At 43.6% G+C, this 57,671-nt stretch carries 46 protein-coding genes, 2 pseudogenes and 1 riboswitch (1 of these 49 running past the window's edge); of the genes and pseudogenes, 30 read left to right on the top strand and 18 right to left on the bottom strand.

Annotation, left to right across the window (positions count from 1 at the left end; all coding sequences use genetic code 11):
• The 4 genes from FW774_RS04425 to FW774_RS04440 all read right to left on the bottom strand — a co-directional run.
• On the bottom strand, nucleotides 1-1,071 hold the 5' portion of the coding sequence (locus tag FW774_RS04425) for a RagB/SusD family nutrient uptake outer membrane protein (protein WP_149346915.1). 525 nt of this gene lie to the left of the window's left edge; only the first 1,071 of its 1,596 coding nucleotides appear in the window; its start codon is at nucleotides 1,069-1,071; its stop codon lies off the left edge, out of view.
• Between the two features lie 9 nt (nucleotides 1,072-1,080).
• The gene (locus FW774_RS04430) at nucleotides 1,081-4,275 is read right to left on the bottom strand and encodes a TonB-dependent receptor (RefSeq protein ID WP_149346916.1); all 3,195 of its coding nucleotides are present in this window, start codon (nucleotides 4,273-4,275) and stop codon (nucleotides 1,081-1,083) included.
• A 247-nt stretch (nucleotides 4,276-4,522) separates the two neighbouring features.
• On the bottom strand, nucleotides 4,523-5,770 hold the full coding sequence (locus FW774_RS04435; RefSeq protein WP_149346917.1) for a FecR family protein: 1,248 nt from the start codon (nucleotides 5,768-5,770) through the stop codon (nucleotides 4,523-4,525).
• Between the two features lie 347 nt (nucleotides 5,771-6,117).
• Nucleotides 6,118-6,696 (bottom strand): RNA polymerase sigma factor, encoded by a 579-nt coding sequence (locus tag FW774_RS04440; protein ID WP_149346918.1) that lies wholly within the window; start codon nucleotides 6,694-6,696, stop codon nucleotides 6,118-6,120.
• 272 nt (nucleotides 6,697-6,968) lie between these two features.
• Here FW774_RS04440 and dnaE point away from each other — a divergent pair, with 272 nt between their 5' ends.
• Nucleotides 6,969-10,604 carry a DNA polymerase III subunit alpha gene (gene dnaE, locus FW774_RS04445; protein ID WP_149346919.1) on the top strand — a complete coding sequence of 1,212 codons (3,636 nt, stop codon included), beginning with the start codon at nucleotides 6,969-6,971 and terminating at the stop codon, nucleotides 10,602-10,604.
• 566 nt (nucleotides 10,605-11,170) lie between these two features.
• Here the strand turns inward: dnaE and FW774_RS04450 are convergent.
• From FW774_RS04450 to FW774_RS04460, 4 genes and pseudogenes are all read right to left on the bottom strand, one after another.
• On the bottom strand, nucleotides 11,171-11,947 hold the full coding sequence (locus FW774_RS04450) for an endonuclease/exonuclease/phosphatase family protein (protein WP_149346920.1): 777 nt from the start codon (nucleotides 11,945-11,947) through the stop codon (nucleotides 11,171-11,173).
• A gap of 66 nt (nucleotides 11,948-12,013) precedes the next feature.
• On the bottom strand, nucleotides 12,014-12,154 hold the full coding sequence (locus FW774_RS20600) for a hypothetical protein (protein ID WP_242457742.1): 141 nt from the start codon (nucleotides 12,152-12,154) through the stop codon (nucleotides 12,014-12,016).
• 46 nt (nucleotides 12,155-12,200) lie between these two features.
• Nucleotides 12,201-12,302 (bottom strand): annotated as a pseudogene (locus FW774_RS20605) (hypothetical protein); the annotation flags it as partial.
• 198 nt (nucleotides 12,303-12,500) lie between these two features.
• A complete protein-coding gene (locus FW774_RS04460) occupies nucleotides 12,501-14,129 on the bottom strand; it encodes a S41 family peptidase (RefSeq protein WP_149346922.1) in 1,629 nt (542 codons plus the stop codon).
• 160 nt (nucleotides 14,130-14,289) lie between these two features.
• Between FW774_RS04460 and murQ the strand changes: the two genes are divergently transcribed.
• From murQ to metF, 6 genes and pseudogenes are all read left to right on the top strand, one after another.
• Nucleotides 14,290-15,102, top strand: coding sequence for an N-acetylmuramic acid 6-phosphate etherase (murQ, locus tag FW774_RS04465; RefSeq protein ID WP_149346923.1), 813 nt, complete (start codon nucleotides 14,290-14,292; stop codon nucleotides 15,100-15,102).
• Between the two features lie 51 nt (nucleotides 15,103-15,153).
• A complete protein-coding gene (locus FW774_RS04470) occupies nucleotides 15,154-15,720 on the top strand; it encodes a hypothetical protein (protein WP_149346924.1) in 567 nt (188 codons plus the stop codon).
• A 163-nt stretch (nucleotides 15,721-15,883) separates the two neighbouring features.
• The gene (locus FW774_RS04475) at nucleotides 15,884-16,618 is read left to right on the top strand and encodes a Bax inhibitor-1/YccA family protein (protein ID WP_149346925.1); all 735 of its coding nucleotides are present in this window, start codon (nucleotides 15,884-15,886) and stop codon (nucleotides 16,616-16,618) included.
• A 107-nt stretch (nucleotides 16,619-16,725) separates the two neighbouring features.
• A riboswitch (SAM riboswitch) is annotated at nucleotides 16,726-16,827 on the top strand.
• Between the two features lie 140 nt (nucleotides 16,828-16,967).
• The gene (metH, locus tag FW774_RS04480; protein ID WP_149346926.1) at nucleotides 16,968-21,233 is read left to right on the top strand and encodes a methionine synthase; all 4,266 of its coding nucleotides are present in this window, start codon (nucleotides 16,968-16,970) and stop codon (nucleotides 21,231-21,233) included.
• A gap of 57 nt (nucleotides 21,234-21,290) precedes the next feature.
• Nucleotides 21,291-21,679, top strand: a pseudogene (locus tag FW774_RS04485) (four helix bundle protein).
• A gap of 21 nt (nucleotides 21,680-21,700) precedes the next feature.
• On the top strand, nucleotides 21,701-22,654 hold the full coding sequence (metF, locus tag FW774_RS04490) for a methylenetetrahydrofolate reductase [NAD(P)H] (protein WP_149346927.1): 954 nt from the start codon (nucleotides 21,701-21,703) through the stop codon (nucleotides 22,652-22,654).
• A 97-nt stretch (nucleotides 22,655-22,751) separates the two neighbouring features.
• On the opposite strand, the gene FW774_RS04495 is transcribed toward metF, so the two are convergent.
• Entirely contained in the window at nucleotides 22,752-23,996 is a 1,245-nt protein-coding gene (locus FW774_RS04495; RefSeq protein WP_149346928.1) for an ABC transporter permease, read from the bottom strand.
• A 103-nt stretch (nucleotides 23,997-24,099) separates the two neighbouring features.
• Between FW774_RS04495 and FW774_RS04500 the strand changes: the two genes are divergently transcribed.
• Together FW774_RS04500 and rsgA are read left to right on the top strand one after the other, a co-directional pair.
• On the top strand, nucleotides 24,100-24,507 hold the full coding sequence (locus tag FW774_RS04500; RefSeq protein ID WP_149346929.1) for an HIT family protein: 408 nt from the start codon (nucleotides 24,100-24,102) through the stop codon (nucleotides 24,505-24,507).
• Nucleotides 24,508-24,570: 63 nt separating this feature from the next.
• The gene (rsgA, locus tag FW774_RS04505; RefSeq protein WP_149346930.1) at nucleotides 24,571-25,491 is read left to right on the top strand and encodes a ribosome small subunit-dependent GTPase A; all 921 of its coding nucleotides are present in this window, start codon (nucleotides 24,571-24,573) and stop codon (nucleotides 25,489-25,491) included.
• 457 nt (nucleotides 25,492-25,948) lie between these two features.
• Here rsgA and FW774_RS04510 read toward each other — a convergent pair whose 3' ends face one another.
• The 9 genes from FW774_RS04510 to FW774_RS04550 all read right to left on the bottom strand — a co-directional run bounded on the left by FW774_RS04510 (nucleotide 25,949) and on the right by FW774_RS04550 (nucleotide 37,694).
• Nucleotides 25,949-26,239 carry a YgaP-like transmembrane domain gene (locus tag FW774_RS04510; protein WP_149346931.1) on the bottom strand — a complete coding sequence of 97 codons (291 nt, stop codon included), beginning with the start codon at nucleotides 26,237-26,239 and terminating at the stop codon, nucleotides 25,949-25,951.
• A gap of 197 nt (nucleotides 26,240-26,436) precedes the next feature.
• The gene (locus FW774_RS04515) at nucleotides 26,437-26,883 is read right to left on the bottom strand and encodes a hypothetical protein (protein ID WP_149346932.1); all 447 of its coding nucleotides are present in this window, start codon (nucleotides 26,881-26,883) and stop codon (nucleotides 26,437-26,439) included.
• A gap of 178 nt (nucleotides 26,884-27,061) precedes the next feature.
• Nucleotides 27,062-29,008 carry a sensor histidine kinase gene (locus FW774_RS04520; protein ID WP_149346933.1) on the bottom strand — a complete coding sequence of 649 codons (1,947 nt, stop codon included), beginning with the start codon at nucleotides 29,006-29,008 and terminating at the stop codon, nucleotides 27,062-27,064.
• 107 nt (nucleotides 29,009-29,115) lie between these two features.
• Complete coding sequence (locus tag FW774_RS04525; protein ID WP_149346934.1) at nucleotides 29,116-30,438, bottom strand: hypothetical protein; 1,323 nt, start codon at nucleotides 30,436-30,438, stop codon at nucleotides 29,116-29,118.
• Nucleotides 30,439-30,523: 85 nt separating this feature from the next.
• On the bottom strand, nucleotides 30,524-31,897 hold the full coding sequence (locus tag FW774_RS04530; protein WP_149346935.1) for a WG repeat-containing protein: 1,374 nt from the start codon (nucleotides 31,895-31,897) through the stop codon (nucleotides 30,524-30,526).
• Nucleotides 31,827-32,141: a WG repeat-containing protein gene (locus tag FW774_RS04535; RefSeq protein ID WP_149346936.1), complete on the bottom strand. Its 315-nt coding sequence runs from the start codon at nucleotides 32,139-32,141 to the stop codon at nucleotides 31,827-31,829. The genes FW774_RS04530 and FW774_RS04535 overlap by 71 nt, the downstream gene beginning before the upstream one ends.
• A 266-nt stretch (nucleotides 32,142-32,407) precedes the next feature.
• Nucleotides 32,408-35,266: a T9SS type A sorting domain-containing protein gene (locus FW774_RS04540; RefSeq protein WP_149346937.1), complete on the bottom strand. Its 2,859-nt coding sequence runs from the start codon at nucleotides 35,264-35,266 to the stop codon at nucleotides 32,408-32,410.
• Nucleotides 35,267-35,353: 87 nt separating this feature from the next.
• Entirely contained in the window at nucleotides 35,354-35,890 is a 537-nt protein-coding gene (locus FW774_RS04545; protein ID WP_149346938.1) for a hypothetical protein, read from the bottom strand.
• A 436-nt stretch (nucleotides 35,891-36,326) separates the two neighbouring features.
• Complete coding sequence (locus FW774_RS04550; RefSeq protein WP_149346939.1) at nucleotides 36,327-37,694, bottom strand: polysaccharide deacetylase family protein; 1,368 nt, start codon at nucleotides 37,692-37,694, stop codon at nucleotides 36,327-36,329.
• Nucleotides 37,695-37,828: 134 nt separating this feature from the next.
• Here FW774_RS04550 and uvrB point away from each other — a divergent pair, with 134 nt between their 5' ends.
• The 21 genes from uvrB (at nucleotide 37,829) to nuoE (ending at nucleotide 57,553) form a co-directional block, all read left to right on the top strand.
• Nucleotides 37,829-39,871 (top strand): excinuclease ABC subunit UvrB, encoded by a 2,043-nt coding sequence (uvrB, locus tag FW774_RS04555; RefSeq protein ID WP_149346940.1) that lies wholly within the window; start codon nucleotides 37,829-37,831, stop codon nucleotides 39,869-39,871.
• A 275-nt stretch (nucleotides 39,872-40,146) separates the two neighbouring features.
• Nucleotides 40,147-40,539, top strand: coding sequence for a DoxX family protein (locus tag FW774_RS04560; RefSeq protein WP_149346941.1), 393 nt, complete (start codon nucleotides 40,147-40,149; stop codon nucleotides 40,537-40,539).
• A gap of 73 nt (nucleotides 40,540-40,612) precedes the next feature.
• Nucleotides 40,613-41,488, top strand: coding sequence for a YicC/YloC family endoribonuclease (locus FW774_RS04565; protein WP_242457728.1), 876 nt, complete (start codon nucleotides 40,613-40,615; stop codon nucleotides 41,486-41,488).
• A 6-nt stretch (nucleotides 41,489-41,494) separates the two neighbouring features.
• Nucleotides 41,495-42,064: a guanylate kinase gene (gene gmk, locus FW774_RS04570; RefSeq protein ID WP_149346942.1), complete on the top strand. Its 570-nt coding sequence runs from the start codon at nucleotides 41,495-41,497 to the stop codon at nucleotides 42,062-42,064.
• A 294-nt stretch (nucleotides 42,065-42,358) separates the two neighbouring features.
• Nucleotides 42,359-43,102 (top strand): type III pantothenate kinase, encoded by a 744-nt coding sequence (locus FW774_RS04575; RefSeq protein ID WP_149346943.1) that lies wholly within the window; start codon nucleotides 42,359-42,361, stop codon nucleotides 43,100-43,102.
• On the top strand, nucleotides 43,095-44,390 hold the full coding sequence (locus FW774_RS04580) for a hypothetical protein (RefSeq protein WP_149346944.1): 1,296 nt from the start codon (nucleotides 43,095-43,097) through the stop codon (nucleotides 44,388-44,390). Before FW774_RS04575 ends, FW774_RS04580 begins: the two co-directional genes overlap by 8 nt.
• Entirely contained in the window at nucleotides 44,391-44,990 is a 600-nt protein-coding gene (lptC, locus tag FW774_RS04585) for an LPS export ABC transporter periplasmic protein LptC (protein WP_242457729.1), read from the top strand.
• 197 nt (nucleotides 44,991-45,187) lie between these two features.
• Complete coding sequence (locus FW774_RS04590; protein WP_149346945.1) at nucleotides 45,188-47,299, top strand: peptidylprolyl isomerase; 2,112 nt, start codon at nucleotides 45,188-45,190, stop codon at nucleotides 47,297-47,299.
• Nucleotides 47,300-47,758: 459 nt separating this feature from the next.
• Complete coding sequence (locus tag FW774_RS04595) at nucleotides 47,759-48,106, top strand: translation initiation factor (protein ID WP_149346946.1); 348 nt, start codon at nucleotides 47,759-47,761, stop codon at nucleotides 48,104-48,106.
• 276 nt (nucleotides 48,107-48,382) lie between these two features.
• Nucleotides 48,383-49,210: a MotA/TolQ/ExbB proton channel family protein gene (locus FW774_RS04600; protein WP_149346947.1), complete on the top strand. Its 828-nt coding sequence runs from the start codon at nucleotides 48,383-48,385 to the stop codon at nucleotides 49,208-49,210.
• Nucleotides 49,211-49,306: 96 nt separating this feature from the next.
• Entirely contained in the window at nucleotides 49,307-49,921 is a 615-nt protein-coding gene (locus FW774_RS04605) for an ExbD/TolR family protein (RefSeq protein ID WP_149346948.1), read from the top strand.
• 14 nt (nucleotides 49,922-49,935) lie between these two features.
• On the top strand, nucleotides 49,936-50,508 hold the full coding sequence (locus FW774_RS04610; RefSeq protein ID WP_149346949.1) for an ExbD/TolR family protein: 573 nt from the start codon (nucleotides 49,936-49,938) through the stop codon (nucleotides 50,506-50,508).
• Nucleotides 50,509-50,547: 39 nt separating this feature from the next.
• Nucleotides 50,548-51,381, top strand: coding sequence for an energy transducer TonB (locus FW774_RS04615; RefSeq protein ID WP_149346950.1), 834 nt, complete (start codon nucleotides 50,548-50,550; stop codon nucleotides 51,379-51,381).
• Complete coding sequence (locus FW774_RS04620) at nucleotides 51,382-51,618, top strand: hypothetical protein (RefSeq protein WP_149346951.1); 237 nt, start codon at nucleotides 51,382-51,384, stop codon at nucleotides 51,616-51,618.
• 3 nt (nucleotides 51,619-51,621) lie between these two features.
• Nucleotides 51,622-52,524: a PstS family phosphate ABC transporter substrate-binding protein gene (locus FW774_RS04625; RefSeq protein WP_149346952.1), complete on the top strand. Its 903-nt coding sequence runs from the start codon at nucleotides 51,622-51,624 to the stop codon at nucleotides 52,522-52,524.
• An 18-nt stretch (nucleotides 52,525-52,542) separates the two neighbouring features.
• Nucleotides 52,543-54,216: a tetratricopeptide repeat protein gene (locus FW774_RS04630; protein WP_149346953.1), complete on the top strand. Its 1,674-nt coding sequence runs from the start codon at nucleotides 52,543-52,545 to the stop codon at nucleotides 54,214-54,216.
• 83 nt (nucleotides 54,217-54,299) lie between these two features.
• The gene (locus FW774_RS04635; RefSeq protein WP_149346954.1) at nucleotides 54,300-54,671 is read left to right on the top strand and encodes an NADH-quinone oxidoreductase subunit A; all 372 of its coding nucleotides are present in this window, start codon (nucleotides 54,300-54,302) and stop codon (nucleotides 54,669-54,671) included.
• 123 nt (nucleotides 54,672-54,794) lie between these two features.
• Nucleotides 54,795-55,337: an NADH-quinone oxidoreductase subunit B gene (locus tag FW774_RS04640; RefSeq protein WP_149346955.1), complete on the top strand. Its 543-nt coding sequence runs from the start codon at nucleotides 54,795-54,797 to the stop codon at nucleotides 55,335-55,337.
• Nucleotides 55,337-55,840, top strand: coding sequence for an NADH-quinone oxidoreductase subunit C (locus tag FW774_RS04645; RefSeq protein WP_149346956.1), 504 nt, complete (start codon nucleotides 55,337-55,339; stop codon nucleotides 55,838-55,840). The genes FW774_RS04640 and FW774_RS04645 overlap by 1 nt, the downstream gene beginning before the upstream one ends.
• Complete coding sequence (locus tag FW774_RS04650) at nucleotides 55,840-57,051, top strand: NADH-quinone oxidoreductase subunit D (protein ID WP_187774807.1); 1,212 nt, start codon at nucleotides 55,840-55,842, stop codon at nucleotides 57,049-57,051. Before FW774_RS04645 ends, FW774_RS04650 begins: the two co-directional genes overlap by 1 nt.
• Nucleotides 57,044-57,553, top strand: a complete 510-nt coding sequence (gene nuoE / locus FW774_RS04655) for a complex I 24 kDa subunit family protein (RefSeq protein ID WP_149346958.1) — start codon at nucleotides 57,044-57,046, stop codon at nucleotides 57,551-57,553. Before FW774_RS04650 ends, nuoE begins: the two co-directional genes overlap by 8 nt.
• Nucleotides 57,554-57,671: the final 118 nt, after the last annotated feature.

Consider the following 57,671-nt stretch of genomic DNA (forward strand, 5'->3'; position numbering starts at 1 on the left):
TGGGTCTAAAATATATTTGCCCTGGAAGTTTTCGCCGGGATAAAAAACAGAGGCTTCCAGACGGGGATCCCGGTTGTTATGGTAATTAGGATATTTTCTGTAAATAGCCATTGAATCGGCACCCAATTCATAGATGGTGTTCCCTTGTTTGGTTTCATAATTATCAACTACGGTGTTGGTCGGCGAAATATAAGTCTCGCCACCAATGCCCACCGGGGCCAGGGTAGTCCATGCCGAACCACAGCCATTTTCTGAATAAAAAATGCGTTCCTTATTCAATTCGCCGGTGTAACCAAATAGCTCGGCATAGCTGTCGCCATTGCTTTTAGTGCTTTTATAAAGCTGGTATACGTTTGAATTAATAATTTCCAGGGTGGCTTTCTTAGCCAGCTCATAATCTTTGGAGTATAATGCTAAGCGGGATAACAAAGCCCAGCAGGCTCCGGATGAAATTCGCCAGGCTTCTGCTGTTACATATTCCGTAGGCAGATTTTGAGCACAGTCTGTTAATTCGCTTACAATAAAGCTGTATACTTCGCTGCTCGGATTTCGGGATAAGTTGTTGTCGTTAGGTAAAACGGAATGTGTGACAAGAGGGATATCACCAAAAAGCAGCATCAGTTCCATGTGGTAATAAGCTCTCAATGCCCTGGCCTCGTATTTCATCCGGGTTTTAACAGCTTCGTCCATGTAAACCTTATCTACATTTTCCAGGAACCGGTTTGCCCTTCTGATATCGATATAATCATCAGTCCAGATACTAAGCGCTACGGCCCACCGGGTATCCTGAAGGCTTCGGGTAAATAAGTCGTAAGCACCCTTAAAATCACCACGGTCAACAGCTTCATCGCTCATTCCCGAAAAGTACATGACATTTCTGCCGGATGTACCTGCCGGGATACCGGCATAAACCGTTTTTAACGCGGCTTTTGCGTCTGTCTCTGTGTTCCACCACAGTGCATCGGTCACTCCCTGAGGGTTGTCGTGCGTAATAAATTTCTCGCAGCTTTGCGTGGTTAGCATCAGTATAAACGTTACTAATGCTATGCTTAGTTGATTAATATTTTTCATATTATATAGTTAAATACCAACGTGAACACCGAATGTGTATGTTTTCATAATACCATAAGTCCAGGAGCCTCCGCCAGATTCGGGGTCGGTTTGTTTTAACGAAGTAAGAACAAACGGATTCTGGGCATTTACATAGAATCGAAGGGATGTTATACCCAACAGCTTTAACCGTTTACTATCCAGGCGATAACCTAACTGAATGAATTTCATACGGGTATAAGCTCCGTTAAAAAGCCAGAAGTCTGAGTATAGTGTATTTCTGTTCGGGTTAGCTAATAGCCTGGGAAACAAAGCATCGGTATTGTTGGGCCGCCAGGTATTGGCCGCCCGGTAGTTAGTAGGCACTCCTCCACTGTAATCAAAATTCAGTGGGTTCCATAAATAGCCGCTTGACTTTCCTGCAATGTTTGCACTATAGTCATACTTGCCAACTCCCTGTACTAAAAATTCAAGGTCAAATTTTTTCCAGGAAAACGATACATCGGCAAAGTAGTTCAGTTTGGGAGTAGGATCGCCTATTACCTCGCGGTCGGCATCGGTTATAGATCCGTCATGGTTTAAATCCAGGTATTTTACATCTCCGGGGGCTGCATCAGTAACCACTACAGGTATCTTGGGAGTTCCATCTGCGTTAAAATCGCTGGCCTGCAGTAACCCATTGGTTTTGTATCCAAAATAACTGCCTAAGGCATAACCTTCTCTTTGAATAGTAACGGCATTAATTAAATCACCTCCCGGTAGTGATATGATCTTATTTTTATTATAGGTAACTCCTGGCTTAAATGTTAACGAAAGGTTTTTGCCCAGAGATGGAGTATATGTAAATGTTGCTTCCAAACCGGTATTTCTAACGCTGCCGGCATTAAGTGGCGATTTACCTACAGCCCCAACCAATGAGACCACAGGTTTCAGGATAATATCTTTAGTTACCTTGTTATAATAATCTACCGTAAAGCTTAGTGATTTATCCGGGAACAGGCTTATGTCAGTTCCTACATCAAACATGTTCACTTTTTCCCAGGTGATGTTCGGGTTTCCCCAGGATGTTTCAGTGCCGTCGGTAGCGCTGATCAGGTTCTGGTATTGGTATAACCCTATACTTTCATTGCCTAATTGGCCATAAGATGCTCTTAGCTTCAGGTTTTTAATTAGGGATGAGTTTTTCAGAAAGGTTTCATTATGAAGATTCCATCCTAAGGCAACAGAAGGGAAATATCCGAATTTATTGCCTGGTCCAAATTTGGAGGAACCGTCAACCCGTATGGAGCCTTCAAGTAAATATTTATCGTCATACGAGTAATTTACTTTGGCAAAGCCCGATAGCAGGGATGATATATCATAATATCCGTTATTGTATTGCTCCATGCTATAGCCGCCGATAGCAAATACCTGGTGTTTATTTGCCCGAAGTGTATAATCGGCCGATCCGGCTAAATAATAATAGGTATCCCTGGTTTGCGAATAGGCATCCCGCTGAACTGCCCAGGTTTGCACTAACTGGTTAGTATAATAATCAAAAAAGTAGTAGTTATCACGTTGTGCTTTGTATACATCACTGTTTAGCCGGAAGCTGAACTGGCCTTTCAGGTTAAATCCCGGAAAAACCTCCCATTTGGGTTGCAGGTTGATATTGGTTTGGGCAAATTCATATTTAATAGATCCGCCACGTTCAGCATAGGCAACAGGGTTAACAATATCGGCATAACGGCCGTACATGGTCGGGTACCCTTCCACGTCGGGGTATTTGGGTAGTACAGTAGGCGGTAACCGGTACATGTCGTCCAGTATCCGGCTGCCGCCATTGTCTAACGGTCTGTTAGGATATAAGGTATTCCGTTTGATGGTTAATGCATCCAGGTAAACAAGAAATTTTTTGGATAAGGAAATGGATGTATTTGCCCGTAGTGTATACCGGTTGGCATGGTTTACAGGGATCATACCATCCTGGTACAGGTAATTCCCGGTTATGGCAAATCTGGCCAGCTCATTTCCGCCGCTAACAGATAGCGAGTGTGATGTTATCGGGGAATATTTGCTGATCACTAAATCGGCCCAATCTGTATTAGGGTAATTAATAGGGTCCTCACCGCTGAGTGTTTTTTGAATGTCGTCTTCAGAATAAAAAGGCTGTCCCCCGGAATTTACCATGGCCACGTTATACATCCTCATATAGGTTGGGGCATCCACAAAATCGGGTATCTGGTTTGGCGATTGTACTCCGGCATACGCATCATAGGTAACCGAAACCTTTCCCGGTACTCCTCTTTTAGTGGTTACCAGGATAACGCCATTTGCAGCTCTGGCTCCGTAAATGGCAGCAGCTGCTGCATCTTTCAGCACTGTTACACTTTCTATGGTAACAGGGTCGAGATAGTTCATATCCATTGGAACTCCATCTACCAAAACAAGCGCATCTGAATTATTCAGTGTGGTAATACCCCTGATCTTAATAGCGGCAGCGTCCCCTCCGGGAAGCCCTGAGCCTTGATTTACGTTGATGCCTGTTACTCCGCCCTGCAAAGCCTGTGATAGTGATGTAATGGGCTTGCCTTCAATATTGCTTTTAACATTAAGTGTTGCAATGGAGCTGGCAATGTGTTTTACCTGCTGTTCTGACATACCGGTTACTACTACCTGTTCTAATGCGGCTACATCGTTTTCAAGCGATATCGTCAGACTTTTTTCAGAACGGGTAACGGTATATTCCCGCTTTTTATAGCTTATCATTGAAAATACAAGAACGTCACCTTTTTCTGCCTTAATGGTAAAGTAGCCGTCATTATCTGTTGTGGTTCCGGTATTCTTCCCTTTTATGATAATACTTACACCCGGTATAGGTACAGGAGGTTCGTAAGTGTCAAAAACACGGCCTCTTATAGTTAAAGATTCATCTTTAGCCAGCGTTGAGCCTGGTTTTCTGCTTACAATAATTGTTTTATCCTCAATAGAGTAAGTAAAAGGCAAATTTTGAAACGTTAATTCGAGCGCCTGTTTAAACGGGATATTTTTCAGATTTAAACTAACAGGTGTAGCCTGCTCAATTTCTTTATATTTATAAAAAAAGAAATATCCGCTTTGCTTTTCTATTGAAGAAAAAACCTTGTCAAGAGGAATATCGGTACCGCTTAAGCTTATGTTTTGTGAATAGCCTGTAGCGCTAAGTTGCAAACAAGCCACAGTTAACAATAAGGCTGTCAGTTTCATAACAAGAAACGTTTTGGGAGATAAGGGCCACAAATAACGGCCTTTACCACATAAGTTAAATTGCATACTTTTGTGAATTGGGTTAATAATTAATGATTCGTTCAAGGAATTTTAAGGTTTACCCATTATTAAACCGGGGATGTTAGCTGCATTTCCGGTTTTGTGTTAACGGATAATTGGTTTGTAAGAGTCATGTTTTTTCCATATGCCGTAAGTTTTTAGTTGAGTGATATCTGTTAGCTTACAATTATTGTGTAATAATTACTTTCCTACCTTCTATCCTGAAATGTACATTGCTTAATTCAAGCATTTTCAGTACCTGCGAGATGGTTACACTACGCCGGATCACGCCTACAAATTCATAATCCGGTATATTCCCTTCGTAGACAACATCAATATCGTACCAGCGGCTGATTTGCCGCATTACACCTGGCGTGTTATCACGGTTGAATTTAAAGTAGCCATTTTTCCATGCTACGGCATCTTCGGTATTGACATTCATTACTTCTATGCCGGATGCTTTGCTAAGCCGGGCTTGCTGACCGGGTTTAAGCCTCACCCCATTATTAAGATGTGAGATATGAGATGTGAGATATGAGACTTTTACACTACCTTCAAGTAAAGTTGTACGAATAGCTTCTTCATCGGTATACGCATTAATGTTAAAGTGGGTCCCCAGTACTTCTACCTCCTGGTTTCCTGCCGTTACTATGAACGGAAGCCTGGCCTCACCCTGCCCCGTCAGCTGGCGGGAGAGGGAGTTTGTAGTGCCGGATTTCCCCCCTTTGGGGGGATTAAGGGGGGCTTTGGCTACTTCAAAATATCCTTCACCCGTTAGGGTTACCCGCCGTTCATTACCGGTAAATACCGTTGGATAGGTTAATGATGAAGCCGCATTGAGCCATACCTTTGTTCCGTCTGGCAGGATGACCTGATATTGTCCGCCACGTGGAGTTTCGATCGTGTTAAAGGCGACTGCACCCTTCCTGGCTTTTAGAGAGGACGTTGTTTTACTAACAGTGTAAACCAACTGTCCATCGGCTGTCTTGGTGATTTTTACACCGCTTTGCTCGGCCAGTTTACCTTTAGCCGCATCGGTTAAGGAGATTTTTTTGCCGTTGGCCAATATTAAAAAGGCTTTATTTCCGCCGGGTTGTATATCACTTGTATATGAATTGTCTTTCTTGATAATATTATTGTCGGGATAATGTCTATAAAAATATAATCCGGTACTTAAAATAATAGCTGCTATTGCAGCGGCAGTTCCGAGTTTCCAATACAGGCGGCGATGAATGGGTGCTGCAGCTGTTTGAGCGCCATGTACCGGCAGCGAAGCCCAGACTTCTGCCTTCACCCGTTCAATATCTTCGTGCCCGGGAGTCACATCGTCGGCTTTCCATTGCAAATACCAGTTTTCCAGCAGATCAAGCTCCTCTTGGGTGCAGGTGCCTTCTTTATATTTTTTTAATAAGTTTTCCAGGTCTATTGATTGCATAATATGCCAGGCTTTCAGCCCCTTTTAATCTATAGACAGGAAACCCGGAGGGGAGGGGGGTAGAAAAAGAAAATTTTTATGGCTTATGGGCTTATGGTTCATAGTTCATAGTTCATAGTTCATAACGTATAGTCCGAAAGTCGGAAAGACCGGAAGCGATGTAGGTTTTAAGTTTTAAGTTATACGTTTTACGTCACAGGTAATCACGCATCACTCACGGCTCATAACAATGAAACAATTCAGCAATGCGACAATTTTACTAAGCTGAAAGCACCGGTATAACAAAATAGAACTGCCAAGCTCCCTCTCCTTTGGAGAAGGGTTGGGGAGAGGTCCTCTCAATACCGTTACATATAAATTAACCACATCAGGTATATAACTACGCCTAGTCGTGTACGCAAAATTTTTAAGGCATTTTTTACATGACTACGTACCGATTGCTCAGATAGGCCAAGTTCTTCGGCAATTTCTTTATAGGTAAGGTTAGCTTTACGGCTTAACTGAAATACTTCCCGCATACGGGGAGGTAATGCCTGTATCTCCTGTTCAATGATAGCAGCCAGTTGGCGTTCCCGTAAACGATAGTCTGTAATGCAGTTTTCGGTTGCTATCTGATGAGGAAGTTCTGCAATGTACCTGGAAGCGACGTCCTTATGAGCAATGGTATTGATAACGCGGTTGCGAACGGATGTATACAGGTAATTAGAAAGATTGGTTTTAAGAAATAGCTCTGTCCGCTTAGACCATAATCCGGCAAAAAGCTCCTGAACCAGGTCTTTAGCCTCATCCTCATCCTTCAGACGCTTGAAAGCGTGTACATAAAGCACACCAAAATACCGGTCGTAAATTTCTGCAAAGGCAGCCTGATCGCCATCCTGCAAAGAAGCAACCAACTCCAAATCGCTGAGACCGTTATAAGCTGTCATAGTGAATTCCCGCAAACGAATTTATAAAAATTAAAATAACTTGTAATGGGATAATGAACTTTAGCTCGCTTGCTGTAGCGTTTTAATCCCATAAAGGTACAAGGTTTATTTATTGGGCTGTTTATTATTTTTTTGTTAAATATATCCTGGAACTACCTGATAGGTTATCCCTTTCAGACCTACCTGAACTCCTGTTTTCTCTAAGTTTTCAACATCCTGCCATTGCATTAAAATTTTGGTAAATTTGGATTGGTTGTAATTCTGATCTGCTGATGCCTGATTTTTCTCATTTACACGTACATACACAATTTTCGCTGCTTGACGGCGCCGCCGATATTGCAAAACTCTATAAAAAAGCCGCCGCCGATGGCATGAAAGCGCTTGCCATAACCGATCACGGTAATATGTTTGGCGTGTTCAAGTTTGTGGCCGAAGCCGGCAAGCATGGCGTGAAACCCATTGTGGGCTGCGAGTTTTACGTAGTTGACGACCGGCACAAAAAGCAGTTTACCAAAGAGAATAAAGACATCCGTTACCACCAGCTTTTCCTGGCAAAAAATGCACAAGGCTATAAAAATCTCGTTAAGCTATGTTCGCTGGGATATATTGAAGGCCTGTACAGCAAGTGGCCGCGTATTGATAAAGAGCTGATACTAAAATACCACGAGGGGCTTATTGCCACCACTTGTTGTATCGGTGCATCGGTGCCGCAAGCCATCCTGAAAAAAGGTGAGGAGGAAGCCGAAAAAGAATTTAAATGGTGGCTGGATATTTTTGGCGAAGACTATTACATTGAATTGCAACGCCATGATATTGCTGAGCAGGGCATTATTAACGAGGTGCTGCTGAAATTTGCCAAAAAGTACAACGTTAAGATCATCTGTTCGAACGATTCGCACTATGTGGACCGCGAAGATGCCAATGCTCACGATATTTTGCTGTGCGTAAATACGGGCGATATGCAAAGAACGCCTATCGCTACTGATGAGGAAGGAGGCAAAGGCTACCGTTTCGGTTTCCCGAACGACCAGTTCTATTTTAAAACGCAGTCCGAAATGGCGCAATTGTTCCACGATCTGCCGCAGTCGCTGGATAATACCAATGAAATTGTAGACAAGGTAGAGCATCTGCAACTGAAACGCGATATCCTGCTGCCTAATTTCCCCATTCCCGATGAGTTTAAGATCCATGCTGACGATACGCTGAACCAGTGGGAATACCTGCGTCATCTTACCATGGAAGGTGCCCGTAAGCGTTACCAGGATATTACGCCCGAAGTGCAGGAGCGGCTTGACTTTGAGCTGAATACCATTAAGATCATGGGCTTCGCCGGGTATTTCCTTATCGTGTCAGACTTTATCAGGGCCGGTCGTGAACTGGGCGTATTCGTGGGGCCGGGCCGTGGCTCGGCTGCGGGCTCGGTAGTAGCCTATTGTATCGGGATAACCAATATCGATCCCATCAAGTATAACCTGCTGTTTGAGCGTTTTCTCAATCCCGACCGGAAATCAATGCCCGATATTGATACCGACTTTGACGATTCTGGCCGGCAGAAGGTTATTGATTACGTAGTAGATAAATACGGCAAAAACCAGGTGGCACAAATCATTACCTACGGTTCAATGGCGGCCCGTACCAGCATCCAGGACGTTGCCCGGGTATTGGATGTGCCTTTGCCGGAAGTAAGCAGCCTGAAAAAGCTGGTTCCCGATACCTTGGGTATCACGTTAGACCGGGTGATGTTCGCTCCGCTTTCGGGGGAGAAATCGCTGGAAGATAAAGAACGTTTAAGCAACGATGCGCTGGAGCGGGTGAAAGAGCTTCGCGAAATTGCCAAAGGCGAGACCGTGCTCAGCCAGGTATTGTCCGAAGCGGTGAAGCTGGAAGGTTCTATCCGGAATACCGGTATCCATGCAGCCGGAATTATCATTGCCCCATCAGACCTTACCGAGATCATTCCGGTGGCAACATCCAAGGAATCTGATCTGCTGGTCACCCAGTTTGACGGACGGGTGATCGAGGATGCCGGCGTTATCAAAATGGACTTCCTGGGCCTCAAAACGCTCACCATTATTAAAGATGCGCTGCGGCTCATTAAGCAGAATCATAATAAGGATATTGATATAGATAACATCCCGCTCGACGACCAGAAAACGTTTGAGCTTTACCAGCGAGGCGATACCAACGGTACGTTCCAGTTTGAAAGTGACGGGATGCAGATGTACCTGCGTGAGCTGAAACCCGATAAGTTCGAGGATCTCATCGCCATGAACGCCCTGTACCGTCCGGGGCCGATAGAGTATATACCCAACTTTATTGCCCGTAAGCATGGCCGCGAACAGGTAAGCTACGATTTGCCGGATATGGAAGAATACCTGGCCGATACGTATGGTATTACCGTGTACCAGGAGCAGGTGATGCTGCTGTCGCAGAAGCTGGCCAACTTTACCAAAGGCGATGCCGACGTGCTGCGCAAGGCGATGGGTAAAAAAGACCGTAAAACGCTGGATAAGCTGAAACCACAGTTTATTGAAAACGCCAAAGCCTTAGGTCACGATGAGAAAAAGCTGGAGAAGATCTGGACGGACTGGGAAGCCTTCGCATCGTATGCGTTCAATAAATCGCATTCAACCTGTTATGCCTTTGTGGCTTACCAAACAGCCTATCTTAAAGCGCATTTCCCGGCAGAATACATGGCCGCGGTTTTAAATAACCAGAGCAATATCGAAAAGATATCTTTCTTTATGGAAGAAAGCCGCCGCATGGGTATCCCCGTTTTGGGGCCGGATATCAATGAATCTGACCTGAGCTTTGCAGTGAATAAAAAAGGGGAGATCCGTTTTGGGATGTCGGGAGTAAAAGGCGTAGGCGAAAAAGCCGTAGAAAGTATTATCGAAGAGCGGGAGGCAAATGGGCCTTATACTTCCATTAGCGATTTTGCCCGGCGGGTCAACTCACGTACAGTAAATAAAAAGGTGTACGAAAACCTGGTGTATGGCGGCGCTTTTGATTGTTTCGGATATCACCGGGCGCAATATTTTCATAAGCCGGACCCGGCGGCGATGAATGGCATTGAGCGCCTGATAAAATATAACAGCGATTACCAGAATCAGCTTAACTCATCGCAGGCATCCTTATTCGGGGGTACCAGCGATGCCCATATTCCCGAACCGCAATTGCCCGATTGTCCCGAATGGGGGCTGATAGAAAAGCTTAAAGCCGAAAAAGATGTGATTGGTATCTACCTTACCGGTCACCCGCTGGATAATTACAAGTTTGAGCTGGATAATTTCTGTTCGCATAAAGTGCGTGATCTGGCGCTTATTACCAGGTTTAGAAATGGCGAATTGCAGGAAGATGCGCTTGAAGAGTTTAACAAATTGCGCAACCGCGAACTGGTTGTTGGAGGGTTGGTTTCTAATGCCCAGCATCGTACCACCAAAACTGGTAAGCCGTTTGGCTCGATGCTGTTTGAAGATTATTCGGATACGTATGAAATTGTGCTGTTCGGCGAAGATTATGTCAAGCTGAAGCAGTTTTTTACCGATGGTTATTTCCTGCAGATCAGGGGTACGGTTTCAGAACGCTTCCGGCAGAAAGATGCCTGGGAATTTAAGGTAACCAGTATTGCTTTGCTATCGGATATTCGCGATAAAATGTCCAAATGTCTGACCATCCAATTGCCGCTTCATGAGCTTTCAGGCGGACTGATTGAGCAGCTTGACGAAATTGTACGCATCAATACCGAACAAAACCAGCAGCGAAACTGCGCTTTAAAGTTCAGTGTATTGGATTTTGAGGAAACCATTGCGGTAGATATGCCTGCCAAGAACCTGAAGATCTTCCCAAGCAACGAGTTCCTGGAGCGGCTCAATAAGCTGAATAATATTACGTATAAGCTGAATTAGCGGGTATTTAGATTTTAGATTTTAGATGTGAGATATGAGATGTGAGATATGAGATGTGAGATGTGAGATGTGAGATGTGAGATGTGAGATTGTTTTCCCGAAATCCCGGGATTGCGCTTCGCTCAGGATTGTTGTATTGCTGAATTGTTTCATTGTTATGAGCCGTGAGTGATGTGTGATTACCCGTGACGTAAAACGTATAACTTAAAACCTATAACCTACATCGCTTTCCGGACTATCCACCATGAACCATACACACATTGTCCATTATCCATTGTCCATTGTCCACTGTCCATTATCCACTGTCCATTATCTATTGTCCATTATCAAATTGTTTACGGGATTTCCGCCAAAAACCTTCTACCTTCCGCCTTTTACCGTACACCGTTCTTGTCTCTTGCTTCTTTGCTCTTGTTTTTATTAGCTCTCTACCTAAAACGTACTACGTAAAACGTACAACTTAAAACGTTCTTGTCTCTTGTTTCTATATTCTTGTCTCTCTTACTTCCGGTCTTTTCTTACTTCCGGTCTTTTCTTACTTTCCCGACTTCCGGACTTATCAGCCATCACTTTTTACCTTTCAGTTTAACACGTGCCAGTAACGGCCGGTGGTCTGAGGCCTGTTCTTCATCAATAACCTGCTGTTTCCTGTTTATCCAACGGAAGTTCTTCCCCAGGAAAACATGATCTATTTTGGTTCCCGGCTTATCGGCGGGAAAAGTAAATGTATTATCGCCCGGTATAAGGGGTTCAAATGCTGTGCGGATAATTTGTAAGGTTTCTTCGGTTGGTTCAGCGTTAAAGTCGCCGGCTAAAACCACAGGAATTGAATCCGGAATGAGCTTGAGCAGGGCCTCGGCCTGTATTTTTCGTTGCGATGCCTTTTTGTAATCCAGGTGCACCGTACAAAATTGCAGTTTGGTATCCGGCGTAACCTGTAAGGTAGCAGCAAACAATAACCGGGTAGGCGAATTGGCATCATCGGTATAATAAGGCAGGCGCAACTGGCGTGTTTCGGTTATTGGAAAACGGGATAAAATGCCGAGCCCGTAAGAGCCGCCGTCGTAGACGAAATTTCTGCCATAGCAGCTATTCATGCCGGTAAGCTTTCCCAATTCCTCCATCTGGTTTACCTTCCCATTGCGGTTGGTAACACTGTCAACTTCCTGCAAGGCCACCATATCCGGGTGATAGCGGTTAATTACAGCAGCTATGCGTTTAATGTCAACCTTGTTATCTATGCCCTCGCCGTGGCGGATGTTATAGGTCATGATAACCAGTTTCTGGCAAAATGCCGTCGAAGCCGTAATACAAATTAATACAGATAGAAAAAGGGATTTCATGGAAACAAAGATAAGAGGATGTTTTAAACTTCCTGTGAAGCTGAAAACATCCTCTTAACACTATAATTATTGCACTTTTAGTGCCAGCGTAGCCGATTTACTCAGCGTATTTTTATTAACTACTTGTGCTTCCATCGTAATGGTTGTGCCGCTGGATAATCCAGAGGGAACCTGGTAGGTATTGCAGATATCTTCCCTGATTATCATACTTGGGAGTTAAATTGGCAGAACCCCAAAAGGCTTCAGAGTAAGGAAGATCTTCCCACAGATCTGTACGTTGCATCAGATTCAGAGCCATTAAAATGTTAGCGATACCTTCATATTGCGGTGCGCCGGCGCTTTCTGCCAGGCTCATTAATTCCTTAAGTGATGATATTAGATAAGATTGTAATTTTTATTTGAATTTGTTTTTTGTAAGAACATGTTTAAATTTCATGAAACAATGGTTTTATTGCTGCTGGTGGGGACACCAGCAGCGGCAGGAAGCCAGGGACGGTGTCTTCACCGTCCATCCACAATTATCACATCTATGAAATTTAAACATGTTCTTAATCTAATTACCCTTTTTCAATACTTCTAATGAACGTGCCAAAACATTATCGTTGGCATTGAGTACGCGATAATAGCCCTCGTCGCCAAAAAAGTAGCGGGCTACCAGCGCTTTAAGCTCGGTGCTGATTACCTGGCGGCTACGTTTAAGCTCTTCAGGGCCGGCTGTGATTTGATCGGCTTTAGCCAGGGCTATGATCTGCTGCCATTGCTTATCACTCACCTGGTAGGTTTTCAGGAAGGTATCCAGGTTTTGCGGGTTGATTTTCGGGCAAATATTACTGAAAACAAAATCGTTCAATAAGCCGCGTAACGATATATCATAATAAAATCCGGTAAAGCCACTGGTGTCTACAGGCACGTAAACATCGGGCATGATACCGCCGCCGGCATATATTTTACGGCCCGCAGAAGTACGGTAAATCCTGGTTTTATTGATGAAGCTATCCAGCACGTGCTGCCCGGTCGATGTCATTTCGCCGCTTTTAAAGCGGTTGCCGATTTCCTGGAAATAGGCATCCCGGCCGTCTTTGTATGAGCGTTGTATCGATCTTCCCGATGGTGTATAATACCGTGCAACGGTAAGGTTAAGCGCTGAGCCATCGCCAAAATCAAACTGCTCCTGAACCAGTCCTTTTCCAAAAGAACGGCGACCGACAATAGTTCCACGGTCGAGATCCTGTATGGCTCCGGCTACAATTTCGCTGGCCGAAGCTGTATTTTCATCAATCAGAATTACCAGGTTGCCTTTTTCAAACTCGCCACGGGCCGTAGCATAATAATCTACCCGCGGTTCATGTTTGCCCATGGTATAAACAATTAATTTCCGGTCTGGCAAAAACTGATCGGCCAAAGCGGTGGCCGCATTTAAATAACCACCGCCATTGCCACGCAGATCAAGCACCAGGCTGTTCATGTGTTGCTTTAGTAATCCCTCCAGCGCTTCAGAAAAATCAGCATCGGTTTGCGAACCAAATTTGCTGATCTTGATATAACCGGTATCGTGGTTAAGCATGTAAGCCACATCAATGCTGCTTACAATGATCCTGTCGCGGCTTACGCTGATGTCTTTCAGGGCACTGCTTCCCGCACGTTTTACCGAAAGCACTATGGTAGAACCACGTGCCCCCCGAACCATATCGGCAATGGCATTAGCGGTAACGCCGGTACCCGCAATATTTTTACCGCCAATGCGGATAATTTTATCGCCTCTTTTTAGCCCGGCTTTATCGGCAGGGCCATTTGGTTTTACCACGGTTACCAGCAAGGTATCGTTTAACAGGTAATACTCAATACCGATACCATTAAAGTTGCCGTCAAGATCTTCCTTCATAAGCCGGGCATCGCTTGGCGGCAGGTACGATGAATGCGGGTCAAGTTGTTTTAAAATTCCCTGTATGGCCGTGTTTTGCAGCGTATCAATCGCTACGGCATCCACATAATTATTGTCTATAATTTGTAACACCTTATCCACTTTCTCAGACCGGCCGGTCAGTGTGGTAAAAGGAAGAAAAGTTCCGTTTTTTGTGGTGTGATTTTCCTTGGAAAATTTGGGGCCAAAAACCATTCCCACAATAAATACGGCAGTGTAACAGGCAGCGATGATCAGGTTGTTCTTCGTTTGTGGGCGCATTCTTAATATAGTACAAAAATAGTCAATCCTTTTAATTTTACAGAGCCATTGACAAGGCTAAATACAAATAATTATTTGTGCCTTACAGAGTCATCAAACATCCTAAATCCAAAATGTATTCCAATATCATTTAACACTGATAATTGATTATTTTTGTAAGATGAAGCGCATTACAGAGCAGGAGTCGGCGTACCAGAACCTGGAGCACATGCCGGTGGCAGATTTGCTGAAAAGTATTAATAATGAAGATAAAACTGTTCCGCTGGCTGTTGAAAAAGCTTTACCGGCAGTAGAAAAGCTGGTTAAGGCCGTGGTTGAAAAAATGAAGGCCGGTGGACGTTTATTTTACATAGGTGCGGGAACAAGCGGCAGGCTGGGAATTGTAGATGCATCTGAATGCCCGCCCACGTATGGTGTACCGTTCGACAGGGTTGTGGGTATTATAGCCGGAGGTGATGGCGCTATCCGTAAAGCTGTGGAATTTGCCGAAGACGATGAAACCCAGGCCTGGAAGGATTTGCAGGAGTACGCTATTAATGATAACGATTTCCTGATCGGTATCGCTGCATCAGGTACTACGCCATACGTAATCGGCGGATTAAAAACAGCCAACCGGCATGGCATCCTTACCGGATGTATTGTTTGCAACCAGGGATCGCCGGTAGCAGCCGAAGCTAAATTCCCGGTCGAAGTGATTGTTGGCCCCGAATTTGTGACGGGATCTACCCGCATGAAGGCAGGTACAGCACAAAAGCTGGTACTAAACATGATAAGCACTACTGCCATGATACAATTGGGGCATGTAAAAGGCAATAAAATGGTGGATATGCAGCTGACCAATCATAAACTGGTAAAACGGGCAGTGGATATGGTCAGGGAAGCTACCGGTTTAGACGAGCAGGAAGCACAGCAATTGTTAGACCGGTATGGCAGTGTGCGCAAAGCGATAAGCGAGTATGAACATAAGGATTAAGTCCGGTTGAAGCAGACAGGTAATTTTGAATTTTTACTTTTGAATTAGTGAATGCACGAGATTGAGCCATATTACCGGTGGAGAGATGATTATATCGCTTCCGAAGATGAACGTTCACCGTTTTATGAAACAGAATACAGCGAATTTGAATTCGATAAGCAGATCTATAATTATTACATTCATCCTCAATGGGACACCTTTGGTTCGTTGACGCTGTACCTGAAGGTGCTTTTTGTAGATTACGATCGTGGCTATGCCATTATTGAATTAATAGGCGAGTGGAATGATGCCATTTACAATGATATTATGCTGCTGAAGCGTGAGCTGATCGAGCTGATGATCGGTGAGGGGATTAACAAGTTTATCCTGATCGGTGAGAATGTACTGAACTTCCATGCTTCGGATGATTGTTATTACGAAGAGTGGTTCCAGGAGATTGACGAGGGCTGGATTGCCGGTGTCAATTTCAGGGAGCATGTGGTTGACGAATTCCGGCAGAATAATATCGATTATTATATCAATTTTGGCGGCGAGCTTGACGATATGTCCTGGCGTAACCTGAAACCCATCCAGGTATTTAAAAAGGTAGAAGAACAATTGCAGCGCAGGCTGATGTGATGCACATTCAAAAATAAAATCCAAAAGCCCAGGTAACCAATTAGCCCTGTATATCGGCATTTTTACTTTTGAATTTTGATTTTTAACTTTTGAATTTTTACTTTGCGAACGGCTTGTATGCTTGGCCTTTTTAATTTTGATTTTTAACTTTTGACTTAATATTATGCAAGATCAGAATAACGACTTCACCTACCAAAACGTTATCCAGTTAGATGATGCCGATGCATCATCACGTAAGTTTATAGCCAACGTGTTTTTATGGATGTTTGCCGCTTTGGGCATATCCGCAGGCTTTGCGTATTATTTCGCAAACGATGTTACATTAATACAATACTTGGTGGATTTTAACACCGGCAGTACAACGCTGCTGGGTAAAATCGCCATATTTTCACCATTGGCATTTGTATTACTCATGTCTTTTGGTTTAAACCGGTTATCCTATCCGGTACTAACGGTATTATTTATTGCTTATGCAGCGTTAACAGGTATCAGCCTGAGTTTTATTCTGCTGGCCTATACAGCTTCCTCTGTTACAGGTGTGTTTATTACTACCGCAGTGTTGTTTGGTGTGATGGCTGTTGCCGGGTATACTACACACCAGGATCTTACCAAATTTGGCTCTATTCTCATTATGCTGCTTATTGGTCTGGTAGTAGCCAGCGTGGTAAATATGTTCCTGGGCAGCGAAAAGCTGGATTATATTTTAAGCTATGTTGGGGTGGCCATCTTTGTGGGATTAACCGCGTACGATGTACAAAAGCTGAAACGTATTGGCGCAGGTTTGGAGTACGGCGATGCATCGGCCAAAAAAATGGCGGTTATGGGAGCCTTAACCCTGTATCTTGATTTTATTAACCTGTTCTTGTACTTGCTGCGCTTATTTGGCAGAAGAAAATAGAAGAAATTTCCCGATAACAGGAATCCGTATAAGCCTCGTGGTTTATGCGGATTTTTTGTTTATAGCTATCCACTTGCACATTAGTATTTTATTGCGCACCTTTGTACCGCTTATTAAGAAAGACGGAGGGATTAGACCCTGCGAAGTCTTAGCAACCTGTGCTAACAAGGTGCTAAATTCTATCCGCCGGTTGGCGGAAAAGATAAGTGAAAGTCAAACCAGCAACCGGACTTTTCGAAGATAAGCCCTACGAGTATTGAGATGTGAGTATTGCGTATTGTGATAATGTGTCGCAGTGCTAATACGACTGGCAATCATCGCAATACTCATTACGCTATACGCAATACAAATGAGTATCAGACAAGAGTTAAAAAAACGTATTCTGGTAATAGATGGTGCAATGGGCACCATGATACAGCGATACAGGCTGAGTGAGGAAGATTTTCGTGGTGAACGGTTCAAGGATCATCCCTGTGATGTAAAGGGCAATAATGATTTGCTGAACATCACCAGGCCGGATATCATTAAAGAAATTCACCTGGAATATCTTAAAGCCGGCGCAGATATTATTGAGACAAATACCTTTAGTACACAGCGTATTTCTATGGCCGATTACCAGATGGAAGACCTGTCGTACGAGCTCAGTTATGAAGGAGCATGTATTGCAAAGCAGGCCGTAACAGAATTTATGGCCGCTAATCCTGGCAGGGTGTGTTTTGTCGCGGGAGCTATTGGCCCCACCAACCGTACGCTTTCTATCTCACCGGATGTAAATGACCCCGGGTTCCGGGCCATTACCTTTGATCAACTGGTTGACGCGTATTACGAGCAGGTACGGGGATTGGTTGATGGTGGTGCCGACGTTTTGCTCATTGAAACCATTTTTGATACACTCAATGCCAAGGCAGCCATTTATGCTATTAAACAATATGAAGAAGAATTAAAAGCCCATCCCCGGCCCTTCCCAAAGGGAAGGGAGGTTGCAGGATGCACTCCTCCCCTTGGGGGAGGTTGGGAGGGGATTGAAATCATGATTTCCGGAACCATTACCGATGCTTCCGGTCGTACCTTATCTGGCCAGACTGCCGAAGCATTTCTGAATTCGGTAATGCATGCCAAACCCCTGAGCATCGGCTTTAACTGTGCATTGGGCGCTAAAGAAATGCGTCCCTATATCGAAGAGCTGTCTGCAAAGGCAGGATGCTATATTTCAGCTTACCCGAATGCAGGCCTGCCCAACGAGTTTGGTGCTTATGATGAATTACCGCACGAAACCGCTCATCAGGTCGAAGATTTTATTGAATCAGGATTTGTAAATATTGTAGGCGGCTGTTGCGGTACAACGCCGGAGCATATAGGCTGTATTGCCGAAAAAGCCCGGAAAGCACAGCCACGTAAAGTACCGCACCCGGAACCATACCTGCGTTTAAGCGGATTGGAACCGGTTACCATCACACCCGAAAGCATATTTGTAAACATTGGCGAGCGTACCAATATTACCGGTTCGCCGAAGTTTTCGAAGCTCATTCTGGGTGGTGATTACGAAGGAGCATTATCGGTTGCCCGTCAGCAGGTGGAAGGCGGTGCACAGATCATCGATGTAAACATGGATGAAGGCATGCTTGATGGCGAGGCGGCCATGACCAAATTCCTGAACCTGATTGCTTCCGAACCGGATATCGCCAAGCTGCCCATCATGGTCGATTCATCCAAATGGAGTGTCATTGAATGTGGCTTAAAATGCTTACAGGGTAAGGGTATTGTAAACTCCATTTCGTTAAAAGAAGGCGAAGAAAAATTTATTGAAAGCGCTCGCAAAATATTAAAATTTGGTGCTGCCGTTGTAGTAATGGCTTTTGACGAGCAGGGACAGGCCGATAATTACGAGCGTCGTACCGAAATATGCAAGCGCTCGTACGACATCCTGGTTAACCAGGTAGGTTTCCCGCCGCAGGACATTATTTTTGACCCTAACATTCTAACCGTTGCCACGGGATTAGAAGAGCATAACAATTATGCGGTAGATTTTATCAAGGCAACCCGGTGGATCAAGGAAAATCTTCCGTATGCTAAGGTGAGCGGCGGTGTATCTAATATCTCATTCTCATTTAGAGGTAACAATGTAGTTCGCGAAGCCATGCACTCCGCATTTCTTTATCACGCCATTAAGGCGGGTTTAGATATGGGTATTGTGAATGCCGGGATGCTGGAAGTTTACGAGGAAATTCCGAAAGAACTGCTTGAAAAGGTAGAAGATGTGCTGCTCAATCGCCGTGAAGATGCTACCGAACGGTTAGTGGAATTTGCCGAAACAGTTAAAGCCAAAGGGAAAGAAGCGGTTAAGGATGAAGAATGGCGGAAAGGTACAGTTGAAGAACGCCTGTCGCACGCCCTGGTAAAGGGTATTATTGAATACCTGGATGCCGATGTGGAAGAAGCCCGGCAGAAATATCCCAAACCATTACAGGTAATTGAAGGTCCGCTGATGGATGGGATGAATGTTGTCGGCGACCTGTTCGGCTCCGGGAAGATGTTTTTACCACAGGTGGTAAAATCAGCACGGGTAATGAAAAAGGCAGTTGCTTACCTGCTACCATTTATTGAAGAAGAAAAAAGAGCCCACCCCCAACCCCTCCCTAAGGGAGGGGAGCCGGAAAAAAGCCCATCCCCGGCCCTTCCCAAAGGGAAGGGAGGGCAGCTGGGCTACCATACGGCCGATCCAATGCTATATCCTGTTTTAAAAGAGTTTTCTTTGAAACACCGGGCTGTGCCAACAGAAGCAGAAAACATAATGTGGCAGTTGGTTAAAGGCAAAAAACTGGAAGGATATAAATTCTGCAGGCAGCATATTATTGGAACTTTTATAACCGATTTGGTTTGCCTTGATCGCAAGCTGGTAATAGAGATAGATGGGTTGATCCATCAGTTGCCTGAAAATCAGCTGTCTGATCAGGAGCGGACAGCCTGGCTACAGGATCAAGGTTATGAAGTAATCAGATTTACTAACGATGAGGTTTTAGCTGATACGGATAATGTTTTAAATCGGTTAGTAGATGCTCTGGAAAAACGCCCGTCGATTAAAGCAGAAGAAGAAGAAGAAGAATTAGAGGCAGGGGCCTCTAACTCCTCCCCGCAGGGGAGGTCGGGAGGGGCTGCTGGTCTTGTGCTGCTGGCTACCGTAAAAGGCGATGTGCATGACATTGGTAAAAACATCGTAGGGGTGGTGCTGGCCTGTAATAATTTTGAGGTGGTAGATATGGGCGTAATGGTTCCTGCCCAGGATATCATTAAAAAAGCAAGGGAAATTAATGCCGACATCATTGGTTTAAGCGGACTCATTACACCGTCGCTGGACGAAATGGTACATTTTGCCAAAGAAATGGAGCGGGAAGGCTTTACCATTCCGTTGCTGGTTGGCGGTGCAACCACATCGCGTATCCATGCAGCGGTAAAGGTAGCTCCTAATTATTCAGGGCCGGCTATCCATGTGCTGGATGCATCGCGAAGTGTAACTGTGTGCAGCACATTGATGAACAATGAGCTTCGCGATAGCTACATCAGCAACATTAAAGAGGAATATACCAAAGCTCGTGAGGCGCACCTGAATAAACGTTCTGATAAACGGTATAAAAGTATCGCAGAAGCACGGGAAAACAGGTTTCAGATTGATCTGAACGGCTCGCTGGCTCCGGCGCCAACCTTTACCGGAACTAAGGTTTTTCACGATTTTCCGTTGGAAGAGCTTGTCCCTTACATCGACTGGACACCATTTTTCCATACCTGGGAATTGCGGGGAAGCTATCCCCGGATATTTGAAGATAAGGTGGTAGGTACTGAGGCTAAAAAGCTGTTTGATGACGCTCAGGCGCTTCTAAAAAGAATTATTGATGAAAAATTGCTGACCGCCAGAGCCGTTATTGGTTTCTGGCCCGCAAATTCGGTAGGAGATGATATTGTCTTAGAAGTGGAGGACTCCTCCCCGCCAAATGGCGGAAGGCCGGGAGGGGCCGTCATTCATACGTTGCGCCAGCAAACTGAAAAAGTGAACGGCGAACCTTATTACGCTTTAGCGGATTTCATTGCACCTGAATCATCAGGAAAGCAGGATTATTTTGGCGGATTTGCCGTTACGGCAGGCATTGGTTGTGATGAATTGGTCGCTTCGTTTGAAAAGAATTACGACGATTATAACAGCATTATGACGAAAGCGCTTGCCGACCGTCTGGCAGAAGCCTTTGCTGAAAAAATGCACGAGCTGGTACGCAAGGAATATTGGGGATATGCCAAAGATGAGCAGTTTTCCAACGAGCAGCTCATTAAAGAAGAGTACAAAGGCATACGTCCGGCACCGGGCTACCCGGCCTGCCCGGATCATACCGAGAAAGCTACCTTATTTGCTTTGCTGGATGCCGAAAAGCAAATCGGCCTGCGCTTAACCGAAAGCTTTGCCATGTACCCGGCAGCGGCCGTTAGCGGATATTACTTTGCTCACCCGCAATCACGTTACTTCGGCTTAGGCAAAATCACCAAAGACCAGGTAGAAGATTACGCTATCCGTAAGAACATGCCACTTGAGGAAGTTGAGAAATGGCTGGCGCCGAATTTAGCTTATTAGTTTTTTAGTTATGAGTTATGTGTTGCGTGTTATGGGTATAGACGAATCAAGTAGATCATGAGTAAAGATAATAAATCGTATATCGAGTTAGATGTTTGGAAATCAGCCAGATTTTTAGCTAAAGAAATTTATACTATCACTTCTTTGTTTCCAAAGGAGGAACAGTATGGATTAATAAGCCAGATGCGGCGGTGTGCTGTTTCGATTCCTTCAAATATTGCTGAAGGCTGTGGGAGAAATTATCCTAAAGATAGTATTCAATTCTTTTTTATGCAAGAGGTTCTGTTTATGAATTGGAAACCCAATTGTATCTTTCCTTTGATTTAGGGTATATTGATGAGAATAGTCTGAAGGAATTTCTGCTAAAGATTGAGGTGTCCAGGAAATTATTAAATGGTTTCATAAAATATTATCAAAGTTTGACGAATACAACCCGCAACCCATAACTCATAACCCGCAACAGTTAAATGAAAATAACACAACACATACAAAACGCAAAAGGTAAAACTCTGTTCTCGTTTGAATTACTACCTCCGGTAAAGGGCAAGTGCATTGACGAAATTTATGATGCTATTGACCCGCTGATGGAGTTTGATCCGCCATTTATTGATGTTACCTATCACCGTGAGGATTATATTTATAAGCAGCATACCAGCGGATTGCTGGAAAAAGTATCGTACCGTAAGCGGCCGGGAACGGTAGCCATTTGTGCCGCTATCATGAATAAATACAAGGTAGATGCTGTTCCGCATCTAATTTGTGGCGGTTTTACCAAAGAGGAGACGGAAAACGCCCTCATTGATCTGCAATTCCTGGGAATTGATAATGTGCTGGTGTTGCGGGGAGATGCCCGCAAGGCTGATGCCGGCTTTATTCCCACACCCGGCGGACATGCGTATGCAACCGATTTGCTGGAGCAGGTTGTTAACATGAATAAAGGTTTATACCTGCACGAAGATCACGAGGCTTATAAAACCAACTTTTGTATCGGTGTGGCCGGCTATCCCGAAAAGCATTTCGAAGCTCCGAACATGAAAACAGATTTCAGCTTCCTGAAAAAGAAGGTAGAGATGGGAGCAGAATTTATTGTTACCCAGATGTTTTTCGATATTCAGAAATATTGTGATTTTGTGAAGCTGTGCCGCGAAAATGATATTCACGTGCCCATTATTCCCGGATTAAAACCTATTACATCATCCAAACAACTGATTAGCCTGCCTAAAATTTTTCATATTGACATTCCGGAGGAATTGAGCGAAGCGGTGCTGGCCTGTAAATCTGAAAAAGAGGTGAAAGAAGTAGGTATTGAATGGATGATCAATCAATGCAAGGAATTGGTGAAAGTAGGAGCACCTGTACTTCATTTTTACACCATGAGCAATCCGGAACCAACACGAAGAATTGCCAAAGCAGTGTTTTAGGGTAGTTGTTGTAAGCCTCACCCCCGGCCTCTCTCCTAAGGAGAGGGGAGCAGTTAATGCTCTTTATCTTGTATCTTGATTCTATGTTCCTGCTTCTCTATTCGTATCGTAGCGCTTCAATTGGGTCTAATTTTGAGGCTTTGGATGCCGGGTAAAAGCCGGAAATTATACCAACCAGCACGCACAGGCACAAACCTAAGCCGATCCATAGCCAGGGAATAATGAAGCTGGCTTTAAGTGCCGCTGCCACCAGGTTACCAATCACGATACCCAGTATAATGCCGGTTAATCCGCCGATAAGGCAAATAACAATAGCTTCCATCAGGAATTGCCTGCGGATAACCGATGGTGTAGCACCGATCGCCTTACGCACACCGATCTCTTGTGTACGTTCGGTAACAGAAACCAGCATGATGTTCATCAAACCAATTGATGCACCAACGAGTGTAATAAAGCCAATAACGATAGCGGCAAGCGTTACCCATTTAATATTATCCAGTAACGTTTGGGCCAGGGCATCGCTTTTGGTGATCTCGAAATTATTCTCTGTTCCGGCATGCAGTCCCCTGATATTTCTGAACAGGGAAGTAGCCTCGCCGACAGCAGCGTCATTCTGCGTAGGCGATGAGGTCATTACCGATATGGTGTAGGATGGATTGGCTTGTGTAGAGATCTGTTTAGCCTTGATAATAGGAATAACGCACACCTTATCGCCGCCAAAGCCAACACTGGCGCCTTTTTCGGCAAACAATCCGATCACCCGGAACTTGTTGCTTCCCACATAAATCATTTTATTAATCGGGCTTTTATTCTCAAACAGCTGGTTTTTGATCTCGTGACCGATAATGGCAACATTACTGCCCAGATCAATATCATTTTGCGAAAAATTTCGACCTTCTTCCAGCTTGTAACCACCGGTAACGATATAGTTTTCATCGGCGCCCAGCACATTAATGTTCGGGTTGGTTTTCAATCCGCCATATTTTACGGTGGATGCATAGCTGGCAAAAACGTTTACCGATACGGTTGCCGGAAAGGTAAACCGTTGCTTAAAATCCATAGCCTGGTTAAACGTAATGGCCGTATAATGCTTGGGTGCTTTACCGCTACCGCCAATACGAATGCCAATGCCGTGGTTACGGATGGTGAACGAATTGGCGCCCATGCTGGAAAATGTGCTATTCAGCGAGCTTTTGATGGCATCAATAGACGTTAAAATACCCACTAATGCAGTTAACCCGATGGCAATAATAAGCGCCGTTAAAAATGTGCGCAGCTTATTACCGCTAATAGCCTGCAGCGCCATCGCAATATTTTCCTTATAGCTTATCTGTGTAGCCATGTTATAAAAATACCGGTAATATCCGGATTTTGACGGCGCCTTATCAACAATTGTTACAGCTATTGCGTTATTTTATCTACTTTTATCGTGTTAATATTCAGTTATGGCAAGTATTTTCTCAAAAATTGTGGCGGGTGATATTCCGGCGTATAAGGTGGCCGAAACAACGGAGTTCCTGGCATTTTTAGACATTAACCCGCTGGTAGAAGGGCATGTGCTGGTTATCCCTAAAAGGGAAGTGGATTATATTTTTGACCTGGATGAGGAGACCTATGTCGGCCTGATGATGTTTGCCAAGATCGTTGCATCGGGCATAAAGAAAGCCGTTCCGTGTCTGCGTATTGGTATAGCTGTTGTTGGCCTGGAAGTGCCGCATACGCATGTTCACCTGGTACCGCTTAATACCATGGATGATATTAACTTTAGCCGTAAAAAGCTGAATCCTACGCCCGAGGAATTATCGGCTACAGCCGAAAAAATACGTGAAGCCTTACGTGAAGAAACAAGGTAGTATTTTCAGTACATACTGTATGAGCAATTTTGACATCTTGATTTTGCACTTTTGACTTTTCTCATGCAGGGGCTTGTGATCAAATCAACCGGAAGCTGGTATAGCGTTAAAACGGAGGCCGGTGAACGTTATGACTGCCGTATTAAAGGCAAATTCCGGATCAAAGGCATACAAACCACTAACCCCATTGCTGTAGGCGACCGTGTGGATTTTGAACTGGAGCCCGATCTGCAAACCGGTATTATCACCCGGTTGCACGAACGTAAAAACTACATCATCCGTAAATCGATCAACCTGTCAAAACAAGCGCAAATACTTGCGGCCAATCTTGATCAGGCCTTTTTGATAGTTACATTGGCTTCTCCACGCACTTCGCTGGGGTTTATCGACCGTTTCCTGGTAACTGCCGAAGCCTATGATATTCCTGCGGGACTTATTTTTAATAAACTGGATCTGTTTTGCGATGAAGGTCTGGAGGTATTGGCCGAATACAGGACTATTTATGAGAATTTAGGTTATATCTGTTTTGATGTTTCGGCATTGAAGCATACCAATATAGAACCGGTTAAGGAGGCGCTTAAAAATAAAACCACGCTTTTTTCGGGACATTCAGGAGTGGGTAAATCCAGTTTGATCAATGCTATTTGTCCCGAACTGCAATTGCGTACAACCGAAATTTCTGAATGGCACGATAAGGGAATGCATACTACCACATTTGCTGAAATGTTCGAGCTGCCTTTCGGCGGACACCTGATCGATACGCCGGGCATCCGCGAATTAGGCATTATCGACATCGAGCCCCAGGAACTGGGCCATTTTTTTCCTGAGATACGCAGCCGGATGAACGATTGTAAATTTCATAACTGCCGTCATATTAATGAGCCAGGATGCGCTGTTCTGAAAGCCGTTCAAAATGGTGAGATAGAACCTTCACGCTACGAAAGTTACCTGAGCATTTACCATAACCAGGATACGAGGGCTTGAATTGAGAAAGGTATAAGGAGGATGGTTTAAGGTAGCTTATGGTTCATGGCTTTATAGCTTATAGTTCATGGCTTATGGTTCATGGTTTATAGTCCGGAAAGCGATGTAGGTTATAGGTTTTAAGTTATACGTTTTACGTCACGGGTAATCACACATCACTCACGGCTCATAACAATGAAACAATTCAGCAATTAAACAATTAATTCTGAGCAAAGCGAAATCCCGCTTGCGCTCGTTTGCAAAACGAGTGCATAGCTATCCGGCGTTTGTAACGCCGCAAACGCAACAAAAAGTTCTAAAACTTTTTCATTATTTTAAGGCTTAAGTTAGGCCAAACGCTAATTGCCTCGCTAAAACTTAAGTCAGCTTAATGTGAAATGACAAGTAAACTTCGTAAGTCTGAATATCGCTTTGCGTGAAAACTTAATCTCACGTCATATATCCTCACTTAAATTATCTATTCAATCACTACGGTGGTTTCTTCAATAATAGCGTCGTTCCCCAAATTTTTGGCTGCTTTTACCGGACAATAACCGGTAACTCCGCGGTAAACCAATCCACCACCAAGCGCAAGCTCACCCAAGGCTAAAAGCGGATGAGAGAACAGGTTGCCAATTCCCTTTATAAACACAAAAGCGCCGGCGCCGATGGACAGGATACGTTCTGATCTTTCAACATTCGCGTTGGGGTTATCCTGTAATAATGCTTCCTCAAGTGTATTGCCAATGCTATTTAATGTAGTTTCCATAGATCTCAGATTTGTTTATTGCTAATAACAGCCTAAACGATATAGTGTTTACATTATATCATTTATCGTATTGAAATAGAAATATTGAGCAATTCAGAATAGGAGAGACCTCTTTAAAAAAAGTTATAGCTTAGGTCGCATAAGGATGCCCGCAGAAGGTACGGCTTTATGCTTTTGTTTAATAAATCTTTTTTATGCTATTTCAAAACTACTATCTGTAACATGATGGCGATGATTAGACATGCCAGCCATCCCCAAAACCATTGTATGCCTATCCCTGTATTTCTGACAGCCCGGTAATACAGAATTATTGTGACAATGAGCGACAGGTAAATAGCAGCTATTGATTGTATAAATCTGCTAAATGGCAAAAAGGACATCAGGTTATAGCTGAACAGTAAACACGAGCCAATAAGGCAAGCAAAGCCTATATGCCTGATAAAAAGCCATTTATTTTTTCCTAAAAAGGTTAAAGCGGCAACAACCTGGATACCCCACTTAACACCGGCAATTGAACCTACAAGTATCATAATGCCCACACTTGGGTAAAGCCAGGATTTGGAAGCAATAAACAGTCCGGTTAACAGTGCTGAAAGCAGAAAGTATATGCTGGATAATGCGATATGTTTACTCTGGGCTGCCATATTGTTATTAGTCAAAGAAAAAGTTGAACAGTATCGCACAAGCTTTTCCTGCTATGCCCGAATTTTGGTTTACCGGCTTTTTCATGTTCAGTTTAGGCTTTCATTTATAAAGATAAAAATAAAACTGCACAGGTATATAAGCGTACTTCACTATACCCGGGGATGATGCACTCAGCTCCTACGATGGAATCAGAATTTCGATGCGTGTGCCCACCAGTTTCTCGGAAGCTATCTTCATTTCACCATCCAGCAGGTTTACCCTGGCGCTGATGTTTTTCCAGCCCAAACCGTTCGATTGACTGATTTTTTCTGTATCAAAACCCTGGCCGTTATCTTTTATAGAGATCTGTATATTTTGATTGATTTTTTCAATCTCCAAAGTTATTTCGGTGGCATTGGCATGTTTGAGCATATTGCCCAACACTTCCTGCACAATGCGGTAAATAGAAAGCTCATTTTGCCTCAGGAACTTTATACCACGAATGTCAGGAGCGATATGCAGCTTTACGCAAGGTTGATCGCCCGTGTTTATCTTACTGCACATATCCTCAATGGCGTTAACAAGTCCAAAGTTCAGCTCTTCGGGTATCAGGTTGTGCGAAATGTTGCGCACCTCGGCAATGGTTTTGTCCACCAGTTGCAGCGTCTTATTATCGGTATTTTCCGCAGTGGAAAGGTTCATTTTCACTACCGATAGCATTTGGCCAATGCTGTCGTGCAAATCTCTTGCAATGCGTATGCGCTCCTGCTGCTCGCCATCAAAAACCGCTTTGGTGGCTATTTCCTGTTGTTTGTGTATTTCGGCCTGCAATGCCTTTTGTTGCTTTAGCTTATAACTATTATAAAACAGAATGCCCATAATTAAGGCAATGCAAAATATAGAAATAATGATGCCGATACTCAGGTTTTTACTTTGTAAGGCAAGCTTCTGAATGGTATTTTCCTTATTCAGCAAGGCGATTTTTTGTTCTTTATGCTCTGTATCGTATTTGGTTTGCAGTTCGGCGATTGCTGTTTTACTGCTTTCATTTTCAATGGAATCTTTTAAGGATACGTATTCCCTGTAAAATTCATAAGCCTTTTGATAATTTTTCAAGTTGCGGTAATCAATGGAAAGCTCCAGAAGTGCATCTTTATGCATATTCTGGTATTTAATTTCTTTGCTGAGTTTTAGCGCCTGCTCCTGGAAGCTTACAGCTTTCTCAAATTCATTTTTATAACGGTATAGATGACCCAACGAATTCAGGATATTCGCTTTGTTCATATCGTCGCCTATTTTATTCGCCAATGCCATGGCCTGCCGGTAATAATCTTCAGATTCTTTAAAGCTTTTCAGCGAGCTGCAAACATCGCCCAACGAATTTAGCGTAGTGATCTGGCCGGTAACGTTATGTGTTTTCAGTTTGTAGGTTAAGGACTTTAGCAGGTAACTTTTGGTTTGCTTATAATCGTTCCTATCGTAAAACACCGTGGCAATGTTATTATAAAGTTTCCCCAGCTCAACTTCCATACCCAGCTTTTCGGCATAAGACAAGGCTTTTTGATAATAAAGAAGCGCTTTGTCGTCTTCCATAATGTCAAAATAAATATTACCGATGTTGATATTGCTGGCCTCCAGCTCAGCTTCGTCATTCAGTTCTTCGCGTATTTTTAGTGCCAACAACTGATATTTTAAGGATAGTTTGTTGTTGGACAGTTGCAAATAAGAAACTCCTAAATTATTATAGATCCTGGCCTCATCTTTTTTATAGTGTTTAGCTATCGCGATTTTCAAAGCCTCAAACAACAATGCATTGGCCTTTTCCATCTTTCCGTAAACAATTAAGAAAGCGGCCTTAGCCGAAAGATACCGGACTTTTTGCAGGGACGTTTTGCCAAGTTTTTCTGCTTTTAAGAGATAGGTATTGGCTTTGGCAGAATCTATGTTTTTATACCGGTCAATTAAATCCAGGGAAATATTGAATTTTGCAGTATCAGATTTAGCCTGCTCAAAAGCTTTTTCCAGGCTATCTATCTGTATGGAAGCGGTTTGTGCACTCACTCCTTTTACTAATAAGCAAAGAAAAAACACCAGCACCATGTTAAAGGTGCTGGCGTTATAATCCACCGGTCTTTTTTTATTCATGTATGAATTCTCTTTGCTAAATGACGCAATCTATAGAAACTATCTGTTGATTTATCAATCTTGAATCAACATTTTTTACAAATTTATTAAGCACTGTCTATAGATTGCTACTCTTTAATCCTAATCACATCCAACTGCGGAAATACATCCAACCCGGCGAGGTAAGGGATATAGGCCACCACGTAATAATAACCGTTGCTGTATCGCGGAAGCGAAAGTTGTGTGGGTGCAACGAACTCGCCCACCTTTATACGTCCTATTTCTTTTATTCCCGATGCGCTGACGGTATTCAATGTAAAGTCCGAAGCTTGTTGTATAGAACCTTTCATCAGATAAAAAGGTGTACCGTCGGGCTTCATCTCAAAATATTTTTCCTTTGAGTATAGCATCGCATTGGGCAGACCATCCAAGGCAATATCGCCAAACACTTTGGTAATGGTGTTGTCGCCTTCTGTCCATTTAAACTCGTACAACTTTTTACTATCGCTGTTGTACACCAGTCCGTAAAAAATATTGCCACTTACGGTGCCACCTACCAATTGATTTTTAGGCGAACCAACTGGCAGGGCATTCTGTATGTTGGCCAGCGTATCGCAATTGTGGTTGGTCATATTAGGGCGTACAATCGTAATGCCTCCGTTATAGTCCGCTATCATTGCCCGATATTTGCCACTGCCCGTCATAAAGCCCCAACTGCTGGTAATTGCTGGCGGACGATTGGGCAACGAAGGGGAAATGGAATTGAACCCATTCTCATAAGGAGCGGTTTTTGCCAGCCATGTTTTTGTAGGCGCATCGTAATAATTGAGATACATAGCACCATATAAATAATCGGGACCTGCATCAGTGAACAATACCGAACCATCTTCATTATGGACAATGTTTTGCCTTTGGAAACATCCATCGTACATACTGTATTGAGGCACGGTAACCGTATCTCGTTCATCTTTTTCCTCATAGGAAATACGATTGGGCTGAGTTTGGGTAGAGGCGTTATAAGTACCAAATAAACGGGCATTGAACGTGTTGTTGAAGAAAATCATATTTACCCGATAATCGGTAGCGGTGTACGTTTTTCCGATGTACACATCTTTAAAAACTTGATTGACCGTTACCGCATCTTTGTTGCCGATATTGATGATGGCCTTGTAGCTTCTGGCTCCGCTTGAGGCAAGGCCCTTAAAAGGGTCGTACACTTCGCCGTACAATACGCCTATATTGTTGCCGTTTATTACCATATCCTCGGCCTGCATACCACAGCCGTTTATGCCTCCGGTAATAGAGAATTTTACAGACCCAAGGGTTTCCCAATTTGTGCTGCGCACCAGCGGAGAGGCGGTATTGCCGACATTGTTATCGTCTTGGTGTTTTTTACAGGAAAAAAAAGCGCTCAATAAAAGGATGAGGTAAAAGTTATTGTTTGTTTTCATTGTTTTTTGTTTGGGTTTTCGTTCATCGTTGTTCGTTTGTCGTTGGTTATGGGTTGCAGGGCATTTTCCACTTTCAACTCTCCACTTAATTATACCCCGTACCGGCGCACATTGGGCAAAGGCGCTCGCCGGCAAATACCGTTTTGCCGTTTACTTTCTTTCCGCCGATATAAGTTTCCTGAATTTTGCCCGTACCGTGGCAGACAGAACAAACCCTGCGCTGAAACCTGTTATTGTTGTCGGTCGGTTGCGAAGTGTTGGGCTTGCTTGGCTCGTCCTTTGTCTTCGGGCCTAATTCATTTTTATTTGTAAATGTAAAATAACCGCTTTTGTCTATATAGCCCTCGTCGCCGTTCATTTTAACCACTTTTGCTCTTCCATTTTCAAAAGAATGGGCAATGAGATATTGTATCGGAATAACCTCTCTACCCGAGATATCAATATATCCCTGATTGCCATTGCGACTTGCCGTAGCCAACCCATCGTGAAAACTGCCAAGATTAACATATATGAACGGCACAACAACCCTGTCTGTTTTGTCTATATATCCATATTTGCCATTAAGTTTTACGCATATCAGCCCGCTCACCTCATCAATAAAATCAACATACTCATATTTCATCGGGATGATAATTTTATCGTTTCTATCTATCACACCCCAGTTGCCGTTGAGCTTTACGATAGCTGTGCCCTTGTAAAAATCCCGTGTGTCTTCGTATTTTATCGGAATAATTTCTTTGCCGGTTTTATCGATATACCCGTATTTGCCGTTAAAGACACGGGCAATCCCATCCTGAAAGCGAGAAATTGAATTGTATTTTACCGGGATGATTTCCTTGCCTGTGGCAATATTGATTATACCCCATTTACCGTTAGATTTTACCCAAGCTATTCCTTTATTCTCGGCGCCGTTTTCCACACCAACATCGTCATATTTCCCAAAAGGGATTGCTTCAGTGCTGTCTTTGGCTATCAGCCCAATTTTTTCTGTGAAACGATTGTGTTCTTTGTCGGTATATTTTCTAATTTGAGCCGGGGTATACCCATTTCTAAATTCATAAACAAAAACATTGTCATAGTCGTAATTGCTGTATTTTTTTATTTGTGTGCGCCCTGTTTCATCAACTTTAAATTTTACGCCGTTTAATACTGCTTCGGCATCGCCATAAGCAGAAACGAACTTCACTGTGTCGTATTTTATATCGGTAATTCTCTTGCCCGTGTTATCAATAATACCCCATTTGCCGTTCAGTTTCACAATGGCTCTGTCGTTCTTGTCATTATGACCATTTCCCTCAAACGGATTGGCTTCATCGTATTGAAACGGTACGATTTCTTTTCCGTCCCTATCTATATAACCCCATTTTCCATTTTGTTTTACAGCTGCCTTACGACCGTATCCACCACCCGCTTCGCCCCCCCGAAAAATCTTTTTCTTCTTCGTACACCAACGGAACAACTATTTTGTATTTTTGATAGTAGCCGCCAACAAAACCCCATTTGCCGTTCAGTTTCACTTTTCCATAATGGTTGTCGTGGTCTATATAATCTTCGGCGGCCTCATAGATGGGTTTTACGATTACTTTTCCTTGCGAATCTTTATATCCCCATTTACCGTTTTTATCCTGATAGGCTTTGTATTGTGCCTGGGCTGTTTGTGCAAAAGAAGCACAAACGATGATAATAAATAATAACTTTTTCATGGTTAAAATTTTGGTTTATGCTATCGATTTTTCTATTATCGCATCGAAGTTATAACGCTTTTGAATTGCCGTAAATAGAGGGGGCTGACCAAAAAGTCGATCGTCATTTCGAGACGCAGCCGAGGGATCTCCACCAGAAATACTTAGGCAGAAGATTTTGCTTCGCAGCTACTTCGTGGTTTCCTCTCCCGATCCCGTATGTACGGGAGGGATCGAAATGACACTACTTTTTGACTTTTTGGTCAGCCCACTTCACGGTTTCATCTTTAATCAATCTGTAATTTATGTTTACTGCTTGTGCCATCCAAATAACCGATGTTCAGTACGTAAATGCCCTTAGGCAAATCAGGCAGCGTTATTTTTTCTGCCGGGTTTGCGACGGTTAACACTGGCCTACCTAATAAATCGGTTAAGATCACTTTGCTTACAGGCGAGGTATTACCGGCAATGCTGAAATAATCGGTAGCCGGGTTGGGGAAAAGGCGTAAGGTAGAAGGCTGAAGGTGGAAGGTGACTGTCCTTATGCCTAATTCCGTTTCTTTGCCATCATTGTCAACCTGTACCAGTTTATAATAGTTATTGCCGTTTAGCGGCGAATAATCTGTAAAGGCGTACAAGAGGGGCGAATAATCATTCGCCTGCATAGCCGCCGCAGATACCTCGCCTATTTTCACAAAACCTTCCAGACTTCCACCTTCCAACCCTCCTGCCTTATAAATGATAAAGCCTTTGTTGTTAAGCTCACTTGCGGTTTCCCAGGTCAACAGTACATTGTTGTTTTGGGCTTTAGCGGTAAATTTGGTGAGATTTACAGGCAGTATCACAGGTACTTCACCGCCGGCAATACCAATGGCGAAATCAGAGAAACCCGTAATATTTCCTGCTGTGGCGGTAACTATGCCGTCCGATTGAGTGGATGTACCGTTATCGCCATAAAAAGCCCAGGCACCGGATGAGTTGGGCCGTTTTACTACAACGTAGTTAGCGGCATCGGCCACGCCATTGGTATAATCATGACCTTCGAGCGTTACGGTATAGCTGCCTGATGTTAGCGCAACATCAGGTGTTATGGTCCAGATACCTGCATTTAACAGCGATGTAACCGTTTGTCCGCCGGCTGTGGTATTGGGCGCTGAACCATTAATAGTTTTAGAAAAAGTTGCCGAAATGGTTTGAGGGCCGGTAATATTATTTAATTGCAGGCTAGCCGGAGCATATCGGTCGGCTGTCCCTACCGGAAAAGTATAGCTTCCGGTTGTTGTTACCTTTCGGCTTAGTGTGCCTGCAACATAGCTGGATGCTGAACCACCTGTAACATTTCCATTAACTGTTATCGAGCCAGAATAAATACCGTTGGTCAATATCAAATCGCCGTTGATAGTGCCTCCATAAGAAGTAATTGTTCCTGTGCTGTTTATTTCTATGGATTGGTCTAAAGGCTGAGTAAGATATATGCTTGTTTTATTGTTTTTAAATACCAGTTTCCCCGTTCCGGTAGGCTTGACAGTATTAGCAAAAGTTCCCATGAAAAATCCGGTAGTGCTTTCGTTAATTTCTATAATACCATTGTTTACAATACCCGCAGGTGCAGAAAAGTTTAACGGCAATTGCATAGTAGCCCCCGTTGCAATTTCCAGTTTTCCACCCGCAGCGTTTGTAGGTATAGTGGTTGGATAAGAGGTTAACCCTGCCGGGATAACTGTTTTCTTGCTGCCGTCCGGAATGCCGTTATCCCAGTTGGCAGCATTGTTCCAGTCACCATCGCTGGCTGTTCCAGTCCAGTTGGTTATGGCAGGTGCGGCAACATTATTGCCGTTAAATTGCGCCAGATAAAAGTCTGTGGCATATAATGAGCCACTTGCCGAAAGAAGGGTAGAGCCAAACTTAACCGATGTTCCGTAAGCCCCTGCAACAATGATTTTGCCATTTGCCGAAGTTTCTAAAGCATTAAAACTCCCGGAATTATAACTGGAACCATTAATCTCAAACGAGTTGGCCCAGGTAACTTGTCCGTTGGGAAGATTGTATTTGACAATGATACCCAAAGCAAAAGTAGAAGTTGCAGGCAGGTTATAAATATAATCACCGTAAGTAACACCATGTGCATTTCCTGCCTGATCCATATAAAAGCCATATACACTGTTGCCCTTAACCCTAAACATAACCTTAGAGACAATGTATGGCGAAACCGGGGCATATTTTGTAACCGTTCCTGTATTATCCAATTCAAAATAACGATTGGCCAGCGATGCAGTTGAAACTCCCTGGAATGTTCCACCGCTACCGCCTGTAAAAATAATATAGCTTTTCCCGGTTTCATCAATAGTATAACCTAGCTGCACCTGGATATTATTAATAGTTTGCACCCAACGTTTTTGCCCGCTATTGTCTATTGAAGCAATAAAGCTGGCTAATCCGGTTGTAGTAATGCTTTCGCCGGCAATACTTACTGTGGTTGCAGACGAAGTAAAACAGGTGTAATAGATATTGCCATTCTGGTCTACAAAATCTTTATAAACTGTGCCTGCGTTTGAACCCGCATTGGTATTTTGTACCGTCCAGATAGTACTGCCATCAGTTTTATTGATTTTGAGGATATTTTTTGTGGTTTGATTGCTTTCCATGATAATGAGATTGCCATCAGGGCCAATGTTGATTCCGCCAACTTCGTACAATGAGAAATATTTATTCCAAAGCATGTTGCCATCATTATCATATTTGGCCAGAAAAGCTACGCCCGAAAGACTCGGCGTATCATCAGTACCACCAATGTAAATGTTGCCGTCCGCATCAATGGTAATTACCTTACTTAATTCATTGTATCCGGTTGGTGGCGTATGACGTTTTAACCACTGTATAACTCCCGACGCATTGTATTTTGCAATGAAAATATCGGTTCCGGTTGGAGCGCTTAAACTGAATGAACCAACGCTTATTGCTGCATTATACCGGCCAACAGTATACACATTGCCGTCTGCATCGGTAGCAATGTCTAATGCTCCGATACCGGGCGATGACGCGGCTGTTCCGGAAGCAGATGCCCAGTCCCATCCGGAACCGGGTTGTCCATACAAGCTGGCAATACACGATACCAGCACACAAATAATTAGATAAAACTTTTTCATAACATGATGTTTTATGGGTGAATGGAAAAACCCGGTACCTGGAGGTAGCCGGGAATGAGAACGTTATTGACTAAAACTATTTACCACTTACTTAATGGTACCGCTAAATGTGCCCTGTTCTGCCCAGGCAGATTCGCCGGCAGTGTTATAGGCAGAAAAATAAAACTCACCCTCTACTTTGCTGCCATCTAATTTGGTAATTTTAAGCTGGCCTCCTCCTTTATAACCAGCGCCAAAATTGGTAGTCTTGTAGTTTAAAGTGCCATCGGCAGGTTTGGTATAGTCTTTTGAATAGATAATGCCCGACCCCTCCGCATTGTTGTAAGAAAGGTCAATTGTTTCTGAGCCGGTAATTTTGTGGTTTATTATTGCGGTAATGCTTTCTTTGCTGCCATCTTTTATAGCCGTAACGGTAAATACGGTAACGCCAGCCGCGGTAACCTGGATAATACCCGCCGCGGTGGAGGAAAATTTGCCGGGTGTTCCGCTGCCAATGCCCAACCTTTCTACCGTTACTGTTCCGCTGCCCCCGACTGCATCATCGTTATCTTTATCTTTTTTACATCCGCCAATGGCAAGGAGGCTGATAAGAATACATGCTGTGATTGTTTGAGTGAATTTCATTTTAGTGCTGTTTTAATTTATGATTATTAATGAATTAACATTACAAAATTGGCGAACAACCTGGCGGACAACAATAAGGAGAAGTTCTAATTGTTATAGGTATTTATACCTATTTTGAGGTGCAGATGGGTAATACTGGCACCTGGTTTTACGCAAGGTTCTCAAAAGAGGTCTTGATGTAGACCATTTTCATGCAAAGTTCGTAAAAGTTTTATGCAAAGCTTTTAAAGAAGCTGGGGCGTTCATAGTGCTATAAGTGCTAAAAAGCTGGCCGGGTTGAGAGAAACAAAAGATTTATCCTCACCGGAGATCTCGAAACTGATGCAGATCACCTTGCTTTTTTTCTCGCCGGCAATAAAGCTCAGGCTGGTACATACAGCATCGTACCGATCCGGCGAACAACGATCTGCGCTTCCAGCTTTTTTTCGGGCAGGTACTATTCATCAAGTCTCTCTTTTATATACTGTATCAGTCTCTCATAAACCGTCAGCCACCCTTTCCATCTATCCTGATTGGTTAATGATTCATTGTGCCACAAGGTGCACAACGTGCCTCCAACACTGAACACGTTATCCGCCAGTTTCTTTAATAAAATTAGCGCTTCGTCCGGGTTTAATTTCAGGTAACGTTTCAGCGTAGCTTCCATTACTGCTGTGGGATGTAACAGCAACCCGGTTTCGCATTCCTTTTCCAGGTCATACCAGTAAAACGGGGTACAGGTAGACGCTCTGAATCCCGGTTGTGAAGCGTACACCATCGTATAATCATGAGTGATATCGTTTTCAAGCAGCAACCGATACGTATCAGGCAATTTCATCCTTAAAAAATGCTGCCGCGATAATGCTGCTTTTTTGCCGGTAATGGTTTCCAGGCGGGATTTCTCTGTGCGCATCAGCTGCGGATCTTCCATTGTACGATACGAAGGATGGATACCCGCATCTGCGTAAGCGCTAACCTGCCGGATGAGCTTAATCATTGCCGGATGCCGGAAAGAGAGGCTTGGATCACGTTCCGACCAGTTGGCCAGCAGGAAAAAGTACACCGGGCTAAATCCCTTGTGCAGGTTTTGCATCAGCTCATACGTATCGAACGGATCCGGCTGCTTACCGGCCAGCACACCAATTATCCGGTTAAACTTAGTAAAATTAAGGGTTACGACAGCTTTGAACAGCTTCGCCATATTCAGCCACGCAGGAGCATATTTCCAGCAATAAGCCCGGTCAATATCAATAGTAGGTATAAAACCTACTTTGCGCTGATTTATCACTAAATCAGGGAAACGGTTTTGCAATATGCGTGCTATTTCATAAGCCCATTCATCAATTACCGGCCTGAGCAAAAAGCCGTTCCGGTAAGCAAAACTCTGCTCGGCCTGGTAACGGTTATGGTCATCGCCGGAAAACGATATGTATTCCTCGTATCGCGAAAGCAGGAAAAATGCTGCCGAAAAAACATCAAACGGCATAGCCGATCCGGTAACGGCAAAGCAAGCCCGGTAATTCTGGTAAGCAACGGTATCGGGATTTATTGCCTGAATAGCATCTTGTTGTAACAGCCCGTAACGTTTAAAAAAAATTTCATCGGCAAGCGGACGGTCTGTATAGCTGAACTTTATGCCTTTATACGCCGCGAACTCCTGCAAATCGGATGTTAAGGCAAACGACAATCCCAGTATCTGCGTAAGCAAAAACTTAAACACGTAGTTTTGCCTGTTTGAAACCTCCGGGGTATAGATTAGCATCTGCATGTCATTTTTAGCTAACAAAATGGCTATAAGAGTATTTAAAAACCAAATTGCTGCCATAAATGTATTATTTTTATCGATGAAACATTTCCATAATGTTTTGTTAAATAAGGTTTGATTGTGAGGAGTCACCAGGTGGCTCCTCTTATTTTTTCTTTTTGCTGTTTTTCAGGATATTCGGGGACGGGATTACTATGGATTTTAAATTAACATCTGCATACCAGCCTACCGGCGACCAGCCGGAGGCCATACAACAATTAACAGAGGGGGTAAACCGCGGTGAGCATTATCAAACGCTGCTTGGCGTTACCGGTTCCGGAAAAACATTTACGGTGGCTAATGTTATTCAGCAAACACAAAAGCCAACCTTGATATTAAGCCACAACAAAACGCTGGCAGCGCAATTATACGGGGAGTTTAAACAGTTTTTTCCGGAAAATGCGGTCAACTATTTTGTTTCGTATTACGATTATTACCAGCCGGAGGCCTATATCGCGTCATCAAATACATACATTGAAAAAGACTTACAGATAAACGATGAGATAGAGAAATTACGCCTGCGTACCACATCGGCACTGATGTCGGGCCGGCGTGATATTATTGTGGTATCATCCGTATCGTGCATTTATGGTATGGGTAACCCGGAAGATTTTTCCAACTCGGTTTTCCGCTTTGCCGTGGGAACCAAAATCAGCAGAAACGCGTTCCTGCACCGCCTGGTAGAGATTTTATATTCACGCACTACGGCTGATTTCAGGCGGGGAACCTTCCGCGTAAAGGGCGACACGGTAGATATTTACCCGGCCTATATGGATCATGCTTACCGCGTTTCCTTTTTTGGCGATGACATTGAAGAGCTGAGCGCCATTGACCCGGCCAGTGGCAAAACGCTGGAAAAAATGACACACCTGGCCGTTTTCCCGGCTAACCTGTTTGTGACGCCCAAAGAGCGATTCAACCAGTCTGTTTGGGCCATACAGGAAGAGCTGGAAGTGCGTAAGCAGCAGCTTATTGACGAAAAACGACTTTTAGAAGCGAAACGGCTGGAAGAGCGTGTAAACTACGATCTGGAAATGATCCGTGAGCTGGGATATTGCAGCGGTATTGAGAATTATTCACGGTTTTTTGATGGCCGATCGCCGGGTATGCGCCCCTTCTGCCTGCTGGATTACTTTCCGGACGATTACCTGATGGTGATTGACGAAAGCCACGTAACCGTACCTCAGATCAGGGCAATGTACGGCGGCGACCGGTCTCGGAAATTATCGCTGGTGGAATATGGCTTCCGTCTGCCGGCTGCGCTGGATAACCGTCCGTTGAATTTTAACGAGTTTGAGCGTTTAGCGCCTCAAACCATTTACGTAAGCGCCACGCCAGGCGATTATGAGCTGGAAAAATCGGGTGGGGTGATTGTAGAACAGGTTATCCGGCCAACGGGACTGCTGGATCCGACCATCGAGGTTAGGCCGGTAATTAACCAGGTGGATGATCTGCTGGAAGAAGTAGACCAGACCGTGAAAAAAGGCGACCGCGTGCTGGTAACTACACTCACCAAGCGCATGGCCGAAGAACTGACCAAATACATGGACAGGCTGGGTATCCGTGTACGGTACATCCATTCTGAAGTGAAAACGCTTGACCGGGTTGAAATTCTGCGTGGGCTGCGCCTGGGCGAATTTGATGTGCTGGTTGGTATTAACCTGCTGCGTGAAGGGCTGGATCTGCCCGAGGTTTCGCTGGTAGCCATACTGGATGCCGATAAGGAAGGTTTTTTACGTTCGGTGCGTTCGCTGATACAAACCATTGGCCGTGCTGCCCGTAATGATCGCGGCCGGGTAATTATGTACGCCGACAGCATAACTGACAGCATGCGCCAGACCATCGACGAAACCAACCGTCGCCGGGATAAGCAGATTACCTATAACCTGGAGCATGGCATTGTTCCAAAAACAGTCGGCAAATCCAGGGAAGCCATTATTGAACAAACTTCGGTAGTTGATTTTAAAGGTGGTGTGCAGAAACCATATATCGAAGCGGCTGATGCTACCGAGATGATTGCTGCTGATCCGGTTGTTCAGTACATGAGCAAGCCGCAATTACAAAAAGCCATTGATACGGCAAAAAAAGAAATGACCGCCGCTGCAAAAGACATGGATTTCCTGCTGGCCGCCACGCTGCGTGACGAAATGTTCGCTCTTGAAAAAATGATGGAAGAAAAATTCGGCAAAAGCCAGTAAATCTAAAAGTACGACGCATGCGCTCGTTTGTAACGAGTGCATATCTTTACTGCGATTGTATCGCAAACCATTTACAAACGACGTTAATAGCAGGTAGACTTACGAAGTCTATCCTCCGGCTTGATATTGAAAACTTCGTAAGTCTAAAATTTTCACAGGCACGGCGTTAAAAACGCCGTAGAACACGGCACTCGTTAAAAACGAGCGCCAGCAAAGAGCGAGGAAAATCCGGCAAAAATCAGTAACTTCGGTTCTGACAGCCAATTATCAACATCATGAAAATAACCTCACTTTTAATTCTTCGCATTGGCTTAGGCATTAATATGCTGATGCATGGCCTGGTACGTATTCCGCAATTGCAGGAATTTGCCGAAAAAACAGCCTTAACCTTTCATGGTACGTTTCTACCCTTTCCATTGATTAAGCTCTTTTTGCTGGTATTGCCCTTTATGGAACTGGCTACCGGCCTTTTGATTATTTTTGGCGGAAAATGGAGCCGTAACGGGTTTGTGCTTTGCGGCATTATCCTTTGCCTGCTGCTATTTGGCACAACCTTAAAAGAAGACTGGAATACCGCCGGTTTACAGCTGATCTACATGATTGCTGTAGCTTACGGCTTGTCATTATATAACCAGGACAACGAAAAAAGCACTGCCGAAGACCGGTAATAGTTTTTAAACAGGACTAACAAAAAGGAAATTTATCGTACATCCGCATAGCGAATAAATCATATCTTTGCCTATGATTAAATCCATGACAGGTTATGGCGTAGCCACCAGTAATTTCGCTTCGGCAAAGTACACGGTGGAAATCAAATCGCTTAACAGTAAGTTCCTGGAACTGGCATTAAAACTCCCCAAAGCCTTTTCTGATAAAGAATTACAGATACGCAATGATTGCACCCGGCTGGTTGAACGCGGCAAGGTAAGCCTGGTTTTCACGGTAGAATATCCCGAAGGCAACATTAAACCTGCCGCTATTAACAAAAGCCTGCTCAAAGCATACTACGATCAGATCCGGCAATCGGCAGAAGAACTGGGCGATACCGGCTCAAATATTTTACAGCTTGCGTTGGGCTTCCCAGAGGTAATAAGCACCGATGAAAGCACCGCTTCTGACGAGGAATGGCAGGTGTTCTACAACACCTTTTTACAGGCGCTGAACAACTTTCAAACGTTCAGGCAAGACGAGGGCCGGGTGCTGCAGCAAGACCTCGCCATGCGTATTGAAAAAATACTGAGTTTACTCGCTGAAGTTGAGAAGCTGGATCCCAATCGCATCCCGGCAATACGCGAACGCATTAACCAATTGCTGGAAGATAACGTTGGCCGTGAAAATATAGACCAGAACCGTTTTGAGCAGGAGCTTATTTACTACATTGATAAGCTGGATATTACCGAGGAGAAGATAAGGCTGAAAAGCCATTGCGATTATTTTCTGAAAACGTTGCAGAACGAAGATGCCAATGGCAAAAAGCTGGGCTTTATCTCGCAGGAAATTGGCCGCGAAATTAACACCACCGGTTCAAAAGCCAACGACGCACAAATACAGCAACTCGTTGTTGGCATGAAAGAAGAACTCGAAAAAATTAAAGAACAATTGTTAAACGTTTTATAAGGGCCGATGCAAGGTAAACTCGTTATATTTTCAGCCCCATCAGGAGCAGGCAAAACCACCATTGTACACCATCTGTTAAATAAATTCCCGGATAAAATACAGTTTTCCATATCGGCTACCACCAGGCAGTTACGCGGAGCAGAGGTACACGGCAAAGATTATTACTTTATTTCCAAGGAAGAATTTTTACATCGTATCGCACAAAAAGAGTTTGTAGAATTTGAGGAAGTATATTCCGGTACATTTTACGGCACGTTACGTTCTGAAATTGAGCGTATCTGGCAAACCGGCAAACACGTTATTTTTGATATTGACGTAGAAGGCGGACTGCACCTGAAACGCAAATATGGCGATGATGCTCTTGCCATCTTTGTCCAGCCGCCCTCGCTGGACGTTCTTATTGAGCGATTAAGAGGCCGCGGTACAGACAGCGAGCTTAAACTACAGGAGCGCATAGCCAAGGCGAGCAAAGAACTGGGCTATGCCGACAAATTCGATGTTATTTTAAAGAACTACGAACTGGATGAGGCCTGTGCCAATGCCGAAAAACTGGTGCTCGATTTTATTAGCCAGTAAGAAGCCGTCTAAAAAGTCAAGCAGAACTATCATTTACAGTACGCTGACCCCGAATTCTCGGGGGAAGCGTCTGTAACCACAATGAACTAATCTTTCGACAGGCTCAGGATGACCAGGAGTGCTTTTTAGACAGCTTCCAGAAAGAATCCGGTTTAACCTTTTTTAACAATTAGCCGCTTCGCGTAGTGCAAAAATTAAATAGCTTTGCACTATTAAGTTTGTTATCGTCATTATGATGCCGGTTTAATGCTAAAAATGGCGTTTTGAGTTTTATTCTAAATCCTATACGTTTAAATGGTAAGTCTCGTTATTGATATCGGTAATACGTTTACCAAGCTTGCCATCTTCAATAACCGTACGATAGCGAAAACGGTTGTTCTCGAACAATTTAATATAGAAATGCTTCGCGAACATCTGGCTGCATATCCCGTTACTCATTCGGTCATATCATCGGTAGATGCCGATGTAACAGCTTTTGAGGCGCTGTTGCAACAGGAAACCCGCTATCAGCGCTTTAACTCCACTTATACAGCCGGAATAAAAAATCATTATAAAACACCGGGCAGCTTAGGCTTAGACCGGCTGGCTGCCGTTATTGGCGCATCGGCTGAATTTCCTAACCGGAACAGCCTGGTTATAGATGCCGGCACCTGTATTACGTATGATCTTGTTGATGCCGATAAAAATTACTTTGGGGGAAGTATATCGCCGGGCTTAGCGATGCGCTACCAGGCGATGCACACGTTTACACAACGGCTGCCTTCCGTTAATTTTTCCGGTTCGTTTAACAGCCCGTACGGCGATGATACACCATCAGCCATGCAATCAGGTGTGCAAAACGGTTTATTGTTTGAAGTCTCAGGTTTTATTGAAAGCTATAAAAAAACAGCAGATGATTTGCAGGTGATACTCTGCGGCGGCGATTTTAAATTTTTTGATACTCGGTTGAAAAATAGCATCTTTGCCCCCATTGTAAAAGCAGATCCGTATCTGGTACTTAAAGGTTTAAATGAAGTTATTCACTATTATAATGCTTAAATTTTTCAGAAATACAACTCTTCTGGCCCTGCTGGTTGTGCCCTTTGTTGTTTCAGCACAAACTACAACCAGTTCGCCGTATTCACAATATGGGTTAGGTAATATTAAAGGTTCATTACTGCCTCAAAACCGGGCAATGGGCGGTATATCTGCCGGTGTAAGCAGGATCGGACTGTACAATAACATCAATATGGCTAACCCGGCATCGTATGCCTCAATTTCAATGACAACGATTGATATCGGCGCTTACGGCGGGTTAACCCAGCTCAGCAACGGCTCGCTTTCGCAGAACAGCTTTAACGCTTCGCTGAATCATGTTGCCTTTGCCATGCCGGTAACTAAAAAATCGGCCATCAGCTTTGGTTTGTTACCTTACAGCGATCGCGGCTACCAATATCGCATTGCTGATAAAATAGACAGCAACGTAGTAAATTACCTCTATTCCGGCGACGGCGGTATCTCAAAAGCCTACCTGGGATATGGTATCGGTATCGGCAAACATTTAAGCGTGGGCTTTAACGCCTCGGTATTATTTGGTAAGATCAAAGATGACCGCTCTACAGAATTTCCGGATGACATTGCCACCTTCATGAACTCGCAGATAGAAAACAGTTCAAGCATTTCGGGTTTAACGTTTGATTACGGAGCACAGTACAGGGCAAAAATTTCCAAAAAAACCGATCTTACTTTAGGCTATGCGGGTTCTGCAGGCAACAAGATCAAGGCATCCTCCACCACGGTAGTTACCCGTTATTTCCTTACATCAAGCTCAGATGATGCACCATCAGCTATAGACAGCACCTATTATAAGGAAGGCGCCCGGCAAAAATTAACCCTGCCCATGTCGCATACCGTTGGGTTTACACTGAGCCATTCCAATAAATGGCTCTTAGGCGCTGATTACAACATCACTAAGTGGTCTGACTACAAGGTGGGGAATGTTGCACAAGGTTTGAACGACAGCTACAGCATAGCTGTTGGCGGCCAGTACACTCCCGATGTAACCTCTGTAACCAGCTATTTCAAGCTCATAGATTACCGTCTGGGCTTTAAATACGATAAAACGTATATCAACATCAACAACACCGATATTACCCAGAAAGCCATTACCTTCGGTCTTGGCTTACCGCTGCCTTCAAACCGTACCTCTTTTTATAAGATAAACCTGGGAACAGAATTCGGTCAGCGGGGCTCGTACACCAACAGCCTGGTGCGTGAACGTTACATCAATTTCTATTTAGGCTTTACGCTGAACGATCAGTGGTTCCAGAAATATAAGTTTGATTAATTGACCGGTTATCTACGATATGGCTTATTAAGTATTGTTTCCTGTCTGGCACTTACAGGTTGCGAGAACAATTTGAAGGATGTAGAGCGTATATCCTCCCAGAAAGTAGCCATACTAATGGACCGGTCTACCGATGTGGAGATCATATACAGCGACTCCGCTGTTGTAAAAGCTAAGTTGATCACTCCCGTTTTACTGCATTACAAAGGCGTTAATAAGCCCTATTACGAAATGCCCAAAGGCGTTAAAGTAATTTTTTTTGATGAGAACCACCAGGAAGAAAGCAACATAGTAGCCGATTATGCCATTAGCCGGGAGACTGAAAAGCTGGTTGAATTACGCAAAAATGTGGTTGCTACGAATCGTGAAGGCAGTACATTTAAATCGGATGAACTATTCTGGGATGAGACCAAACGCCGCTTTTATTCCAATAAAACCGTAACCATTACCTCGCCTAATCAAACCATTTACGGAACCAGCTTCTGGGCTAACGAAAATTTCTCATACTACGAGATCAAGCAGTCGACCGGTACGCTGAACGTTCCCGAACAGGAATTAGGAACCGATTCGCAAGCTGTGACACCAGCCGTACAACCGTAGCGGTAAGTTAAATAAGGTACAATTTTGGAGTGTAAGGATTATTCATTTAGCCTTTATGTTTTCAAGGCATTTATGAAACAAATTTTTATGCCGAATTTTTATCAAAAATTGTATCTTGCGCCTCTTTTTATAGAGTGATGATAAGCCTTAAGGCCTTAGTTTTGCAACGTAAATTTTTAGAATATTAGAATACATATATGGGAATAATGAATTTTCTGCGAAACCGTGCAGGTGCCATCATTGTAGTGGCAATCGGTGTAGCAATTTGCGCTTTCTTGGTGAGCGATGCAGTAAGAATGGGCGGCTCTTTTATGGGAGGCAACCGTAATAAAGTTGGCGAAGTAGCAGGTGAATCTATTGATATACAGGAATATCAGGCAAAGGTAGACCAAAACTCCAATAACTTTAAGCAGCAAATGGGTCAGGGAAGCCTGAATGCACAAATGACAGCATACGTGCAGGAAAATACCTGGAATCAGACCGTGGCCGAAATCATCCTGAGCAAAGAGACAGAGCGTTTAGGTTTAACCGTGAGTAAAAACGAGCTGAATGATATGCTGACCGGAAAAAATCCCGATCCGCAGGTAGTGCAGAATTTTGGAGATCCTCAGACAGGACAGATCAACCGTTCTCAGCTTAATGCCTTTCTTTCCAATATGGAGACACAAGATCCCTCAAGTCCCATCCGGCAGCAATGGGGTAACTTCCTGGTAAGCTTACGCGAGAGCCGTTTATCACGTAAATATTCAAACCTGGTAAAAAACTCGGTATATGTAACTTCGCTTGAAGCGCAGGACGATTATCAGAACCGTAACCGCCTGGCTAAATTTGATTACGTATCCCTTGATTATGCTTCCATTCCTGATAAGGATGCACAACCTACCGAACAGGACTATAAGGATTATTATAACGCTAACAAAGAGAAGTTCAAAAATCGTGAGGAAACACGCTCTATAGATTACGTGATCTTTAATGCCGAGCCTTCTAAAGAAGATACTCTTGAGGCAAAAGCCCGCATAGAAAAATTAGCTGCCGATTTTAAGGCAACCAAAAACGATTCGCTGTTTGTAAGCATTAACTCAGATACCAAAACGCCAATTTCTTACGTACATAAAGGGCAGCTTGACCCGGCTATTGATTCGGTTGCATTCAAATCAGAAGCCGGCACATTCATTGGCCCCGTATTTATCAACGGAAGCTACAAAATGGCAAAGGTGCTTGATGTCCGCATGAGCCCCGATTCAGTAAAAGCAAGTCACATCCTGATCAACCCGGCTACCGAAGGCGGTATGGATAAGGCAAGAGCCAAAGCAGATTCTATTGCCAATCTTATCCGTAAAGGAGCCAGCTTTGCCGAAATGGCTAAAAAATTCGGAACCGATGCCTCAAAAGATAAAGGCGGCGATTTAGGAACATTTGGCCGCGGCGCCATGATCCCGGTATTTGAAGATGCTGTTTTCAATGGCAAAACCGGCGATTTAAAAGTTATTACCACTCAATATGGTGTGCATGTTATCCATATCGATGCACAAAAAGGAGCATCTAAAGTTGCCAAAGTTGCGGTTGTGGATAAAGCCTTGGTAAGCAGTAATAAGACCCAACAGGCAGCGTATGCCAAAGCTTCGACATTTTTGTCGCAAGCTGCTAATGCCAAAGCTTTTGACGAAACAGCGCAAAAGCAAAAGCTGAACAAGCTTTCTGCCGAGAACATTACCAGTTCACAAGGTTATGTTCAGGGACTTGATAGTCCGCGTGAGCTGATACGCTGGGCCTATAAAGCCGACGTAGGCGATGTTTCAGAGCAGGTATTTGAAATGGATAACAAATACGTAGTTGCAAAACTTACCGGAATTAATGAAAAAGGTTACCTGAGCGTTGACCAGGTAAAAAAACAAATAGAGCCTGCCGTAATCAATGCCGTTAAAGCTAGGAAACTTATCGAAAAGCTAAATAACGCACTGGCTGGCGCTGCCTCTATCAACCAGGTAGCTCAAAAAGTAGGCAAAACGGTACAACCGGTAGAAAATGTTGTATTTGCTAACCCGGTACTTCCCGGTGTAGCCCAGGAAAACAAGGTTATAGGTACTGTATTCGGCATGCAGCCGGGTAAACTATCCAAGCCTATTGAAGGCGACCACGGTGTTTACGTGGTAGTTGTAAAAGGCTTCACCAATCCGGCTCCGCTTACCAATATCGTTAAGCAAAAAGACCAGATGATACAATCCATCAGTCAGCGGGTGCAGGGCGCCGCATTTACCGCTTTACGCGATAAAGCCGATATTAAAGATTATCGCGTTAAATTCTTCTAATCCGATACAACGCATTTTATATAGAAATCCGGAAGATCATTCTTCCGGATTTTTTTTGTTGTGCACTGCGCTTCGGGGTGCCCGCCGCTCGACGGGATTTGAAATCCCGTCGTTAATAGCCTCTGATTTTCAATCAGTTAAATTAATTCCATAGTTCTAACGCCCCGATTCGTGTCTCCATGAACCGATAATAAGAAGCTTCGCGATGACACGAAGCCCTAACTTGGAAATCACTATCAGACAATCGGGATCAATAAAAATTTGCAATTACAAACCCGGTCGGGCGAAGCTTCAATCTTTAGCCTTTCGCTCTCCGTTTTTCGATTAGTTCCGTTTTATTCTTTTATTCTGATCTCCCGGGTATAGCAAATCGCTAACAGATCATTGCAGGAATTTGGCGAGCGCTTACCGGTTAATATTAACGATATTTTTTACTTTTGACTTTCAACTTTAAATACAGTGTCAAAGAAAAATAAACAGATATCCGGTGTAGTATATTCAACCGATCCGGATTTTGAATATGATTATAACGCAAGTGACGGCCAGGAAGAAACGTTGCCTCCTGCCCGGCAGGATTTGCGGGTTTGGTTAGATAAAAAACAGCGGGCAGGCAAGGCGGTAACGCTGGTAACCGGCTTTGTTGGTACAACCACCGACCTGGAAGCGCTCGGAAAGAAGCTAAAGCAAAAATGCGGTGTCGGAGGCGCTGTAAAGGATAACGAGATCATGATACAAGGCGATTTTCGTGATCGAATTGTAGCACTATTGCTTCAGGATGGTTATCGTGTTAAAAAGGCAGGCGGTTAAAAACAAGCGAAATATTTCATAAGAATTTGCAATTCAAAAAAAAAATAGTTTTTATTGTAAAAAATTGTCTCGCAGAGGGGCAATTTTTTTTTGAAAAAACGTTATAGTTATCCTGAACAGGGACTGCTGCAGAAATAAGATAGCATTAATGTTAGAATAACAATTGTGGTATTTTTTGTTAATCCGAAAATTATAACTTTGTTATCGCTTAAAAAGCAACACACTAAAATTCAATAAATAAAGAAAACTTAAAATTTAAATTAAACTATTAAAACAATGGCAAACGCACCAAAACCTACAACAGCGAAGAAAGAGAGCTCTGGGTCAAGCATTTTTGCAAGTCTTACAATTGTTATTTGTGTTATAGTCGGTATCCTGATCTGGAAGTTCATCATGGGAAATCCGGCTAACTTTGAGGGGGGAGACCCTGTGCACGGACACCCGTTGCCGGAAAATTATTTTGGTATGGTATACAAAGGAGGTATCATTGTGCCTATTCTGATCGGAATGCTTCTGATGGTTATTGTATTTTCAATTGAACGTTTTTTCGTTATCAGTAAAGCAGCCGGAACAGGTAATGTTGACGCCTTTGTTAAAAAGGTACAGGTACAGCTTGCCAGCAGCAATATCGAAGCTGCTATTGCCGAGTGCGATAAACAGAAAGGTTCTGTAGCTAACGTAATTAAATCCGGGCTGAAGAAATACAGGGAAGTAGAGCCTGATCAGGCTATGGATACAGAGCAAAAATGCCTGGCCATTCAAAAAGATATCGAAGAGGCTACGGCTCTTGAAATGCCTATGTTAGAACAAAATCTAACCGTAATAGCTACCCTGGTATCTGTGGGTACGCTGATGGGTCTGTTAGGAACAGTAACCGGTATGATCAAGGCGTTTGCCGCGTTGGCTACTGCCGGCGCTCCGGATCAGGCTCAATTGGCAAACGGTATTTCTGAAGCGCTTATCAACACTGCTACAGGTATATTAACTTCTACACTGGCTGTTATCATGTACAATGTATTTACGTCTAAAATTGATAAGCTCACTTACTCTATTGATGAGGCCGGCTTCTCAATTGTTCAGACCTACGCCAGTACACACAAATAAAATGAAGTAGTAAAAAAATTATTTATCCCGGTTTATGGAAACCGGGATGAATAAGCATCTACTATATAGATAGTTAAAGGATCAATAAATTAAACGATGCCTAAAGTAAAAGTTCCAAGAAAGAGCACGATCATTGACATGACGGCAATGTGCGACGTGGCTGCTCTCCTGCTGACATTTTTCATCCTGACAGCAACAGCCCGCCAGCCAGAACCGCTTCCTGTTGATACCCCAGCATCTACAGTTACCATGCCACAGCCTGATACCGATATCGGTACCATTACCATCGGTCAAGGAAAGGTATTCTTTGGCGTGAAAGATCAGCCTGTACGTGCACGTATGCTGGAGAAAATGGCTGCCATCTATAAAATACCATTTACACCCGAAGAAATTAAGCGCTTTTCGCTGATAGACAATTTTGGGGTGCCTATTGGTAACCTGAAACAGCTTATTGCCATGAGCGGTGCACAGCGCAACAAGGAGGGCCTGCAACCCGGTATCCCGACCGATTCTACCGATAATCAGTTAAAAGAATGGATATACCAGGCCCGTTATGCAACCAAAGAGCTGAATAACAAGGACATGCGTATCAGTATAAAAGGCGATGCCCAGGAAGATTATCCCGTAATTAAAAGAGTGATAGACATTCTTCAGGACCAAGAGGTTAATAAATTTAGCTTGATAACTTCTCTGCGTGCAGAGGACAAATAAAATAGTAAAAGACAATGGCAGAATTAAATAGCGGCGGCGGTGGCGGTGGCCATAAGAAGGGCGGCAAAAAAATACGGAGCAAAAAGCAGTCGGCCAGGGTTGATATGACCCCTATGGTTGACCTCATGTTCCTGCTAATTACCTTCTTTATGTTAACTACCACGCTGGCTAAGCCCAAAGCGATGGATTTGGCCATGCCGGATAAAGACAAGAAACAGCCTGAAAACAGGTTAGAGATAGCCGATAACCGTACATTGAACGTGTTATTAGGTACCGATAACCGGTTAGAATGGTATATGGGTCAGGTAGAGAAACCATTAACACCACCAACAGTAGACAGTTACGGTAAAAATGGTATCCGTAAGATACTGATCCAGAAAAATAAAGAAGTACTTGCTGCAACCGGCGATCCTAAAAAGGGCCTGATCGTACTGATAAAGCCCAGCGATCAGTCAAAATACCGTAACCTGGTTGACATATTGGATGAAATGAAAATTACCAATATTCAACAGTATGCGATAGTTGACATTACAGATCCGGAAATAGATTTGATAAAACGCGATGGTATCTATAAAGATAAAAAATAGTACCGTTGCAACAAGTAATTAACCTAAAAATAAGGTGATATGTTAGGATCAAAGTTAGATCTTTTTAAATTAGACTGGATAGACGTGGTTTTTGCCGGCCGTAACAAAGCCTACGGTGCGTATGAATTGCGTAAAGATAACTCAAAAACTACATCCAGGGCACTTATAATAGGTAGTATACTGTTTGTTTTAGCAGTAAGCTCGCCTATTATTATAAAATATATTTCGGGTTTTATACCAGAAAAGCAGGAGGAAAAGATAATACAAACAGAAGTTGTGTTAACACCTCCGCCTCCGGTAGATGAGAAAACTCCGCCTCCGACACCACCGGCAGAGCCTCCCCGCCCGAGGGTTAACCAGGTGAAGTTCCCGCCTCCCGTTGTTGTTCCTAAAGAGCAGGTGCGTGATGAGGAGCCTCCAACCGTTGAAGAGCTTAAAACAGCAGATCCGGGGCAAAAGAAAATTGAAGGTGACCCGAATGCTGAGGTGCGCATTGATGAGCCTGTAGGCGAAGCACCAAAAGGCGCTGCTGTTACCGAAGATAATGGTGTACACGATTTTGCCAGCGTGGAAGTTCTTCCCGAATTTCCCGGAGGGATACAAAAGTTCTACCAGTATGTTGCTAAAAACTATAATTATCCGGCAGCGGCTAAAGAACAAGGTGTTTCAGGCCGTGTTACCGTTAGCTTCATCGTAGAAAAAGACGGAAGCCTGACCGATATTAAAGTATTACGTGATCTGGGTATGGGTACCGGCGAAGAAGCAGTACGCTTATTAAAAAAATCGCCAAAATGGAAACCCGGTATACAGAACGGGCGTCCGGTGCGGGTAGCCTATACCATACCGATCATGTTGAATCTTGAAGTTCAATAAATGAGACAGGTTCAGAAAGAAGATTCAGAACAGAAATCGCCCGCAAAGCGATTTTTGTTCATTTTAGGACTTTTTGTAGCTACGGTATATATTATACTGGGATTGCTTATTTTGCTGAAAAAAGACTTTTTACCAGGCCTGAACGGCCCGTTTCGTTCAGTATTTGGTGGTGTTTTGATCTTTTACGCTCTGTTCAGGCTGTCCCGGATAGTACAAAATCGCAGCCAGGAAAGGTAACTCATGTATAAATTTAGTTACATAATCGTTCTTTTGTTCCTTGTTTCCTGTCAGAGGAATAAGTCAGCTACACAGGCTACGCAGTCTTATGTGGCAGGTGCTACGCAAATTGTTGCCGACGAAACATTTGAGCCCATCCTGGAAGACCAGCTTTTTGTGTTTTCAAGCAGCTATCCCGATGCCCGGATAAAAATGATATACCAGCCGGAGGCTGGCGTTGTTAATTCGCTTCTCAATAACCCTGAAACCCGGATCGCGGTATTATCCAGGAAACTTAATAACAGGGAACAGAAGGTTTTTGACAATAGGAAGATCAGGGTTCGGGTAAACCGTATTGCTATTGATGCGGTAACACTCATTGTTAACCAGGCCTCTGCCGATACGGCAGTTACGGTAAACGATATAGTAAATGTTTTGCAGGGCAAGCCATCGCCAATAAAAAAACTGGTGTTTGACAATGCAAACTCAAGCACGGTAAGGTACCTGAAAGAGCTGAGCAATGTAACCGATGTGCCTGCCAGCGGCGTGTATGCGTTAAAAAATAATAAGGAAGTAATTAAATATATATACAATAATAAGGGCGCAATTGGAGTTGTAGGATTTAACTGGATAGAACAGCCGGATAAGGATATGGAGGAAGCTGTGAGTAAGATCAGGGTGCTGGGCGTGAAAAATCTGGCGGGTAAACCCGGAGACGATAAGTTTTATAAACCCAATCAAACCAACCTGGCTTTAAGTTTGTATCCTTTGAAAAGAGAAGTATTTATTATAAATTGCCAGGGTGGTCCCGGATTAGGCACAGGTTTTGCTGCTTTTGTAGCAAGCGACCGTGGTCAACGCATCATACTTAAATCTGGTTTATTACCGGATAGTATACCCTCACGGGAAATAATAATTAGAAAATAGATAACTATAAATTTGGAAATGAAAGTAATGAAAAATGCAATTAAAGCATCTTTAGTGCTTGCCTTAGCTGCATCTTCGGCATTTGCTCAAAACATTGACGATGCGAAAAAAGCTATAGATGCCGAACAGTATCAGAAGGCTAAAGATGTATTAAAGAAGTTAATAACCGAAAAGCCTGCAGAACCTGAAAATTATTTTTTTCTGGGCAACGTTTATCTTAAAACAGATTATATCGATTCTGCCAAGGCTACTTACAACAAAGGTGTTGCCGCCGATGCTAAAAACCCCCTAAATTATGTGGGTTTAGGCGCAGTAGATCTGAGTGCTAATAATACAGCCGCAGCCAAAGCTAATTTTGACAAGGCTATTGAGCTGAAAAAGCGTAAAGATGAGCTACCCTTATTGTATATAGGAAGAGCCTATATCGATACCAAAAAACCTGATTACACTACAGCTATTAATTACCTGGAACAGGCAAAAGCGCTGAACGAAAAAAATGCTGAGGTGTACCTGGCATTGGGCGACGCACATCGTGCTATGAAAGATAATAGCGCTGCCTACAGCGATTATCGTACCGCATACGATATGGATAACAAGCTTTTGCGTGCCAAGGTTGAGTTAGGCGTAATTAATAAGCAGTCAAAAGCCTTTAAAGAATCTGCTGATGAATTTAACAGTGTTCTGGCTATTGACCCTAACTATGGCCCGGCTTACCGCGAGCTTGCCGAAACCTATTATCTCTGGGCCAATGCAGAGCCAAAAGAATACGATACCAGGATAAAACAGGCGTTGCAGTATTACGAAAAATACATTGATCTTACCGATAAGTCGCTGGATTCGCGTATGCGTCATGCCGACTTCCTCATTCTTGCCAAAGATTATAAGGCACTTGAGGCCGAAGCACAGGCCATGTCGCAAATTGATAAGACCAATCCCCGTATATTCCGCTATTTAGGATATTCTGCTTATGAGAATGGAAATTATGCGGCCAGCGAAAAAGCTATCCAGGAATTTATCAATAAAGTAGATTCAAGCCGGGTTATTGCCCGCGATTATCTGTACCTGGGTAAAGCCCAGCTTAAAACAGATACAACTGCTAACAGCAAAGGATTTGCGAACCTGGAAAAAGCTGTGGACATGGATTCTACCATTGCCGATGACATGTCAGACATAGCCAAAGAGCTTTATACTGCCAGGAAATACGGTGAAGCAGCCCGTATCTATGAATTGGCAACACAGAGCCCTAAAGTTCCCCTGCTGGACTACTATTATTTAGGAGTTTCGCATTATTTTGATTACGGAGCCAAGAAAACAGCAAACCTTAATCCGGATAAGCAGATCCTGGTACAAGCTGACTCTGCCTTTAGTAAACTGCTGCAACGGTCTCCAACTACAGAGCAGGCTATATTGTACCGTGCCCGTATCCATCGTTTAATGGACGATGAAAACGACAGCCAGGGCTTAGCCGTACCTTATTATCAGCAATATGTTGAGCTGGTAACGGTAACCCGCCCTGAAAAAGCAGAGAAAAATAAAACGCAGATGGTAGAAGCCTATACTTACCTGGGTTCTGTATCGGCACGAAAAGACCAGGATAATGCCAAAGCCCTGGAATACTTTAACAAAGGCCTGGCGTTAGATCCGCAGAATGCTACACTGCTCGAAGCCAAAAAAGCCGTTTCGGGTAGTTAATTTCCGTTAGTTATTAACAGAAAATATAAAAAGAGCTCCGCAAAATCCGGGGCTCTTTTTATATTTGCAGGAAAATTGTGCACATGCAAGTTCAAAGTACCCCCATAGATTACCTGCCCATTATTTTTCAGATGATTATAGCCGTCGGGTTTGTGGTAACCACCATGCTGGCAACGCATCTTATTGGGCCCAAACGGAAAACAAAAGATAAATTATCAACGTTCGAATCGGGTATAGAAGTGGTAGGTAACGCCCGTCAGCCCTTTTCCATCAAATACTTTCTGGTAGCCATTTTATTTGTGCTGTTTGACATTGAAGTTATCTTTATGTATCCCTGGGCGGTGAATTTCAAAGAGATGGGAATACCCGGCATGATCGAGATGTTTGTGTTTATGGCTACGCTGCTGCTGGGCTTTATCTATATCATCAAAAAGAAGGCTTTAGACTGGGATTAACGACGTTTTTAGACTGATTCTAAATAAGTGTCGTTCCTAAATAAACAACTTATAAGTTAGTAACTTTGTAGCTCATTTCTGGCACGTGTAGAAATGAGCTTTTTTATTGCAAAGCATAGTTCAATGAGTGAAGTAAATTTAGTTGAAGCCCCCCCTGGAGTTGAAGGTTCCGGATTCTTTGCAACATCGCTGGATAAGGTAATTGGCATGGCCCGGTCTAATTCATTATGGCCCCTGCCGTTTGCAACTTCCTGCTGCGGTATTGAATTTATGGCAACCATGGCTTCGCATTATGATTTTGCCCGGTTTGGAGCAGAGCGCTTAAGCTTTTCGCCCAGGCAGGCAGACTTATTAATGGTAATGGGTACAATAGCTAAAAAGATGGGGCCGGTTTTGCGGCAGGTTTACCTGCAAATGGCAGAACCGAGGTGGGTAATGGCAGTTGGCGCTTGTGCATCAAGTGGAGGAATATTTGATACCTATTCTGTTTTACAGGGTATTGATGAAGTGATACCGGTAGATGTTTATGTTCCGGGTTGTCCGCCGCGTCCCGAAGCAATATTAGACGGCGTGCTCAAAATCCAGGAGCTGGTAAAAAATGAATCCTTACGGAGACGTAACTCTCCCGAATATAAAGAATTGTTGGCTAAATACGGCATCCAATAATGGGTAAATTAAGCAATCAGGAAGTTTTACAGAAGTTAACCACCCGTTTCGGTGAGCAGATATCCATACCAGTGGAACCTTTTGGACTGCTAACGTTCGAGACCGGTAAGGAGAATATCAGCGAAGTGCTAAGCTTCCTGAAAAACGATGAAACACTAAAGTTTAACTACCTGACAGATATTACGGCAGTACATTATCCCGAAAAGGAGCTGAGCATAGCTGTAGTTTATCACCTGCACAGCCTTTCAAATAATGTACGGGTGCGGATAAAAGTGTTTTTAGAGAGTGAAAATCCGCAGATTCCAACAGCTACCAGTTTATGGAATGGCGCCAACTGGATGGAGCGTGAAACATACGATTTTTTTGGAGTCAATTTTATCGGTCACCCGGATTTACGGCGTATTCTCAATGTAGATGATATGACCGTATTCCCCATGCGGAAAGAATATCCGCTGGAAGACCCTAACAGAGTTGACAAAAGAGATTATTTCTTTGGAAGATAATGGAGAATCATCCCGTTTATATTGATACAGATCCGCAGGTACAAACCACAACCCTGAATCTGGGGCCAACGCACCCGGCTACACATGGTGTGTTTCAGAATGTACTTGAAATGGATGGGGAGCGTATCGTGAGCGGTGTATCCACCATTGGGTATATACACCGTGCATTTGAAAAAATTGCCGAGCACCGTCCTTTTTACCAGATAACGCCGTTAACAGACCGCTTGAACTATTGCTCGTCGCCTATTAATAATATGGGCTGGCACATGACGGTAGAAAAGCTGCTGGGAATAAAAACGCCTAAACGGGTAGATTATATGCGGGTGATTATCATGGAATTATCGCGTATATCCGACCACATTATCTGCAATACTATTATTGGGCAGGACACCGGTGCTACCACGCCATTTTTGTACCTGTTTCAATACCGCGAGCATATCTACGAAATATTTGAAGAAGTATGCGGCGCCCGTTTAACCACAAATATTGGTCGTATTGGTGGTTTTGAGCGTGATTTTAACGATCGGGTCTTTGCAAAGCTTGATAAGTTCCTGCAAACGTTCCCGCCGGCATTAAAAGAATTTGAAAGCCTGCTTACCCGTAACCGGATATTTATAGACCGTACCGCCGGCGTTGCATGTGTAAAACCGGAAGTTGCCCTGGATTACAGCTGGAGCGGCCCGTTGCTGCGGGCTACCGGCATTGATTACGATGTGCGTGTTAATGAGCCGTATTCATCGTACGAAGATTTTGAATTTGATATCCCGGTAGGTACAAACGGCGACATTTATGACCGTTTCAATGTACGTAACGAGGAAATGTGGCAAAGCTTACGCATCATTGAACAGGCCGTTGAAAAAATGGCTAAGGAGGAAAAAGGCGTTTTCCATGCCGATGTTCCCGAATTTTACCTTCCCCCGAAAGAGGAAGTATATAACAACATGGAAGCCTTGATATATCACTTTAAAATTGTGATGGGCGAGGTAGATACACCGAAAACAGAAGTGTACCATTGTGTTGAAGGCGGAAACGGCGAGTTGGGTTTTTACCTGATCAGTGATGGAGGACGCTCGCCTTACCGGTTGCATTTCCGCAGGCCAAGCTTCATCAACTACCAGATGTATGCGCCAATGAGCCGGGGAATGTTACTTTCTGACGCCATTATTAACATGAGTAGCTTGAACGTTATAGCAGGAGAGTTAGATGCTTAGTGTAACCCATACCGAAGAAATTGAGTTTAGCCCTGCATTGCTGGCACAATTCTCAGAAATAGTAAGCCGCTATCCCGAAGGAAAACAAAAATCGGCGTTATTACCCATTCTGCATTTAGTGCAGGCCGAATACGGCTGGGTAAGTGTTCCGGCAATGGATAAAGTAGCGCAATTTTTATCGATAGAACCCATCGAGGTTTATGAAGTAGCTACCTTTTATACCATGTTTTTCCTAAAGCCGCAGGGCAAATATGTACTTGAAGTATGCCGTACCGGCCCGTGCTGTCTGGTAGGTGCAGAAAAAATAATGAAGTACATTGAGCAAAAGCTGGGCGTTAAAGAAGGCGAAGTAACAGCCGATGGGCAATTTAGCTGGCGGGGAGTAGAATGTTTGGCAGCATGCGGCTTTGGCCCGGTATTGCAGATTGGACCCGAGTACACATTCTATGAAAACCTGACCGAGGAGAAAATAGATAAGCTGATAGCGGATTTAAAAGGATAAGATATAAGAGACATAAGATATGAGATTTTAGATATAAGATAATCTTATATCTAAAGGACGAAGTAAAATATGAAAAGTTATAGTCTCGTATTTAAATTAAAATTATTAGCAAAAAGAT

This window comes from Pedobacter sp. BS3 (assembly GCF_008274585.1).
Taxonomy (GTDB): domain Bacteria; phylum Bacteroidota; class Bacteroidia; order Sphingobacteriales; family Sphingobacteriaceae; genus Hufsiella_A.

Coding starts and splice junctions, on each gene's coding strand:
- FW774_RS04605 (WP_149346948.1), top strand. CDS start 49,307: ATGCCTAAAGTAAAAGTTCCAAGAAAGAGCACGATCATTGACATGACG.
- murQ (WP_149346923.1), top strand. CDS start 14,290: ATGAAGCGCATTACAGAGCAGGAGTCGGCGTACCAGAACCTGGAGCAC.
- FW774_RS04610 (WP_149346949.1), top strand. CDS start 49,936: ATGGCAGAATTAAATAGCGGCGGCGGTGGCGGTGGCCATAAGAAGGGC.
- FW774_RS04495 (WP_149346928.1), bottom strand. CDS start 23,996: ATGGCTACACAGATAAGCTATAAGGAAAATATTGCGATGGCGCTGCAG.
- FW774_RS04435 (WP_149346917.1), bottom strand. CDS start 5,770: ATGCAATCAATAGACCTGGAAAACTTATTAAAAAAATATAAAGAAGGC.
- FW774_RS04640 (WP_149346955.1), top strand. CDS start 54,795: ATGAGTGAAGTAAATTTAGTTGAAGCCCCCCCTGGAGTTGAAGGTTCC.
- FW774_RS04470 (WP_149346924.1), top strand. CDS start 15,154: ATGCACGAGATTGAGCCATATTACCGGTGGAGAGATGATTATATCGCT.
- FW774_RS04635 (WP_149346954.1), top strand. CDS start 54,300: ATGCAAGTTCAAAGTACCCCCATAGATTACCTGCCCATTATTTTTCAG.
- metH (WP_149346926.1), top strand. CDS start 16,968: ATGAGTATCAGACAAGAGTTAAAAAAACGTATTCTGGTAATAGATGGT.
- FW774_RS04510 (WP_149346931.1), bottom strand. CDS start 26,239: ATGGAAACTACATTAAATAGCATTGGCAATACACTTGAGGAAGCATTA.
- FW774_RS04600 (WP_149346947.1), top strand. CDS start 48,383: ATGGCAAACGCACCAAAACCTACAACAGCGAAGAAAGAGAGCTCTGGG.
- FW774_RS04650 (WP_187774807.1), top strand. CDS start 55,840: ATGGAGAATCATCCCGTTTATATTGATACAGATCCGCAGGTACAAACC.
- FW774_RS04525 (WP_149346934.1), bottom strand. CDS start 30,438: ATGAAAACAAACAATAACTTTTACCTCATCCTTTTATTGAGCGCTTTT.
- FW774_RS04575 (WP_149346943.1), top strand. CDS start 42,359: ATGGTAAGTCTCGTTATTGATATCGGTAATACGTTTACCAAGCTTGCC.
- FW774_RS04550 (WP_149346939.1), bottom strand. CDS start 37,694: ATGGCAGCAATTTGGTTTTTAAATACTCTTATAGCCATTTTGTTAGCT.
- rsgA (WP_149346930.1), top strand. CDS start 24,571: ATGCAGGGGCTTGTGATCAAATCAACCGGAAGCTGGTATAGCGTTAAA.
- FW774_RS04625 (WP_149346952.1), top strand. CDS start 51,622: ATGTATAAATTTAGTTACATAATCGTTCTTTTGTTCCTTGTTTCCTGT.
- FW774_RS04615 (WP_149346950.1), top strand. CDS start 50,548: ATGTTAGGATCAAAGTTAGATCTTTTTAAATTAGACTGGATAGACGTG.
- FW774_RS04540 (WP_149346937.1), bottom strand. CDS start 35,266: ATGAAAAAGTTTTATCTAATTATTTGTGTGCTGGTATCGTGTATTGCC.
- FW774_RS04500 (WP_149346929.1), top strand. CDS start 24,100: ATGGCAAGTATTTTCTCAAAAATTGTGGCGGGTGATATTCCGGCGTAT.
- FW774_RS04475 (WP_149346925.1), top strand. CDS start 15,884: ATGCAAGATCAGAATAACGACTTCACCTACCAAAACGTTATCCAGTTA.
- dnaE (WP_149346919.1), top strand. CDS start 6,969: ATGCCTGATTTTTCTCATTTACACGTACATACACAATTTTCGCTGCTT.
- FW774_RS04545 (WP_149346938.1), bottom strand. CDS start 35,890: ATGAAATTCACTCAAACAATCACAGCATGTATTCTTATCAGCCTCCTT.
- FW774_RS04460 (WP_149346922.1), bottom strand. CDS start 14,129: ATGCGCCCACAAACGAAGAACAACCTGATCATCGCTGCCTGTTACACT.
- FW774_RS04590 (WP_149346945.1), top strand. CDS start 45,188: ATGGGAATAATGAATTTTCTGCGAAACCGTGCAGGTGCCATCATTGTA.
- FW774_RS04450 (WP_149346920.1), bottom strand. CDS start 11,947: ATGAAATCCCTTTTTCTATCTGTATTAATTTGTATTACGGCTTCGACG.
- FW774_RS20600 (WP_242457742.1), bottom strand. CDS start 12,154: ATGATAATCAGGGAAGATATCTGCAATACCTACCAGGTTCCCTCTGGA.
- FW774_RS04630 (WP_149346953.1), top strand. CDS start 52,543: ATGAAAGTAATGAAAAATGCAATTAAAGCATCTTTAGTGCTTGCCTTA.
- FW774_RS04535 (WP_149346936.1), bottom strand. CDS start 32,141: ATGAAAAAGTTATTATTTATTATCATCGTTTGTGCTTCTTTTGCACAA.
- nuoE (WP_149346958.1), top strand. CDS start 57,044: ATGCTTAGTGTAACCCATACCGAAGAAATTGAGTTTAGCCCTGCATTG.
- FW774_RS04565 (WP_242457728.1), top strand. CDS start 40,613: ATGATTAAATCCATGACAGGTTATGGCGTAGCCACCAGTAATTTCGCT.
- FW774_RS04520 (WP_149346933.1), bottom strand. CDS start 29,008: ATGAATAAAAAAAGACCGGTGGATTATAACGCCAGCACCTTTAACATG.
- metF (WP_149346927.1), top strand. CDS start 21,701: ATGAAAATAACACAACACATACAAAACGCAAAAGGTAAAACTCTGTTC.
- FW774_RS04430 (WP_149346916.1), bottom strand. CDS start 4,275: ATGAAACTGACAGCCTTATTGTTAACTGTGGCTTGTTTGCAACTTAGC.
- FW774_RS04515 (WP_149346932.1), bottom strand. CDS start 26,883: ATGGCAGCCCAGAGTAAACATATCGCATTATCCAGCATATACTTTCTG.
- FW774_RS04620 (WP_149346951.1), top strand. CDS start 51,382: ATGAGACAGGTTCAGAAAGAAGATTCAGAACAGAAATCGCCCGCAAAG.
- FW774_RS04645 (WP_149346956.1), top strand. CDS start 55,337: ATGGGTAAATTAAGCAATCAGGAAGTTTTACAGAAGTTAACCACCCGT.
- FW774_RS04560 (WP_149346941.1), top strand. CDS start 40,147: ATGAAAATAACCTCACTTTTAATTCTTCGCATTGGCTTAGGCATTAAT.
- FW774_RS04580 (WP_149346944.1), top strand. CDS start 43,095: ATGCTTAAATTTTTCAGAAATACAACTCTTCTGGCCCTGCTGGTTGTG.
- uvrB (WP_149346940.1), top strand. CDS start 37,829: ATGGATTTTAAATTAACATCTGCATACCAGCCTACCGGCGACCAGCCG.
- gmk (WP_149346942.1), top strand. CDS start 41,495: ATGCAAGGTAAACTCGTTATATTTTCAGCCCCATCAGGAGCAGGCAAA.
- FW774_RS04440 (WP_149346918.1), bottom strand. CDS start 6,696: ATGACAGCTTATAACGGTCTCAGCGATTTGGAGTTGGTTGCTTCTTTG.